Annotated in this window: 42 protein-coding genes and 2 other annotated features (1 of these 44 cut by a window edge); of the genes, 22 read left to right on the top strand and 20 right to left on the bottom strand. The window is 45.1% G+C overall.

What is annotated here, in order from left to right; translation table 11 throughout:
* Nucleotides 1-295: 295 nt before the first annotated feature.
* From clpB to rluD, 3 genes are all read right to left on the bottom strand, one after another.
* Nucleotides 296-2869, bottom strand: coding sequence for an ATP-dependent chaperone ClpB (gene clpB / locus OH456_RS19105; protein ID WP_006072932.1), 2574 nt, complete (start codon nucleotides 2867-2869; stop codon nucleotides 296-298).
* Nucleotides 2870-2955: 86 nt separating this feature from the next.
* A complete protein-coding gene (gene pgeF / locus OH456_RS19100) occupies nucleotides 2956-3684 on the bottom strand; it encodes a peptidoglycan editing factor PgeF (RefSeq protein ID WP_270034055.1) in 729 nt (242 codons plus the stop codon).
* Complete coding sequence (gene rluD / locus OH456_RS19095; protein WP_171389603.1) at nucleotides 3684-4658, bottom strand: 23S rRNA pseudouridine(1911/1915/1917) synthase RluD; 975 nt, start codon at nucleotides 4656-4658, stop codon at nucleotides 3684-3686. The genes pgeF and rluD overlap by 1 nt, the downstream gene beginning before the upstream one ends.
* Nucleotides 4659-4788: 130 nt before the next feature.
* Between rluD and bamD the strand changes: the two genes are divergently transcribed.
* The 4 genes from bamD to pheA all read left to right on the top strand — a co-directional run bounded on the left by bamD (nucleotide 4789) and on the right by pheA (nucleotide 9145).
* Nucleotides 4789-5514, top strand: coding sequence for an outer membrane protein assembly factor BamD (gene bamD, locus OH456_RS19090; RefSeq protein WP_006072929.1), 726 nt, complete (start codon nucleotides 4789-4791; stop codon nucleotides 5512-5514).
* 160 nt (nucleotides 5515-5674) lie between these two features.
* The gene (locus tag OH456_RS19085; RefSeq protein WP_270034054.1) at nucleotides 5675-7096 is read left to right on the top strand and encodes a lytic transglycosylase F; all 1422 of its coding nucleotides are present in this window, start codon (nucleotides 5675-5677) and stop codon (nucleotides 7094-7096) included.
* A 286-nt stretch (nucleotides 7097-7382) separates the two neighbouring features.
* Entirely contained in the window at nucleotides 7383-7709 is a 327-nt protein-coding gene (gene hpf, locus OH456_RS19080) for a ribosome hibernation-promoting factor, HPF/YfiA family (RefSeq protein ID WP_006072926.1), read from the top strand.
* 122 nt (nucleotides 7710-7831) lie between these two features.
* Nucleotides 7832-7951, top strand: a sequence feature (Phe leader region).
* Between the two features lie 12 nt (nucleotides 7952-7963).
* Nucleotides 7964-9145 carry a prephenate dehydratase gene (gene pheA, locus OH456_RS19075; protein ID WP_006072925.1) on the top strand — a complete coding sequence of 394 codons (1182 nt, stop codon included), beginning with the start codon at nucleotides 7964-7966 and terminating at the stop codon, nucleotides 9143-9145.
* Between the two features lie 69 nt (nucleotides 9146-9214).
* On the opposite strand, the gene OH456_RS19070 is transcribed toward pheA, so the two are convergent.
* Entirely contained in the window at nucleotides 9215-9874 is a 660-nt protein-coding gene (locus tag OH456_RS19070; RefSeq protein ID WP_006072924.1) for an OmpA family protein, read from the bottom strand.
* Nucleotides 9875-10063: 189 nt separating this feature from the next.
* On the opposite strand from OH456_RS19070, the gene yjjX reads away from it, so the two are divergent.
* The gene (gene yjjX / locus OH456_RS19065) at nucleotides 10064-10579 is read left to right on the top strand and encodes an inosine/xanthosine triphosphatase (RefSeq protein WP_006072923.1); all 516 of its coding nucleotides are present in this window, start codon (nucleotides 10064-10066) and stop codon (nucleotides 10577-10579) included.
* Nucleotides 10580-10622: 43 nt separating this feature from the next.
* Here the strand turns inward: yjjX and trpR are convergent, their stop codons facing one another.
* Together trpR and sltY are read right to left on the bottom strand one after the other, a co-directional pair.
* Nucleotides 10623-10910 carry a trp operon repressor gene (gene trpR, locus OH456_RS19060; protein WP_006072922.1) on the bottom strand — a complete coding sequence of 96 codons (288 nt, stop codon included), beginning with the start codon at nucleotides 10908-10910 and terminating at the stop codon, nucleotides 10623-10625.
* Between the two features lie 72 nt (nucleotides 10911-10982).
* A complete protein-coding gene (sltY, locus tag OH456_RS19055; RefSeq protein ID WP_270034053.1) occupies nucleotides 10983-12926 on the bottom strand; it encodes a murein transglycosylase in 1944 nt (647 codons plus the stop codon).
* A gap of 303 nt (nucleotides 12927-13229) precedes the next feature.
* Here sltY and ettA point away from each other — a divergent pair, with 303 nt between their 5' ends.
* Both ettA and OH456_RS19045 read left to right on the top strand, forming a co-directional pair.
* A complete protein-coding gene (gene ettA / locus OH456_RS19050) occupies nucleotides 13230-14897 on the top strand; it encodes an energy-dependent translational throttle protein EttA (RefSeq protein ID WP_006072920.1) in 1668 nt (555 codons plus the stop codon).
* 146 nt (nucleotides 14898-15043) lie between these two features.
* Nucleotides 15044-16051, top strand: coding sequence for a M23 family metallopeptidase (locus tag OH456_RS19045; RefSeq protein WP_038223937.1), 1008 nt, complete (start codon nucleotides 15044-15046; stop codon nucleotides 16049-16051).
* Nucleotides 16052-16104: 53 nt separating this feature from the next.
* Here OH456_RS19045 and tyrA read toward each other — a convergent pair whose 3' ends face one another.
* Nucleotides 16105-17232, bottom strand: a complete 1128-nt coding sequence (tyrA, locus tag OH456_RS19040; RefSeq protein WP_006072918.1) for a bifunctional chorismate mutase/prephenate dehydrogenase — start codon at nucleotides 17230-17232, stop codon at nucleotides 16105-16107.
* A gap of 8 nt (nucleotides 17233-17240) precedes the next feature.
* Nucleotides 17241-18314 (bottom strand): 3-deoxy-7-phosphoheptulonate synthase, encoded by a 1074-nt coding sequence (locus OH456_RS19035; protein ID WP_006072917.1) that lies wholly within the window; start codon nucleotides 18312-18314, stop codon nucleotides 17241-17243.
* 250 nt (nucleotides 18315-18564) lie between these two features.
* Here OH456_RS19035 and OH456_RS19030 point away from each other — a divergent pair, with 250 nt between their 5' ends.
* Nucleotides 18565-20268, top strand: a complete 1704-nt coding sequence (locus tag OH456_RS19030) for a sensor histidine kinase (protein WP_038222671.1) — start codon at nucleotides 18565-18567, stop codon at nucleotides 20266-20268.
* Entirely contained in the window at nucleotides 20265-20990 is a 726-nt protein-coding gene (gene btsR, locus OH456_RS19025) for a two-component system response regulator BtsR (RefSeq protein ID WP_006072915.1), read from the top strand. The genes OH456_RS19030 and btsR overlap by 4 nt, the downstream gene beginning before the upstream one ends.
* 92 nt (nucleotides 20991-21082) lie before the next feature.
* Here the strand turns inward: btsR and nagZ are convergent, their stop codons facing one another.
* A complete protein-coding gene (gene nagZ / locus OH456_RS19020; RefSeq protein WP_270034052.1) occupies nucleotides 21083-22066 on the bottom strand; it encodes a beta-N-acetylhexosaminidase in 984 nt (327 codons plus the stop codon).
* A 102-nt stretch (nucleotides 22067-22168) separates the two neighbouring features.
* On the opposite strand from nagZ, the gene OH456_RS19015 reads away from it, so the two are divergent.
* Together OH456_RS19015 and murQ are read left to right on the top strand one after the other, a co-directional pair.
* Complete coding sequence (locus tag OH456_RS19015) at nucleotides 22169-23287, top strand: anhydro-N-acetylmuramic acid kinase (protein ID WP_172427870.1); 1119 nt, start codon at nucleotides 22169-22171, stop codon at nucleotides 23285-23287.
* 8 nt (nucleotides 23288-23295) lie between these two features.
* The gene (gene murQ, locus OH456_RS19010) at nucleotides 23296-24228 is read left to right on the top strand and encodes an N-acetylmuramic acid 6-phosphate etherase (protein WP_006072912.1); all 933 of its coding nucleotides are present in this window, start codon (nucleotides 23296-23298) and stop codon (nucleotides 24226-24228) included.
* A 40-nt stretch (nucleotides 24229-24268) separates the two neighbouring features.
* Here the strand turns inward: murQ and OH456_RS19005 are convergent, their stop codons facing one another.
* Nucleotides 24269-24610 carry a DUF2799 domain-containing protein gene (locus OH456_RS19005; protein WP_031493145.1) on the bottom strand — a complete coding sequence of 114 codons (342 nt, stop codon included), beginning with the start codon at nucleotides 24608-24610 and terminating at the stop codon, nucleotides 24269-24271.
* 276 nt (nucleotides 24611-24886) lie between these two features.
* On the opposite strand from OH456_RS19005, the gene OH456_RS19000 reads away from it, so the two are divergent.
* Nucleotides 24887-26371 carry a carbon starvation CstA family protein gene (locus OH456_RS19000; RefSeq protein ID WP_006072910.1) on the top strand — a complete coding sequence of 495 codons (1485 nt, stop codon included), beginning with the start codon at nucleotides 24887-24889 and terminating at the stop codon, nucleotides 26369-26371.
* A gap of 75 nt (nucleotides 26372-26446) precedes the next feature.
* Here the strand turns inward: OH456_RS19000 and OH456_RS18995 are convergent, their stop codons facing one another.
* From OH456_RS18995 to thrA, 5 genes are all read right to left on the bottom strand, one after another.
* The gene (locus tag OH456_RS18995) at nucleotides 26447-27439 is read right to left on the bottom strand and encodes a Gfo/Idh/MocA family protein (protein ID WP_270034051.1); all 993 of its coding nucleotides are present in this window, start codon (nucleotides 27437-27439) and stop codon (nucleotides 26447-26449) included.
* A gap of 87 nt (nucleotides 27440-27526) precedes the next feature.
* The gene (locus OH456_RS18990; RefSeq protein WP_270034050.1) at nucleotides 27527-28324 is read right to left on the bottom strand and encodes an arylamine N-acetyltransferase family protein; all 798 of its coding nucleotides are present in this window, start codon (nucleotides 28322-28324) and stop codon (nucleotides 27527-27529) included.
* 139 nt (nucleotides 28325-28463) lie between these two features.
* Nucleotides 28464-29744 (bottom strand): threonine synthase, encoded by a 1281-nt coding sequence (gene thrC, locus OH456_RS18985; protein WP_270034049.1) that lies wholly within the window; start codon nucleotides 29742-29744, stop codon nucleotides 28464-28466.
* Nucleotides 29741-30703: a homoserine kinase gene (gene thrB / locus OH456_RS18980; protein ID WP_124940226.1), complete on the bottom strand. Its 963-nt coding sequence runs from the start codon at nucleotides 30701-30703 to the stop codon at nucleotides 29741-29743. The genes thrC and thrB overlap by 4 nt, the downstream gene beginning before the upstream one ends.
* A 1-nt stretch (nucleotide 30704) precedes the next feature.
* A complete protein-coding gene (gene thrA / locus OH456_RS18975; RefSeq protein WP_270034048.1) occupies nucleotides 30705-33164 on the bottom strand; it encodes a bifunctional aspartate kinase/homoserine dehydrogenase I in 2460 nt (819 codons plus the stop codon).
* A 29-nt stretch (nucleotides 33165-33193) separates the two neighbouring features.
* Nucleotides 33194-33309: a sequence feature (Thr leader region), on the bottom strand.
* 277 nt (nucleotides 33310-33586) lie between these two features.
* On the opposite strand from thrA, the gene OH456_RS18970 reads away from it, so the two are divergent.
* Nucleotides 33587-34060, top strand: coding sequence for a hypothetical protein (locus OH456_RS18970; protein WP_006072904.1), 474 nt, complete (start codon nucleotides 33587-33589; stop codon nucleotides 34058-34060).
* 23 nt (nucleotides 34061-34083) lie between these two features.
* Here OH456_RS18970 and OH456_RS18965 read toward each other — a convergent pair whose 3' ends face one another.
* Nucleotides 34084-34566, bottom strand: coding sequence for a putative 4-hydroxy-4-methyl-2-oxoglutarate aldolase (locus OH456_RS18965; protein WP_006072903.1), 483 nt, complete (start codon nucleotides 34564-34566; stop codon nucleotides 34084-34086).
* Nucleotides 34567-34666: 100 nt separating this feature from the next.
* Nucleotides 34667-35056 carry a DUF3293 domain-containing protein gene (locus tag OH456_RS18960; protein WP_270034047.1) on the bottom strand — a complete coding sequence of 130 codons (390 nt, stop codon included), beginning with the start codon at nucleotides 35054-35056 and terminating at the stop codon, nucleotides 34667-34669.
* A 329-nt stretch (nucleotides 35057-35385) separates the two neighbouring features.
* On the opposite strand from OH456_RS18960, the gene arcA reads away from it, so the two are divergent.
* Entirely contained in the window at nucleotides 35386-36102 is a 717-nt protein-coding gene (gene arcA, locus OH456_RS18955; protein ID WP_006072901.1) for a two-component system response regulator ArcA, read from the top strand.
* Between the two features lie 70 nt (nucleotides 36103-36172).
* Here arcA and OH456_RS18950 read toward each other — a convergent pair whose 3' ends face one another.
* The 3 genes from OH456_RS18950 to OH456_RS18940 form a co-directional block, all read right to left on the bottom strand.
* On the bottom strand, nucleotides 36173-36643 hold the full coding sequence (locus OH456_RS18950; RefSeq protein ID WP_006072900.1) for a hypothetical protein: 471 nt from the start codon (nucleotides 36641-36643) through the stop codon (nucleotides 36173-36175).
* Nucleotides 36640-38991: an aerobic respiration two-component sensor histidine kinase ArcB gene (gene arcB / locus OH456_RS18945; RefSeq protein ID WP_006072899.1), complete on the bottom strand. Its 2352-nt coding sequence runs from the start codon at nucleotides 38989-38991 to the stop codon at nucleotides 36640-36642. The genes OH456_RS18950 and arcB overlap by 4 nt, the downstream gene beginning before the upstream one ends.
* Nucleotides 38992-39059: 68 nt before the next feature.
* Nucleotides 39060-39998, bottom strand: coding sequence for a TIGR01212 family radical SAM protein (locus OH456_RS18940; RefSeq protein WP_062459844.1), 939 nt, complete (start codon nucleotides 39996-39998; stop codon nucleotides 39060-39062).
* A 526-nt stretch (nucleotides 39999-40524) separates the two neighbouring features.
* On the opposite strand from OH456_RS18940, the gene gltB (OH456_RS18935) reads away from it, so the two are divergent.
* The 8 genes from gltB (OH456_RS18935) to btuF form a co-directional block, all read left to right on the top strand.
* Complete coding sequence (gene gltB / locus OH456_RS18935) at nucleotides 40525-45072, top strand: glutamate synthase large subunit (RefSeq protein WP_006072897.1); 4548 nt, start codon at nucleotides 40525-40527, stop codon at nucleotides 45070-45072.
* Nucleotides 45072-46541, top strand: a complete 1470-nt coding sequence (locus tag OH456_RS18930) for a glutamate synthase subunit beta (RefSeq protein WP_006072896.1) — start codon at nucleotides 45072-45074, stop codon at nucleotides 46539-46541. Before gltB (OH456_RS18935) ends, OH456_RS18930 begins: the two co-directional genes overlap by 1 nt.
* 371 nt (nucleotides 46542-46912) lie before the next feature.
* On the top strand, nucleotides 46913-51376 hold the full coding sequence (gene gltB, locus OH456_RS18925) for a glutamate synthase large subunit (RefSeq protein ID WP_006072895.1): 4464 nt from the start codon (nucleotides 46913-46915) through the stop codon (nucleotides 51374-51376).
* Nucleotides 51377-51394: 18 nt separating this feature from the next.
* The gene (locus tag OH456_RS18920; protein WP_270034046.1) at nucleotides 51395-52807 is read left to right on the top strand and encodes an FAD-dependent oxidoreductase; all 1413 of its coding nucleotides are present in this window, start codon (nucleotides 51395-51397) and stop codon (nucleotides 52805-52807) included.
* A gap of 89 nt (nucleotides 52808-52896) precedes the next feature.
* Nucleotides 52897-53337: a DUF1499 domain-containing protein gene (locus OH456_RS18915; protein ID WP_006072893.1), complete on the top strand. Its 441-nt coding sequence runs from the start codon at nucleotides 52897-52899 to the stop codon at nucleotides 53335-53337.
* Nucleotides 53338-53422: 85 nt separating this feature from the next.
* The gene (gene mtnN / locus OH456_RS18910; protein ID WP_006072892.1) at nucleotides 53423-54118 is read left to right on the top strand and encodes a 5'-methylthioadenosine/S-adenosylhomocysteine nucleosidase; all 696 of its coding nucleotides are present in this window, start codon (nucleotides 53423-53425) and stop codon (nucleotides 54116-54118) included.
* Between the two features lie 48 nt (nucleotides 54119-54166).
* Entirely contained in the window at nucleotides 54167-55120 is a 954-nt protein-coding gene (locus OH456_RS18905) for a cobalamin biosynthesis family protein (protein WP_270034045.1), read from the top strand.
* A 4-nt stretch (nucleotides 55121-55124) separates the two neighbouring features.
* Nucleotides 55125-55343, top strand: partial view of a vitamin B12 ABC transporter substrate-binding protein BtuF gene (btuF, locus tag OH456_RS18900; protein ID WP_006072890.1) — the beginning only. Its footprint extends 600 nt past the window's final position; only the first 219 of its 819 coding nucleotides appear in the window; the start codon lies at nucleotides 55125-55127; the stop codon falls past the right edge of the window.

The raw sequence follows: 55343 nt of genomic DNA, 5'->3' as shown, positions 1-55343 counted from the left end.
CTTACTCAAAACGGACGGTCATTTTAGCTATTTCAGTTATCGTGTCAACCACTTTCCTAACTAATTTTGCTTTACTTCTTTAGAAGCAACTTGACCTGCTAACTCGTGAAGGCTTTTAGTTGCCTCATCCCGTGTCAGCGAGGTGGCATTATAGAGATGAACCAATTCTTGGCAAGCGCTAATTTGAAATAAAATCGTTTTTTACAGCCGTTCGAACACAAAAGAAACAAAGCGTCGAAAAAAGACACAAAAAAGGGGGCTAAGCCCCCTTTTATTAGTCTATTTCCCTTGCTATTTACTGCCCGACAGCAATTTTGTCGTTGTTCACTATCAAACGAACTGGCTTAGTCGGGTCAACTTTGCCGGCAAGTATCTCTTTAGCCAACGGATTTTCGATACTTTGTTGAATAGCTCTTTTAAGCGGTCTAGCTCCATATACTGGGTCATAACCTACTTTGGCGATGTAATCTAAAGCTGCATCGGCAACCACTAGGTGGTAGCCATTGTCTTCCATGCGTTTGCCCAAGCGTTGCAACTGAATACCCGCAATAGATTTAATGTGCTCCGCACCCAAAGGATGGAAGACCACACTTTCATCTACACGATTTAAGAATTCTGGCTTGAAGTGAGAGGTCACAACATCCATTACTTCTCGCTTAATACCCTCATAATCAAGCACCTGGAAATTCTCTTGGATACGAGATGAACCAAGATTCGATGTCATAATGACTACCGTATTTCTAAAGTCGACTGTTCTACCTTGTCCATCGGTCAAGCGACCATCGTCGAGAACTTGCAGTAGAATATTAAAAACATCAGGATGCGCCTTCTCAACTTCATCCAGCAAAATAACCGAGTATGGTTTACGTCTAACGGCTTCCGTTAGGTATCCACCTTCCTCATAACCTACATAACCGGGAGGGGCACCTACTAAACGAGCGACTGAGTGTTTCTCCATGAACTCAGACATGTCGATACGCACCATGGCGTCTTCACTATCAAACATAAAACTTGCAAGCGTTTTACATAGTTCCGTTTTGCCCACACCAGTTGGGCCAAGGAATAAGAAAGAACCTATTGGACGATTAGGATCCGCGAGGCCAGCTCGACTACGGCGAATGGCATCAGATACAACTTCGACAGCTTCCGCTTGACCTATGACGCGTTTGTGCAGAACATCTTCCATTTTTAGAAGCTTATCTTTTTCTGCCTCAAGCATTTTAGATACTGGAATCCCAGTTTGCTTTGATAATACTTCCGCGATTTCAGCATCTGTCACTTTGTTGCGAAGCAAGCTCATTTCTTGCATTTCAGCTTGAGTCGCTAAATCGAGTTGTTTCTCTAGCTCTGGGATACGGCCATATTGTAGCTCAGACATTCGGTTCAAATCGCCTGCACGTCTTGCCACATCCATATCGAGTCTTGCCTGTTCGAGTTCAGACTTAATATGTTGAGTTCCCGATAGCGCTGCTTTTTCTGCATTCCAGACTTCTTCCAACTCCGCATAGTCACGCTCTTTTGACTCTAACTCTTCATTGAGAGCAAGCAAGCGCTTCTCACTAGCATTATCCGACTCATTTTTGAGAGCTTGCTGCTCGATTTTTAGTTGAATGATTTTACGTTCTAACTTATCCAAAGATTCTGGCTTCGAATCTATCTGAAGTCGAATGCTCGACGCGGCTTCATCAATAAGGTCGATCGCCTTGTCGGGTAGTTGTCTATCAGTAATATATCGATGCGATAAACTCGCTGCAGCAACAATAGCAGGGTCAGTAATTTCAACATGGTGATGGAGCTCATAACGCTCTTTCAAACCACGTAATATCGCTACGGTGTCTTCGACGCTTGGTTCATCAACCAGTACTTTTTGGAAGCGTCGTTCTAACGCCGCATCTTTTTCAATATACTGGCGATATTCATCCAATGTTGTCGCACCTACACAGTGCAGTTCACCGCGCGCTAATGCAGGCTTTAACATATTGCCTGCATCCATCGAACCTTCACCTTTCCCAGCACCAACCATAGTGTGCAGCTCATCGATGAAGAGAATGATGTTACCTTCTTCTTTAGCTAGTTCATTTAGGACCGATTTCAAACGCTCTTCAAACTCACCACGATATTTGGCGCCAGCCACCAGTGAGCCCATATCTAAAGAAAGAACACGACGCCCACGCAAACCTTCAGGGACTTCATTATTTATAATGCGTTGTGCTAGTCCTTCTACTATAGCTGTCTTACCTACACCGGGCTCACCTATAATGACGGGGTTATTTTTGGTACGACGTTGAAGTACTTGAATGGTGCGGCGAATCTCATCGTCACGACCAATGACCGGATCAAGCTTGCCTTGTTCCGCTCGCTCAGTAAGATCGATGGTAAATTTCTCCAAAGCTTGGCGCTTTTCTTCCGCATTGGGATCATCTACTTTCTGACCACCACGAATTTGCTCAATTGCTTGGTTTACTTTTGCTTCTGTTAACCCTTGCTGTTTCAAAAGTGCACCTAAAGGGCCTTTATCTTCTATTGCTGCAAGCAAAAAGATCTCAGAAGAGATATAGGCGTCTTGACGCTTTTGAGCAATTTTGTCACAGAGATTAAATATTTGCCCCATAGCACTAGACAGCTGAACATCGCCACCGACACCTGTGACTTTAGGAAGTTTGTCCATTAACTCAGACAGCTTGGAACGTAATTGAACCACATCGACGTTCAGCATGGTTAATAGTGGACGAATAGAACTGCCCTCTTGGTTAAGCAAAGCAACCATAAGGTGAACAGGTTCAATATATTGATGATCTCGACCCAATGCCAATGACTGAGCATCAGAAATAGCAATTTGGAATTTGCTAGTAAATCGATCTAGGCGCATAGCAACCCCCGTTTAAATTACATACAGCTTGTTATGCAATTAAGATGGTTGCTAGCAAAACGGATTTCAAGACAAAGGAGTGAAAATCAGTGACTGATCCAGATAAAGCTTGCCATACGACCTGTCTTTCCATCACGTCGATAAGAAAAGAAACGCTTTTCATCGCTAAATGTGCATAAGTTACTCAGCGTTACATCACTGATCGCTGAAGCTTGTAATTTCATCTGTGCAATGAGTGCCAGATCAGCAAGCCATTTCTCTGGATTCACGCTTTCTTTAAACGCAATTCCATATTCAGGATTCATCTGACAAAATGCGTGTTTCACATCCAGCCCAACTTCAAAAGACTCAAAGCCAATTGCTGGTCCAATCCAAGCCTGTGCTTCACTATCGAACAGGCCAGCGGCCTTTTCGACAATCCCGTCGGCCAATCCACGCCATCCTGCATGGACCGCAGCAACTGCTGTTCCATCCTTTGCACATATTAGAATTGGTAAGCAATCTGCCGTCATGGCACTAAGGACGACACCGGGCGTTCGTGTAAAACTCGCATCCGCGTCCAATACCAGTTCAGTTGGAGCTTGAACGATAGCGACTCTAGTCGAATGAGTTTGATTAAGCCAAACAGGAGAAGACGGCATATTCGCACTGATTTCCAGTGCTCGACGGTTTGCCAATACACCGGAAGGTTCATCACCAACATGCATCCCTAAATTAAAACTGGAAAATGGAGCCTTTGAGACTCCATTCTCACGTGTTGAGCTTACCGCTTCAACATTATTAGGTTTGCTCCAGTTTGGCGTCAGAAGCGACATTAATAATCTTCTTCTTTGTTTAACTTAGCGTCTTCACGCAACGCTTCCGTCATGACCACCATGTCATCTGGAATAGGAGCATGGAAAGTCATCTCTTCTCCAGTAACTGGATGCGCAAACTTAAGCATTACCGCGTGCAGAGCTTGACGATCAAAGCTACGAATCATCTGAGTCAGTTCTTCGCTCGCTCCGCGTGGAATACGAGCGCGGCCACCATAAGCGCTATCACCTAACAGTGGATGCTGAAGATAAGACATATGAACACGGATTTGGTGAGTTCGACCCGTTTCTAGACGCAAACGAATACGAGTGTGCTCTCGGAAATGTTCTGCAACTCGGTAATGAGTTACCGCAGGTTTACCAAGTTCGTTCACAGCCATCAGTGTACGTTTAGTCGAGTGACGACCGATCGCTTTATCTACCATACCACCAGCCGTCATTTTACCGATAGCAATAGCTTCGTATTCACGGGTGATGTTACGCTTTTGTAGAGCACGTACCAATCGAGTTTGAGCAGGAACCGTCTTAGCGACAACCATCAAACCTGTCGTATCTTTATCGAGGCGGTGAACAATACCTGCGCGTGGTACTTCTGCGATTGCCGGGAAATGATGTAACAACGCATTAAGAACCGTGCCATCTGGTGTCCCTGCTCCAGGATGAACAACGAAATCTCTTGGCTTATTGATCACAATAATGTCATCATCTTCGTAGACGATATTAAGAGGAATGTCTTGAGCTTCAAAGCGCTCTTCATCTTCTAGTTCAGCTTGAACGGTTATCAACTCGCCGCCCATAACTTTGGTACGCGGTTTAGTGATTACCTCACCGTTAACGGCAATTTTTCCGTCCAGAAGCCACTCTTTCAGGCGCGAACGAGAAAAATCTGCGAACAATTCAGCTACAGCTTGGTCTAAACGTTGACCTAACTGGCTGTCTTTTACTGTATTTGTTAATTCAATCTGCTGAGCCATATCGAACTTTTTAAAAAACCTTGGGACTAATACCACGAGTGTGGATAATATAGCCCATCATTGTATCTGTTACTGAGAAGAAAAGTAATGGACACGGAAAAATATTTACGTCAAGGAAACTCGTTCTCGTATGAAACTACTTAAACTAACAAGCTTGCTTTCTCTAGCTTTGTTGTTTGGTTGTGCTGACAAAGAAGTCACCGTCCCAGATGTTCCGCCTTCCCAGCTCTACGCTGAAGCTCAAGAATCGTTACAAGGTGGTAACTGGACATCAGCCATTGAGCGCCTTGAAGCGCTGGATTCTCGCTACCCATTTGGTGCTTACACTGAACAAGTACAACTTGATTTGATTTACGCTTACTACAAGAACGATGACTTAGCGCTGGGTCTGGCTACGATAGAGCGTTTCTCTCGATTGAATCCAACTCACGAACGTTCTGACTGGGTGTTGTATATGCGAGGTTTAACGCATATGGCACAAGACAGAAACTTCATGCATGACATTCTCAGGATCGATCGCTCAGACCGCGACCCTGAGCCAGTAAAAGCTGCATTTGCTGATTTCGATCGCCTACTAAAACGTTACCCGAATAGTGCTTACGCCGAAGACGCGCAGAAACGTATGGTTGCGTTGAAAAACCGTTTGGCTAAATATGACCTTGCTACCGCTGATTTCTATATCCGACGTGAAGCTTGGATTGCCGCTATCAATAGAGCTCAAGAAATTCAAAAAACCTATCCTGATACAGAAGCAGCTCGCCAATCTTTAGTACTGCAAAAGAAAGCGTACGAAGAACTAGGAATGCAAGAGCAAGTTGAGCGTACTGAGAAATTAATGGAACTAAACCCACTTTAGGGTTATAGACAAATCCGCCTTCCAGAAGCGCTGCCAATGCAGCGCTTTTTTGTGCCCATAAGTTGGCAAAATTCCTTTTTTATTTATATATTTATCTTTAGCTAAGTAGCAAAAAGGGATAGTTGTGAAGGCGATTTTATTATGTTTTGTCATAGGGATCATGACACTTCCAGTAAGGGCTTTAGAGTTAACTCCTCTAAGTAATGAACCCTATACTGGCGATTTGGATAGTTTAGTAGAGAAGCGTGTTATTCGCGTTTTGGTCTCTGCTGATCTTGGTTTCTATTACATAGAAAAAGGACAACCCAAAGGGATTGGAGCGGAACAGCTCTATCACTTCGAGAAAAATCTCAAAAAGAAATACTCCAAGATGAAAGTACAGGTTATTCCTGTACCAAGAGACGACCTCATTCCGGCTTTAGTTAATGGCTATGGAGATCTGGTTGTCGCAAACCTCACAATTACACCCAAACGACAAGAAATCATTCAGTTCAGTACCCCGATTCTCTCTGACATCAGCGAGCTGATTGTGACGACTAGCGATTATCCGTCTTTAGAAAGTGTCGAAGACCTGAGTGGTCAAGAAGTTTGGGTTCGTGGAAGCTCCAGTTATTTCGAGAACTTACAGGCACTAAATCAAAAACTAACCAGCAATGATAAGCCTCCTGTCTACGTTCAGTATTTAGAAGAAACGCTTCAAGACTACGAATTGGTCGAAATGGTCAAGCAAGGCTATATTGGAGCGACCGTCCTCGATAGCCATAAAGCATTCTTTTGGGACAAGACGTTTGACGATTTGAATATCCATGACTCAATACCATTGAGTAAAGATGGTCAAATCGCGTGGGCCATGCGCAAAGACTCACCAAAATTAGAGAAACAAGTAAACGCCTATATTAAAACGGCCAAGCAAGGCACATTGCTCGGTAATGTTATTTATAACAAATATTTGGATAACACAGGCTGGTTTTCAAAGGCCCTTGATCCTAAGAATGTCCAACAATTGGATAAGCTGATTTCATTGTTCAAGAAATATGGCGACAAATACGACTTTGACTTCCTTATGATTGCCGCACAGGCTTTTCAAGAATCTAAGCTAAACCAAAACAAAGTCTCACCCAAAGGCGCTGTTGGCATCATGCAGGTCCTTCCAAGTACCGCTCGTGATCGCAATGTAAACATCAAAAACATCAATAAAATTGAGAATAACGTCCATGCTGGCGTGAAATATATGCGCTTTATCCGAGATAGATACTTTAGCGATGACGCGATAAGTAATGATGACAAAGTTTATTTATCGTTGGCGGCCTACAATGCAGGTCCGGGAAACATCGCTAAAATGCGGCGCTTAGCTACCAAGCACGGTTACGACCCCAATAAATGGTTTGGCAATGTGGAGCTGATGGCACGAAGAAATATCAGCTCTGAGCCCGTTACTTACGTGGCCAATATCAACCGATACTATGTTATCTACAAACAGCTAGAGTCTCTACAGCAGATCAGGCAGGAGCAACAAGCACTAAATAGTGACATTGAATTTTATCGAGTTTTGGGGTCAAAAGAAGAAACCATTACTGAGTGATAGTGATCACATTTTAAAGTCGAGTGAATTTTAAGCAGGAGATTTCTTAGGTCGTAAAAACGCGCCAAAAATGGAGGATTTTCAGTGCGCTACTCTTTCCAAATTAATGACTTTTGACGGAAAAGAAAGTCTTTTCATGTGTTAACAGTAAAAAGTTTTGCGTTAGATCACATTTAAATTTTGATGCGAAAAACCCTATCATTTTAGTGATCTAGATCACATTCTTTTCTCCATGGATAAGTAATCTGGAGTTAACCCATGAGGGATGCAACAGAGGAAAAAACATATGAGAGTAAACATCACTGGTAAAAACATTGAGATCACCTCTGCAATCCGTGAGCATATCGAAAGCAAGTTTAAGAAGTTAGAAAAATGGCAAGTGGATATCATTAGTTGCCAGACTGCTTTCAGCGAAGAGCCGAACAAACAAATGAAATTCGAAGCGTCCATTACGGTACCCAAAGGCAAACTTGTCGCTTCCGCTACTCATGAAGATTTATACGCTGCCGTTAACGAGGTAGAACAGAAGTTAGAACGTCAGCTAAACAAACTCAGACATAAGCCAGAAGCGAGACGTACGGATAAGCCTGAGTTAGTAGAAGAAACCGAATAAAGGCTCGTAAATAAAACGATTGTAGAATAGCGCCGTAAGGCGCTATTTTTTTGCTTGACGCTCCCCACTCCCTTGCTTATTGTGTGGCTTAGCCCAAAAAAACTTAAGACTACATTTTCTATGTACCCGATTAATCTGTTCTTTTTTGACTTCTTTTTTCTCCACTAGGCTTGGAGGCTTCTTCGTTTTCGAAAGAAAAGTCAAAAACGAACGGAAAGCCTCCCAATGGGAGGTTTTTTTATAAGGATTATTTGATGACAGACACAAACTACTCACTTGAAGAAATTCGCTTACGTCTGAACGAGCTAGACGACAACTTGTTGCAGCTTCTTTCTGAACGTCGCAAGCTCAGCATTGAAGTAGCAAAAAGCAAAGTAGAAACCTCAAAACCGGTTCGTGATGCCGCTCGTGAGCAACAGCTTTTGGTTAAGCTCATTAATAACGGTAAAGACAAGTACGAGCTGGATGCGTCTTACATCACAAAGATCTTCCACACCATCATTGAAGATTCTGTTCTGCTGCAACAGGTTTACCTACAAAACCTAGCCAACCCGCAACAAAGCAGAAAACCTGTTGCTAGAGTGGCCTTTCTAGGTGCTAAGGGTTCTTATTCACACCTAGCAAGCCGAGATTATTTCTCTCGCAAGAACACGGAGCTCATTGAACTCAATTGTGACCAGTTTAAAGAAGTCACAAAAACGGTTGAGTCAGGTCATGCTGATTTCGGTGTATTGCCTATTGAAAACACCAGCTCTGGCTCAATTAATGAAGTATTCGACTTACTGCAACATACGACTTTACATATCGTTGGTGAAATCACCCAACCTATTGAGCACTGCTTGGTTGCAACCAAAGAAATTCGTCTGGAAAACATCAAAACGCTGTACTCTCACCCACAACCTCATCAGCAATGCAGTGAGTTCTTGGGCAGACTATCTGGCGTTCAACTAGAGTCTTGTGCAAGCACAGCGGATGCAATGCAGAAAGTTCAGCAGCTTAATAGAGACGATGTTGCTGCAATCGGCCACGCAGCCAGCGGCAAACTGTATGGCTTGCAATCGATTCAAAGCAACATTGCTAATCAGACAGAAAACCATACTCGATTCATCGTCGTTGCAAGAAAGCCTGTTGAAGTGTCAGCGCAAATTCCAGCAAAAACTACCTTTATCATGGCGACGTCTCAACAAGCAGGTTCGTTGGTTGAAACCCTCTTAGTGCTCCAGCGCTATGGAATCAATATGACCAAGCTCGAGTCACGCCCTATTATGGGTAATCCTTGGGAAGAGATGTTTTATGTGGATGTGGAAGCCCATAAAGACTCAGAATCAATGCAACAAGCCATTCATGAGCTTATAAAAATCACTAAATACCTTAAAGTACTGGGTTGCTACCCTATCGATAACGTAAAACCAGTGATGCCCGATTTAGGTGAATAAAAACAAATAGCCCCAGTCATCATGAGCTGGGGCTATTTCTATTTTACGAGCTGTGGCCTGTCTTCAAAGCTACTTGAGCGGCAGAATCTTAATCTCCACTCGACGATTACATTGACGCCCCTCTGGTGTAGAGTTGCTGCAAATTGGGAATCGCTCACCATTACCACGAGCGACCGCACGACCTGCCGCTACATTCTGACTAATCAAGAACGAACGTACTTGCTCAGCGCGCTTTTCTGATAGCTCTTGGTTGTATTGAGCACTACCCGTACTATCTGTATAGCCTTCGATAACTAAACTGGTATTAGGATACTCAACCAAAATACGCGCTACACCTCTCAGTGTGTTGTGAATACTACTGTTAAGAGCGTGAGAATTACTGTCAAAACCAATACCGTTCTCTAAACGTAATAAAAGTTGATTGTCACCAACACGCTCAACTTGCACACCTGAATTTAACAACTCTTGTCTCAGCGCTTTTTCTTGTTGGTCGAAATAATATCCGACACCACCACCCAACGCTGCGCCACTCGCCGCACCAATAAGAATCCCACGGCTATCACCACCTGAAGCAATACCAACAGCTGTGCCAGCAATTGCGCCAATCACAGCTCCTTTGGTTGCTGAGTTTGTCTCATATTCTCCTGTTGTCGCGTTTTGTCGCTGCGTCGCTTGGCAACCAACAAGAGAAATAAGCCCTAAGGCAACCACTACTTTTTTTAATCTCATTTCTATTATCTCTTATGCGTACAACATTACCATCAAAAACAGAACATCGTACCATATAAATTCTAATTATTCCTAATGGAGGCATTTAGCACTCACACTAATGATAAAAAACACATCATTATTAAATGACAAATCTAAGGTAGATTTACGTTAGAATTAAGCCCAAACGTATAGACAGGATAAGTAATAATGAACAAAGTGGTTATCGCGTCGCTTAACCCAGCCAAAATCAATGCCGTAAAAAGCGCCTTTGAATCCGCTTTTCCTAGCCAAACGTTCACTTTTCAAGGGGTAAACGTGCCAAGTGGCGTGGCCGAGCAACCTATGAGCAATGATGAAACTCATCTTGGTGCTAAAACACGAGTTCACAATGCCAAGAAAACCATCAAAGACGGTGATTTCTATGTTGGGATTGAAGCTGGTTTAGATGGGCATTCCACGTTTGCATGGATGATTATTGAAACAGAGACACAGACGGGCGAATCAAGAAGCGCGAGTCTAATGCTTCCACCCGCAGTCGTAGACCAGCTGTCGCCAAGCGTTGAACTAGGCGATGTGATGGATAAGACCTTTGGTACCGATAATATCAAACAAAAAGGCGGGGCAATTGGTTTACTAACCCAGCATCAGCTCACACGCAGTTCTGTGTATCACCAAGCGTTAATACTGGCGCTGATCCCATTTACCAATCCTGAACACTTCTAAAGACGTTTTCTCTGACAAGGTAAGCGAAACCCATAGGTTTCGCTTACTTAAGCAATAAGTCGCTAAGCGCGTTCTTATCTTTGTCGGCCAAGCGCTTTACTTCCGCAGAGCCGCGAGTAATGGTTGCCACACCTACGCCTAACATCTGACTAATTTGGCGTTGGGACATGTCTCCCTTTAACAACTCACAGAGAATGTTCACCCGCGCCGTCACTGCTTCACGTTCATCTGGTGTTAGCAACATCGTCATCAGCATTGCTTGCTGCTCACTGCTTTGCGAACGCTGAATAAGGTCGAGTACCTGTTGCCAGTCTTGATAGTGTGGTTCCATTTAATATTCCATCAGAAACATCCAGTTACCCATTCTAACTCCAAGCCCACATGAATTGGTAGCCCATCTCCACTAGTAACGTTTTTTCGCTTCCGCTTCAGTGAGGAAACTTCCCTGAACACCAAGTAAATCTCGATAGTAGACTTGAAACATTAGAATGTTCTGAACGTAACCACGAGTCTCTCTAAAAGGTATCGCTTCAATAAAGGCGATGGCATCTAACTTGCCATCAGAAGCTTCACGCCAACGTTTTACGCGGTTAGGCCCTGCATTGTAGGCAGCTAATGCATAGATACGGTTATCATCGTAGTTATCAAGCAGCTCATTAAGGTAGTGCGAGCCTATCTCAATGTTCTTACCCACCTGATACAAGTCACTAGTACTGCCGTAGCGTATCTTGTGCTTTTTCGCAGTATACTTTGCCGTAGCTGGCATAATCTGCATCACGCCGCGAGCACCAACAGGAGAGCGCGCTTCCACATCCATCGCGCTTTCTTGACGTGCTAGCGACATGAGTAACACGCTATCAAGGTCGAGCTTGTCACTGTAGAAATCAAACCACCAGCGATGAGCCGTTGGGAAGCGCAATGACATGTTGTCCCACATTTTGGCAGAAATTGTCGCAACGACGGTGAAGTGATGCCAATGTTTCTTACCAGCATAAGCCGCTAACATCTGCTTCTCATTCGCAGTTACGTTAGACAACAAGAAACGCCACTCTGATTTAGCTGCGGCTATTTTGTCTCGCTCAATCAACTCTTCGATTCGATCTAAGCTAGCTTGATACGGCGCTACGACTTTTGGGTCTAACACTGTCGTGGAAATAGGATAAACAATAGAGTGCTCTAGGTATGTCGCGGCAGCGGCGCTGTAAAAGTTACGCTGACCTACAATCCCTTCTAGGCGTTGTTGTCCTTGCTCTTTGTTACCTGTTACCAACTCAGAACGCGCCAACCAATATTGCCAACGACTGGTTTCTTGTTTCTCTGGCGACATTTTACTAATCCAACGGTTCAAGTCTTTCCAATCGGCTTGTTGCACCGCAAGACGCGCTCTACGTTCCAAGTAACCATCATTGCTTGATTGGCTAAGCACTTTATCACGCCAGTTAGCTTCGGTTTCGGAATCCGTCGTGATGTAACGCATCGCCACATAATCTTGCATCGACTGTTGCAACTCATCGTCTAGCGAGGCATTTTTACTCAGTTGAGTTAGTGCGGTTCTTGCTTTATCTCTGTCACTACGAGCTAACTTTCGGAGTGACAGTTCAGTTAGCTGGTTTTTATACGGTTGTGGGAATTTACTGTCAGCAAAAGACACCACCTTATTAGGTGATTTGAACAGGTCTTTAATTTGTTTCCCATGCTGTTTACCTGTCGATGTTGCCAGCTTCTTATTTAGATAGTTAATTAATGACCCATTACGCTTTTCAAAAGCAAGGATCATTCGCTCGACAATCAGTTGGTCGGTCAGCGCTCCTGACTTATCCCATTCCTTGAATAACTTATCACAAGCACTATCAACACTATTTCCACTCAACCATAAGTTTTGAGCGCCTTTGTACGCCTCCTGTTTATTCCCAGTTTTAAGCTGAGCATAGTGGTAGTGACATTGATATCGCTCGCCATTTGGGTAAGAGGTTTGAAAGGTTAGAATGTCTTGCCATTTGTTTTGACGGGCCAATTGATCCAAATACGGCGCTCTAATACGATAGGAGAAAGGGAAACCCTTATGCTGCTCAATAAACGTATTGACGTCCTCAATCGACTTATCTGCAAGCTGCAAAGAAAACACTCGATAATCGACATAAGGAGTCAAAGCGTAATCTTCAATTTTAGGCCGAAGTTTTTGATAGCCACTGATATCTTTTTTATCAATGAGCTTTTGCGCCCTATCATAATCTGAGCGTTGTTGTTCTAGTTTTGTTTCTGCCGCAAATGCAGGCCATGCCAGTGAGGCTACTATGACCGAAGTAACTGCTAACAGTCGTTGCTTATACCGTCCGTATAAAAGCATGTACCGATTTCCTTAGATGCTGTGAAGAATGACCAGTGAGCTTATTGTTGTCGTTTTTTATTGAGCCTTGTCAGCTTCATTTGAATACATGGTCAATCTTCAATTTAAGACCAATTACTCCTTCTTGCCAATGGGTTTGTCATTAAGAATTTGTTTCCATTGTTGAGAATTCCCTGACTCTTGGCGAAACCGCGCATTTTGAATGATATTGAGGCTTAAGATCGCACAACGAAAATTGAAACGTTCTGACTGCGTAGTGTAAAATAACAACTTTATTGACTTCAAAAGTAGGAACGATCGGCAATGGCTGAATACGTCTATACCATGTCGCGCGTGAGCAAAGTAGTGCCACCAAAGCGACAAATCCTTAAAGATATCTCTCTTAGCTTCTTCCCTGGTGCAAAAATCGGTGTTCTAGGCCTAAATGGTGCTGGTAAATCTACCCTTCTACGTATCATGGCGGGTATTGATACTGATATCGATGGTGAAGCGCGTCCGCAACCTGGTCTAAACGTAGGTTACTTGCCGCAAGAACCTGTTCTTGATGAATCAAAAACGGTTCGTGAAATCGTTGAAGAAGCAGTATCCGATGTTGCTGGTGCAATGAAGCGTCTAGACGAAGTGTATGCGGCTTACGCTGAACCAGATGCAGACTTCGACGCATTGGCTAAAGAACAAGGTGAGTTAGAAGCTCTTATCCAAGCGAAAGATGGCCATAACCTAGAGAACGCCCTAGAGCGTGCCGCTGACGCTCTTCGTCTACCTGAGTGGGATGCGAAGATTCAACACCTATCCGGTGGTGAGCGTCGCCGTGTCGCTATCTGTCGTCTATTGCTTGAGAAGCCAGACATGCTGCTTCTTGACGAACCAACCAACCACCTAGATGCCGAATCTGTTGCTTGGCTTGAACGCTTCCTAGTGGACTACAATGGCACTGTTGTTGCGATTACCCACGACCGTTACTTCTTAGATAACGCAGCAGGTTGGATTCTTGAGCTTGACCGTGGTGAAGGTATTCCATGGGAAGGTAACTACACTTCATGGCTAGAGCAAAAAGATGCACGTCTACAACAAGAAGCGTCTCAAGAGAAAGCTCGTCAGAAAACCATTGAGAAAGAGCTGGAATGGGTTCGTCAAAACCCTAAAGGCCGTCAAGCGAAGTCAAAAGCACGTATGGCACGTTTTGAAGAGCTACAAAGTGGCGATCATCAAAAACGTAACGAAACGAACGAGCTATTCATTCCACCAGGTGAGCGTTTAGGTGATAAAGTTCTAGAAGTGAACAACCTGACTAAGTCATTCGATGGCCGTGTACTGATTGATGATCTTTCTTTCAGCATTCCAAAAGGTGCTATCGTAGGTATCATCGGTGCTAACGGTGCGGGTAAATCGACATTATTCAAAATGCTAAGTGGCACAGAGCAACCAGATGCCGGCACGATTGAACTTGGTGATACCGTGAAACTGGCTTCTGTAGAACAGTTCCGTGATTCAATGAACGATAGCAATACGGTTTTCCAAGAGATCTCAGAAGGCGCTGACATCATTAAGATCAACAACTTTGAAATTCCTGCGCGCGCGTACTGCTCACGCTTTAATTTCAAAGGTAGCGACCAACAGAAGATCATCGGTGAACTTTCCGGTGGTGAGCGCAACCGTGTTCACCTAGCTAAGCTTCTTAAAGCGGGTGGCAACATGTTACTACTCGATGAGCCTACCAACGACCTAGACGTTGAAACTCTACGTGCACTTGAAGAAGCACTACTAGAGTTCCCAGGCTGTGCCATGGTTATCTCGCACGACCGTTGGTTCCTAGACCGTATCGCTACTCACATCATCGACTATCGCGATGAAGGTCAAGTTAACTTCTATGAAGGTAACTACACTGAGTACATGGAATGGCTGAAGAAGACTTTGGGTCCAGAAGCTGCTGAACCACACCGTATTAAATACAAACGCATCTCAAAATAACCGTTTGAATTTGAGATAAACTTGTTTTTTTTCAAGAGGGCGCTAATAATAGCGCCCTCTTTTTTGTGATTTTCACCCACAAAATAACGAAATTAACTGAAAAATCACCACATTTCATAGACAAATGTGGTGTAGCGATAATCACTATGCCGAATAGAATCAAGGTAGTAATACCGAATGAACAAGGAAAGAAACGAACTCTGCGTTTAGGACGAAAGCGTACTTACACTGCCATCCTCTTCGCTGCAGCCTTTCCTGTTGCCTTGGGCTTAGTCGGTTATTCCTATAACCAATCTCAAACACAGCTGTCATCTACTGAAGTGTCTCTGACGGATCTACAGCAAGAAAAAGCGCTACTTGAAGCTAAACTGGAAGAACAAGTCAATGTCACTCACGATCTTTCTCAAGAACTTGAAGAGAAACGTGATGAGCTCCAACTCCTGAGCAAACGAGTTAATGACGTGGAAACAGTTCTTGGTCTCACCGATGAAGAGCTCTACGATGCTGAAATGCCATTAGCGGAGCGTATTGATGCGGCCGCCATTGACTCCGCAGTTCGTGCCACAATGCTGCGCTTAATTCCCAATGATAGCCCGGTTACTTATCAGCGCGTTTCCTCGTCTTATGGACGACGTACTAACCCTATCTCTGGTAAACGCCAGTTACATACTGGTATCGACCTAACCTGTAAAACAGGTGAACAAATCTTAGCGCCAGCCGATGGCGTTATTGAAACAGTAAGACCAAGCCGTCAAGGTTATGGTAACTATATGACGGTGCGCCATTCATTTGGTTTTATGAGCTCTTACGCTCACTTACATAAGTTTAAAGCTAAGAGTGGGCAGTTCGTCAGCAAAGGAGACGTCATCGCTACGTGTGGAAATAGCGGTAATTCAACCGGACCACACCTTCACTATGAAGTACGCTTTTTAGGGCGCACACTTAACCCTCAATACTTCATCGATTGGAGCCCTGAGAACTTCGATTACGTGTTCGAGAAAGAAAAGAAAGTGCAATGGGCACCGCTGATTGATCTTGTCGGTAGCGTGGTTAAGCTACAAATAAACCTAACTAATGCACCCTATGTGGATTCTTCGATTAAAACTGCCGTTACCGAAGACACCACCAGCGAAACAAGTGAACAGACAAACTAAAAAAACGCAGCGACTTCGCTGCGTTTTTTAATTGGTTCTTTCATCGCCCGCGTTTAACCGCGATGTATGGCATCGTTAGCCTGCTTCAGTAGGTTCTGACTCTCGGACATAAACTGCTGTGAATAATCACCAAACCACTCGCTAACTTCATTAAACTCAGAGATGAACTTATCTTTATCTTTGCTATCAAGCAGTGCTAATGCTTCTCCAAACTGTTTATGGAAGCACTTGATCATCTCAATGTTCTCTTCTGAAGACATAATAATGTCACCGTATAAGCTTGGATCTTGAGCAAATAATCGACCCACCATCGCCAACTCAAGTCGGTAGATAGGTGAACTGAGTTTAACTAACGTATCTAAATCAGGGTTCTGCTGACTTAAGTGGCGACCGTAAGCAAACGAGGTAAAGTGACGAAGCGCTTGGATAAGCGTCATGCCTTTATCATGCTGCTCTGCAGAAATCTGACACAAACTTGCGCCCCAAATCTTGAACTGCTCCAACAGCCACTGGTATTCGCTCTCACCTCTGCCATCACAGTAAACTATCACCTGTTTCGCAAGGCTTGGTACATCAGGACCAAACATCGGGTGAAGACCAACAACGGGACCTTTGTGAATATCAAGCATTGAGTTCAAAGGTTTAGATTTGATCGATGTTAAATCACAAAGGATACAATCTTTCGGTAACGCATTTAGCTTTTCAATCACACCCTCAGTGAGGTGAATCGGCACAGTGACAACAACCAAACCAGCGTTATCGAGAATCTCATCTGCACGATCCCAATCTTGGCTGCCTAGTACTTTGACTTCGTAGCCAGACAGTTTGAACATTCTACCAAATAGGCCACCGAGTTGACCGTTACCACCAACGATAACCACTGAACGTAACTCTGGATTTAGACATTTGAATCCAGAGTCTTTTTCGCTTGCGTAAGACTCGCGCATCGTACGGCGCAGAATGTCTTCAATTAGCTGTGGTGGTATGCCCTTCTTCGCCGCCTCTTCACGACGAGACGCTAGCATGGCAGCTTCTCTATCCGGAGCATAGATAGGCAAACCATGACGGCTTTTCACTTCACCAACTTGTTCTACTAGGGATAGACGCTTCGCAAGAAGCTCGAGCATTTGCTTATCGACTTCATCAATTTGGTCGCGCAATGCGTTCAATTCAGCAGCCATGGACGTGATTATTCCTTAATACGATTTTCCAAGAATGGGACAAGCTCTTTATGAGCATGACGTAATAGTGCCTCAGTTGTATCCCAATTGATACATGCGTCGGTGATCGACACCCCATATTTCATTTGATCTAGAGGAATGTCTGAACTTTGGTTTCCTTCATTGATATGACTCTCAATCATTAGACCAATAATAGATTTGTTGCCTTCTCGGATTTGGTGAATGACATCTTCAGCTACTAGTGGTTGACGACGGTAATCTTTACGAGAGTTAGCATGACTACAATCCACCATCAATGACGCATCAAGATTCGATTTCGCTAACTCTTGCTCACATTCGGTGACCGATACTGAGTCATAATTGGTCTGCTTACCACCACGTAAGATAACATGGCCATTTTCGTTACCTTGAGTCGTTAATAAGGCGACTTGACCCTCACGGTTAATTCCCATAAAGCGGTGACTTGATGAAGCAGCTTGCATCGCATTAATTGCTGTCGCCAAACTACCATCGGTTCCATTTTTAAAGCCGATTGGCATCGAAAGACCACTGGCCATTTCGCGGTGAGTTTGTGACTCTGTTGTACGTGCACCAATTGCCGCCCATGAGAAAGTATCCGCCAAGTATTGCGGACTGATCGGGTCAAGCGCTTCTGTTGCCAATGGAATATCCATTTCCGCAAGCTCTACCAAGAGTTCGCGCCCTACGTGCAGTCCGTGCTCGATATCGAAGGTACCATCCAGTTGAGGGTCATTAATCAAGCCTTTCCAGCCTACCGTTGTACGCGGCTTTTCAAAGTAAACACGCATAACAATGTATAGCTGGTCGTTAAGCTGCTCCGACAACGCTTTCAAACGCTTTGCGTACTCTTTCGCCGCTTCTACATCATGAATAGAGCAAGGCCCACATACGACAAGTAGACGATGATCTTTCTTATGAATAATGTTGGCGATAGTCTCACGGGAATCTTGAATGAACTTTCTAGCTTTTTCACTCAGCGGTAATTTTTCTTTTAGTTGTTCTGGTGTAATCAGTACCTGTTCGTCACTGATATTAATATTACTTAGTTCACTCTTCTTCATGGCCTCACCTGTAAATATTATTTTACACCGAACTTTATAATTAAAACCGTTCGGCTAAGCTTTAACTGGTAATATACCTAGATAAAAAACACATGCAAGCGTAAACTTTGAAAAACATTAAATGTAAACTTAATTTTACACCAAGAATTACTGGCGCTTCAGTTCTTGATAACAGTTCGATGATAACAAACTGCCACGATTGGTCAGTTGCGTATACAATAAAATACAACTTCATTGTTGGTTGTAATCTATGGACTTAATCATCTCCCTTTTACAGCAGATGTGCGTGTATCTAATGCTCGCTTATATGCTGAGCAAGACACCGCTTTTTATTCCACTGTTTAGTGTCTCCAATCGTTTAAGTCATAAACTCAGCATTTATGTACTGTTTTCATCGTTTTGTATTTTGGGTACCTACTTCGGATTACAAATCAACGATGCTATCGCCAATACTCGAGCCATTGGTGCGGTGATGGGTGGGCTATTCGGCGGCCCCATCGTAGGGTTTGCCGTTGGGTTAACCGGTGGTCTACACCGCTACACATTAGGAGGATTTACCGATTTAGCCTGCGCGATTTCCACCACGGCAGAAGGGGTCATCGGTGGTTTAATGCATCTGTATTTTCTCAGAAAGGATAAAAAAGAAGAGCTATTTAACCCCCTGGTTGTCTTCTACATTACTTTTGTGGCGGAACTGGTTCAGATGCTAATCATCCTCATTGTAGCTAAACCTTTTGATCAAGCTTATGCGTTGGTTTCTGATATTGCCGCTCCGATGATCATCGCCAACTCTGTCGGTGCCGCGCTATTCATGAGCATTCTTCAAGACCGTAAGACCATTTTCGAGGAATACTCAGCGACCTTCTCTCGTCGCGCATTAAACATTGCAGAACGCTCCGTGGGCATTTTAGTCCATGGTTTTAACTCCAATAACGCCAGCAAGATTGCACGAATTATCTACGAAGAAACCAATGTCGGTGCCGTCGCCATTACCGATCATGACAAGATACTGGCTTTTGTCGGTATAGGCGCTGACCATCATCACCTTAACCGACCTATCTCCTCTCAAAGTACGCTCGATTCGATGAACAACAACGAGATCATTTACCTTGACGGCAAAGAGAATCCTTACCAGTGCTCAATATCTGAAGACTGTAAATTGGGATCTGCGCTGATAATTCCACTGCGCACGGGTGACGAAGTAATTGGCACTATCAAGCTATACGAGCCCAAGCGTAAGCTATTCTCAACCATTAATATGTCCATGGCTGAAGGTATTGCTCAGCTGCTCTCTAGCCAGATCCTTCATGGTGACTACATAAACAAACAGACCTTACTCAAACAGGCCGAAATCAAGCTACTTCACGCACAAGTTAACCCACATTTTCTGTTTAATGCGTTGAATACCATTAGTGCTATCACTAGACGCGACCCTGATAAAGCACGCAGCCTAATACAGCATCTTTCTCAGTTTTTCCGTAGCAACCTGAAACAGAATATCGAAACGGTCACCTTAAAAGAGGAATTAGCCCACGTTAACGCCTACCTCACTATCGAAAAAGCGCGTTTTACCGACCGTTTAGAAGTGGATATTGATATTGCTTCAGAACTGTTAGAACAAGAAGTACCGAGCTTCACTTTACAGCCTCTGGTTGAAAACGCGATTAAGCATGGTATTTCCAATTTAATTGAAGGTGGGATCATTCGAATCTATAGTCATACCACTCAGTCAGGGAGCGAGATAGTCGTCGAGGATAATGCCGGAACCTTTATTGCGCCCAAGGAGGGACATGAAGGGCTAGGTATGCAAATTGTCGGTAAACGCCTAACAAATCAATTTGGTCGTGACGGAGCGCTAAAAATTGAAGTGGAAAAAGACCACTTTACGCGAATGAGCTTTATCATCCCCTCGCCTTCTACACGCAAAGATAAAAGGACGGCTATTGCGTCATGACACAGTTAACAGCTTTAGTAATTGATGATGAGTTATTTGCTCGTGAAGAGCTAATAGAGCTCTTGGAGGAAACCGAGCAAATTGACATCATTGGTGAGGCAAGTAATGCCATTGAAGGTCTCAAGAAAATTAACCAACTCAAACCAGATGTGGTCTTTCTTGATATTCAAATGCCACAAGTCACCGGTATTGAACTACTTGGCATGCTCGACCCTGATACCATGCCGAAAGTCGTCTTTGTCACCGCTTACGATCAATATGCCATCCAAGCGTTTGAAGATAATGCGTTCGATTACTTACTAAAACCTGTTGATCCGTGTCGTCTTGAAAAAACCGTTAAGCGACTAAAAAAACGTGAGCAACAAACGCTGGAAGCGATCGATACTCTCGCACCACAAACACTCGACCAAATCCCTTGTGTCGGCCACAACCGTATCGTCATTATTCCAACTACCGATGTTGAGTTTGCCTACAGCGACCTTTCCGGTGTACATGTTCAAACTGCCGAACAAAAGGCCACATCGCAGCTAACGCTTAAAGTACTCGAAGATAAAACGCCGTTGATCCGTTGCCACCGCCAGTTTTTAGTGAACGTCAAGGCTATTAAAGAAATTAAGCTGTTAGACAATGGGTTAGCCGAGATCATTACTCAAAGTGATCACCCAATACCTGTAAGTCGCCGCTACCTGAAATCATTAAAAGAGACGTTAGGCTTTCACTAACAGAAGTATTGCAGCTTATCTCGATTAGCTGAAGCTAGGCACTCCTCAACTGCTATCCCCCTGCACCGGCAAGGGGATCTTAATAGCAACTCCTAGCCTTCCAGCGACGACAGAACTTTGTGATTCGCCGCTTTCCATTGAGCGCTCTTCTTAAGGTCTTCTAAACTAAACTCTTTCTTTCTCAACATCCGACTAGCCTGCTTCACCTTAGTAATTGGTAAGTTATCTAGTACCTCGATAGAGTATTGACGGTTATTACACATAAGCAACGTATCACAGCCTGCGTCTAACGCTTGTTGCGCACGCTCTGCGGGCCCTCCCATGATCGCCGCGCCTTCCATAGAAAGATCATCAGAGAACACTATACCTCGAAAGCCTAGCTGATTACGAAGCACTTCTTTTAACCAATAGCTCGAACCACTGGCAGGCTTGTCGTCATAATGCGGGAACACTACATGGGCTGGCATCATGGCATCCAACACACCCGCTTTGATATGAGCCTTGAAGATTCGCATATCATCTTCAAAGATAGTGTCTCGACTGTCCATTGGCGTTTCGAAATGAGAATCTGCCGTTACTCCTCCGTGACCAGGGAAGTGCTTGCCAGTAGTCGCCATCCCCGCAGCTTTCATGCCAGCCATAAACGCCGTGCTGTACTGGACGATGGTTTGAAAGTTATCATCAAAAGCACGATTGCCGATGGCTTTAGATTGGTGTCCTTGGTCGAGAACAGGCGCGAAGCTCAAATCAATATCGTGAGCAATCAATTCTGCTGCCATAAGCCAACCAGCTTGGTTCGCGAGCGCTTCATCACGTAATTGCGCGTATCGAGCGGCTGGCGGTAGTAATGTAAAACCATCTCGAAAACGTTGTACGCGCCCCCCTTCTTGGTCCACACCGATAACAATGGGCTTCTTCGCCGCTTGACGGATTTGGCGGTTCAGTTCAATAAGCTGCTCGGAATCATGATAGTTACGCGCAAACAAAATCAAGCCCCCAACGGTAGGATGCTCAAGAATCTCTTTATCTTCAGCACTCAGTTCATAACCTTCCACATCAAGCCATAGCGGTCCCATAATTGCTCCTCTGCAAATTTATTATCAAATGGGCGTCTCCAGAGATTATTCTGATTATTTTTGATTTACAATATTGCTAGGTAAAAACGGAGTAAGTTTATGATGACTAAGGAAGCGCTTTACATAGGCATAATGTCGGGTACCAGTTTGGATGGTGTCGATACTGCACTGGTATCGATAAAAGACCGTGAAATTAACTTACTCGCCAGCGATTTCCTTAGCTACCCTGAATCACTGAAAACTCAAGTGCTTGCTATCTGTCATGGTCAAGAAACCAACCTTAAACATATCGGTGAGCTCGACCACCAGCTAGGGCTACTTTATGCTGAGGCCGTCAATTCTTTGCTTAGTAAAACCACCTATACGGAGCACGATATCGCAGCCATCGGCAATCACGGCCAAACCGTCTTTCACCAACCAGATGGTGCAATACGCTTTACCACTCAGTTGGGAGACAATAACCTCCTAGCAACACTAACAGGTATTGATACAATCGGAGACTTTCGGCGTAAAGATATGGCACTCGGCGGACAGGGTGCGCCCTTAGTACCCGCATTCCATCGTTACTTATTTGCCGATAGTGATTCAACACAGGTGATTTTAAACATTGGTGGTATTTCCAATGTTTCCATATTGCAGCCCAACGGCGATGTGATTGGCTTTGATACAGGACCTGGAAATGTGCTTTTGGATCATTGGTGCTCTCACGCTTTTTGCCAACCTTTTGACAAAAATGCACAGCTTGCTGCACAAGGCAATGTGCTCACCCATTTGTTAGATGAAATGCTCAAAGATGACTACCTAAAACGTCCTGCACCAAAAAGTACCGGACGCGAGCATTATCATGAACAGTGGTTGAAACAATGCCTTGCTGCCATCTCAACGCCGATGAACGAGCATGATGTGCTCAGAACACTGACCGAATTTACCGCCCTGACTATCACTAATGCCATTGAGAACTATCCCATCGGTACTGCGCCGAAGCTTTTAGTGTGTGGCGGTGGCGCAAATAACCCAATAATAATGAAACGCCTGAGTGAACTGCTTAAAGGCTGGAATGTGGCACCAACCGATAGCGAAGCCATTAGTGGAGATTATATGGAATCCATGGCCTTCGCTTGGCTTGCACATTGCTATCTCAACAAGATACCGAGCAATTTGCCCTCAGTAACTGGCGCCAGTAAAGCCGTCCCTTTAGGCGTACTCTATTCAGCTGACTAGGAACCACTATGACTAACGACGCACTTCTCAATGCGCTTTCTCAACTTGTCTCCGAGGGAAGAAACCCTGAGACCATGGATATAGATTTACTCTCATCGCAACAGATTCTAGCGCGCATGAATCAACAAGATGCCCTAGTGCCTCTTGCGGTAGAAAAGGTCATTCCAGACATTGCGCTGGCGGTAGACGCCATCACTAAGGCCTTTAAACAAGGTGGTCGATTATTGTATTTGGGTGCTGGCACCAGCGGCCGATTAGGCGTACTCGATGCATCAGAATGCCCACCAACCTTTGGCACCGACCCTGATATGGTCGTCGGTATCATCGCTGGCGGTAATGACGCGATGTTTCGAGCCAAAGAAGGTGCAGAAGATGACCCAGCTCTTGGTGAACAAGACCTTATTGACCATAAACTGACTTCAAAAGATGTGGTTGTTGGCATCGCCGCTAGTGGGCGCACGCCTTACGTCATTGGCGCATTAGAATACGCCAATCAATTGGGTGCCACGACAGTCGCACTGTCATGCAATCCCGCTTCTGATATTGCTAACATCGCTCAAATAGCTATTAGTCCTGTGGTAGGTCCGGAAGCTCTGACAGGTTCCACTAGACTGAAATCGGGGACCGCACAGAAGTTAGTTCTCAACATGCTCACGACAGCAAGTATGATCCGTTTAGGTAAAAGCTATGAGAACCTGATGGTGGATGTAAAAGCGACCAATGCCAAGTTAGTCGCCAGAGCGACGCGCATTGTGATGCAGGCTACGGATTGCAACAAACAACAGGCAGAAGTCACGTTAAAAGAAACTCAATATGACGTGAAGCTGTCGATTCTCATGATTCTAACTGGATTAGATAAGCAGCAAGCACATCAGCAGTTACATCAACAAGACGGTTTCCTAAGAAAGGCAGTAATAAGCAAGAGCCAAGAAAGTGAATAAAAAAGCTAGGGTGTCATACCCTAGCTTTCTAAATTATCTTTTAATGGGAATAGTCATTCCAACCGCGTTGCCATTCCATTCTAAAACGCTGTCCATCGGGTAAGCCTTCACACGCCCCAGTGTAATACTGCCCAGACAACCCGATTTGATAGGCAAAATCAGCATCACAAAACTCTAGAATGCCTCTTTGATAACCCGAGTCGTATTCTGAATGAACGGCAGCGCCGAGTTTATTCAGGTCAGAGTAACTGCGAGACAATTGCCCACGCACACCATCTTGATAGCCAATCTGTTCCCAACTTCCCTCTTTAGCGAGGTCATCCACTCCTTTGGCGCATCCAAATATTAACAAAGCGGATGCTGCCACTAAAAACGCTTTCATGAGATTCCTTTTCATCCAACTCTCTCTGCCGTCACAATGCCAGTTTTAAGTGTTTTTTACCACTCAATCCTTGACTAAGTGATGAGCTTCACGCTTTTCTACCGCCACTTAACTCGGAAAAACGACCACTTACTCTTCGATAAAACCACTTAAGTTGGTTATTGACCACTTAATCATCTATTCCACCACTAACCGAATAAGCCGATGTGTAGCCAATTCATCATTTTTATAATGGTTACCAGAATTTAATGTCATCACAAACTAGGGATAACAGTTATGTTGTGGTTTTTAACTTGTGTTGCAGCCTTGATCGGCGGCTACTTTATCTACGGGGCTTTCATTGAGAAGGTCTTTGGTATTAATACAAAACGTCAAACACCAGCTCACACTAAAGCTGATGGTGTTGACTACGTGCCAATGTCGACCAAGAAAGTGTACTTGGTTCAATTGTTAAATATCGCTGGTGTTGGTCCAATCTTCGGCCCAATCATGGGTGCGCTATACGGTCCTGCCGCTATGCTTTGGATTGTCATTGGTTGTATCTTTGCTGGTGCAGTGCACGATTACTTCTCAGGTATGCTTTCAGTACGTAACGGTGGTGCTTCTGTTCCTACTATTACCGGTCGTTACTTAGGCAATGGCGCCAAACACTTTATGAACATTTTTGCCATCGTCTTGTTGCTACTTGTTGGTGTGGTATTCGTTTCTGCACCTGCAGGCATGATCACTAACCTAGTGAATGACCAAATGGGCATGTCAATGAGCATGACAACCATGGTTGTGGTTATCTTCGCTTATTACATCATCGCGACAATCGTACCTGTCGACAAAATTATTGGTCGCTTCTACCCACTATTTGGTGCACTGCTCATCTTCATGTCTGTTGGTCTTATCACAGCAGTGGCACTATCAAGCGAACACCAAGTTATGGGTGGCTTTGAAGTCAGCGATATGTTCACCAACATGAACCCGAATGATTTACCGTTATGGCCAGCTCTATTCATCACTATTGCTTGCGGCGCTATCTCTGGCTTCCACGCAACACAGTCTCCACTGATGGCGCGCTGTATGGAAAACGAAAAGAATGGTCGCTTCGTCTTCTACGGTGCAATGATCGGTGAAGGTGTTATCGCCCTTATCTGGTGTGCTCTTGCGCTGTCTTTCTTCGGCTCTATCGACTCGCTAGCTGAAGCAGTTAAAAATGGTGGTCCAGGTAACGTAGTGTACAGCGCTTCATTTGGCCTATTGGGTGTATTTGGTGGTGTGCTTGCTTTCCTAGGTGTGGTTATTCTGCCAATCACTTCAGGTGATACTGCATTCCGCTCTAGCCGTCTAATCCTTGCTGAATACTTCAACATGGAACAGAAAACACTACGTAACCGCCTACTGATGGCTCTACCGCTATTCGTTATCGGTGGCATTTTAACTCAAGTAGACTTTGGTGTTATCTGGCGCTACTTTGGTTTCGCTAACCAAACAACTGCAGTAATGATGTTATGGACAGCCTCGGCTTACCTACTACGTCACAACAAGATGCACTGGGTAACGACTGTTCCAGCCATCTTTATGACGACGGTTGTTATTACCTTCATCTTGAATAACGCAACCCTAGGCTTCGGTCTGCCAATGCAGCTGTCAACAATTCTAGGTATTGTTGCCTCACTATCTATCACTGGCTACGTGATTAAGAAGTCAAAAGGTAAAGGTGAAACAGACCTTGCAGATGAAGAAAAGCCACAAGGCAAAGCAGAAACTGCTTAACTGATTATCCCGTTATCCGCTCTTTGAGCTAAAAAAGCGCCTTCACATTGAAGGCGCTTTTTATTTGTTACCTGATTATTCGCTAAGATAACCCAAACCACCAGCAATCAGACTTTGCTCCATCACCTCAATAACAGCTCTGCTGGTTTCATGCTTTAGGATTGATGAGGCCTTAGCACCTTGCAAAATCAGCCCACTTAGGTGATCAATTTCATGTTCAAAGCCAGTCCCGATAGTTTGCGGTGCTATCAATACGGTCTCACCTCGATACACCACTTGAATTGATTTCGGGTTCCACCACTTTTCAGCAATGGTCGCTTCAAAGTCCTCACCCTGAATGACAGCACTACGCACTAAATTGCGTGTTATTGAGGCAGCTAACTGACCTTGAAGATCAGATTTAAAATGAAACTCTGCGGTTTCATCCACCTTTGCTTGAGGGTTATCTTGAGAAAAGACCACGTCGGGCTTACCAATAGTTACGCCACACAATGTACATAAATCTGCGTACAACCACAGCGCATACACTCCCACATCCAGTGTCGCACCACCAGCTTGCTGAGCGTTGAAGATCTGGTAGTTTTCATCATACTCATGCCAATTACCAAATGCTGCCTGTACTGAGGTTAGCTTGATATCGTTGTTGGCAATAAACTGTTTTAACTCTTGGTAGGCAGGAAACACAACAGACTTCATGGCTTCCGCCAAGATGACACCATGTCGTATCGCTAGCGCAGCCATTTCATCCCAATCTTTTACATTAGTAAATGCGGGTTTTTCTACCAGCACATGCTTACCAGCGTTTAAAAAAAGCTCGACCAAATCTCGGTGATAGGGGTGTAATGTCGCAATATAGACCACATCTACGTCGGCATCATCCGCTAATGCTTGGTAGGAACCATACGAGCGGCTACACTCAAATTCTTCGGCAAACTTCGACGCTCTAGCTTCATCACGTGCTGCCACCGCAACTAATTCGCCACATTGCGAATGTTGAGTTAAGTCGATAGCAAACCGACGTGCTATTTTCCCTAAACCTGCAATACCCCAGCGAGCTTTCTCCAACATCCTCTACCCTTCACCATTACGTTTTTTGCCAACCATACCTAAGTCATATGATTACTCAAGTATCATACGGTGTAACATTGTCAGTTATTACCATCCAAGTTTTGCGATGATACTACCAAGCTGTGATGCCTCTAGTTGAATACCAAAGTGGCGTTCAACGTTCTCCGCCAAGTCCGCTTTAGTCAGTTCTACTTCTTTCGCCTCTTCGTTATGCATTCTGATTTTTAACGTGCTATCGAGTAGTGTAATGATGCCGCCTTCAATTGGCTTTGCTGCAATCAAACTGTTGGTAAAGTGAGTCTCTGGGCTGGTCGAGGTAAAATGATTGCCATACAAAATATCGCCACGACATACATAGGTCATATCCAAGCTGTATAGACTCACCCAATCTTGCTGTTTCACTTGAAGTAAATAACCACAGCGTTCATCTTCGATAAATCGAAAACATTGGTGGTCAATACACTGCTCGCGATGCAATGTCAGCTCCAGAGGTGCTCTTGGCGTATTCGCACCGAACCCTGCATCAACAATCCACTGCTGGTCATCAATCGTAGCCAATGTCACTTGATGGCTCCGTCCCGAAGGCTCGCCGCTAAGATGTACTCGTGCTAATAGTGGCCTAACGGTAAAACCTAAGCTCTCCATAACTCGAAGCAGTAACCCGTTGACTTCAAAGCAATAGCCGCCACGCTGATGACGTATCAGTTTTTCAAAGATCGCATCAATATCAAGTTTAATTCCTTGGCCAACGTAGACGTCAAAGTTTTCAAATGGCAACGTCCGATGCTGAGCATGATGAAGCGATATCATATCGGCCACCGTAGGCTCAAGCTCATTCTTAATGCCAAGCTTATCGAAATAATCACGCATTTGAACAGGGTTCATCCTGTACTCCTTTAATAGTGGCAGTGTTTATTGTTTTAGGTAATCCGCAAACAACAGATACAAAAAAACGCCCGAAACCTAAATGTGCTTACTCAGCTACACTTAAATTTCAAGGCGTTGCGATTAGTGTCATCTAGACCTATTGGACTCGACGTAACACCGCTTTTAGTGCCTCAAAGTCATTGGCTAAATCTTCAGATAACAGCTCCATTGCCGCGTGTTTAGCCAATGGCCCAGGTAACTCAATGTCAGAACCTAAGATATCATCGACCACTTCTTTAAACTTAGAAGGATGCGCGGTACACAAAAACAAGCCCGTTTCACCCGGTTGCAACTGCTCTTCAAGTACTCGGTAAGCAATCGCACCATGAGGTTCACATAAGTAGCCCAGAGCATTAAGATCACGAACCGATTCAGCACTTTGCTCATCAGAGACTGCCCCTTTGCCTAGCGTGTCCAAACCCCAACCTTTAAGGCGGCAGAGTTCTTCGATACGCGGCCAGTTGTTTGGCTGACTAACATCCATCGCATTTGACGTTGTTGCCACCGTCGGTTTTGGAGCCCAATCACCTGTTTCTAGGTAACGTGGCACAGTATCATTCGCATTGGTTGCCGCGATAAAGCGCTTAATAGGCAATCCAAGCGCTTTCGCAAGCAGGCCAGCCGTTAAGTTACCGAAGTTACCGCTTGGTACTGATACTACGAGGTTTTCGCGCTGCTCTTTGCTAAGTTGAGACGCGGCTTCAAAGTAGTAACAAATCTGCGCCATCAAACGACTGATGTTGATTGAGTTTGCTGAATTTAATCCAATTTCTTCACGCAATGCTGCATCATCAAATGCCTGTTTCACGAGCGCTTGGCAAGCATCAAAGTCACCATCGATGGCCACTGTGTGAATGTTTTTGCCTAGCGTACAGAACAGCTTTTCCTGAAGTGGACTGATTTTACCTTTCGGGTAAAGAATCACGACATTGATGTCTTCCATACCATAGAAAGCGTGAGCGACTGCAGCACCAGTATCACCTGATGTTGCTGTCAAAATAGTGATTTTGCCACCATCAGAAACCGCGGCTAAAGACTGAGCCATAAAACGGCCTCCAAAGTCTTTAAATGCCAACGTTGGGCCATGGAAAAGCTCTAGTGCGTACACACCATCTTTCACTTGGTTGATTGGAGCCGGAAATTGGAACGCATTGTCCACTAATTCACTAACCTTCTCTGCAGGCAACTCATCGCCAATTAGCGCAGAAAGTATCTTTGCGCTGCGCGACACAAAATCTTCAGCTAATAAAGCATCTACGTCATCGAACTTAGGCAGCTCAGATGGGAAAAATAGACCTTGGTTGCGACCTAAGCCTTGACGGACAGCTTGGCCAAACGAGACTTGCTCGTCATTTTCTTTGATGTTGTAAAGCTTCATAGCTCACTTCCTGTTACTTTCGAACCCTGCTTGTCTAAACGACAAACGTGCACGAATCCTTCGTTATTTTGTACGTAATTTTCTTCTAGCCAGCGAGCCACTCGCTCTGCCACATCTTTTTCTTTACAGATGCTGAACAGCGTTGGGCCACTGCCTGAAATTCCGGTTGCCAAAGCCCCTGCTGTTGCCGCGTATTCACGCGCTTGACTAAAGCCAGGTAGCAACTTAGCACGGTATGGTTCGGCAATGACATCTTTGATCATCTTTGCTGCCAATTCAGGCTGATTAGAATGACATGCATGGATAAACCCTGCCAGATGACGACCATGAGCAATGATGTCTTGACGACGATATTGAGAAGGTAAAATTTCACGCGCTTCTGCCGTCGACACTTTAATGCCTGGATACGCCATCACCCAATACCAATCATCAAAACAAGGCACTTCTTGGCTAATAATACCAAGCTCTTCCAACATCAGTTGCACACCGCCTAAATAGCAAGGTGCCACATTGTCGTAATGGATGCCACCAGAAATTTGCCCTTCCATCTCTCCCATAAGAGCCAGTAACTCGGTCTCATTTAATGGATTGCCATGAAATTGGTTCAAAGCGTCTAGCGCCGCGACGATAGAACAAGCACTCGATCCTAAGCCAGAACCAATCGGCATGTTCTTCTCAAGTGTCATAAGCACAGGTTTAAGGGCTAGCCCTTTCTTATCTAATTCACGGGCGTACACTTTCCAACAATCGTAAACAATATTCTCTTGCGGGTCAGCGGGCAGCTTATCAACAAAGCTGCCTTTCGTTGCTAGGTCAAAAGGCTTATCACCGAGCTTAACCTCAACGCAATCGCCAAGTAGAGTGCCATCTATAGGAGAGACTGCAGCACCCAATACATCAAAACCAACACTCACGTTACCAATAGAGGCCGGAGCATAAACGACAACGCTATCACTCATCTTACACTCCTAGTTTCCAGCCTAATGTACGCATCACATCAGAGAACACGCCTGCTGCGGTCACTTCTGTACCCGCACCGTAACCACGTAATACCAGTGGAATTGGCTGATAATAGCGACTATAAAATGCCAGTGCGTTTTCACCATCTTTAATCTTGAACATAGGGTCGTTTTCATCCACGGCAGCAATGCGTACGCGACACTTACCATCTGCGATTTCGCCCACGTAGCGCAGCACTTTGCCTTCTTTGGCAGCGTCCGCTGACAGTTGGCTGAAGTAAGCATCCGCTTCAGGCAGACGGGCCATAAACTCATCTACTGAACCTGAATCATCAAAACCTGGTGGCAACGCTTGGTCAACTTCGACATCTTCAAGTTCAAGCGCCATCCCCGCTTCGCGAGCTAAGATGAGCAGTTTACGTGCTACGTCCATGCCTGATAGGTCATCACGTGGATCTGGCTCAGTGAAACCTTTATCTTTTGCGACATTAGTTGCTTGGCTTAGCGTTAACCCTTCATCTAACTTACCGAAAATGAAAGATAACGAACCAGATAGGATACCGTTGAATTTCTCTAGCTCATCACCCGCTGCGATCAGGTTCTGTAGGTTCTCAATAACTGGCAGACCTGCCCCTACCGTTGTCTCATACATTAGCTTACGACGAGAGTTACGAGCGACATCACGCAGTTGATGATAGTAAGACATGCTCGCAGTGTTTGCCTTTTTATTTGGCGTGACTACATGGAAGCCTGCCGCTAAAAACTCCGTATATTGATTGGCAATGTCTTCACTAGAAGTACAATCAACCAAAACAGGGTTAATAATGTGATTACGCTGAACCAATGCGGCTAAACCTGCCACCGAGAACTTCTCACTTACGTCGCCCATACGATCGCGCCATTGGTCGAGAGGAAGTCCTTTGCCATCGAGCAAGACACCTTTACTGTTTGCTAGACCACATACGCGGATAATGATGCCTTTCTCTGCCAGTTTGGCTTGCTGGCGCTGAATTTGATCCACCAGCTCACCACCAACACCGCCAACACCAACGACAAACACATCTAGGAAATGCTTAGAATTGAAAAGATTTTCATGACACGCTTTGATGGCCTCAGAAATTTTGTCTTCCGGGATTACCGCTGAGATAGCGCGCTCGGAGGAGCCCTGTGCGATTGCGACAATATTGACGTTAACTTCTGCCAGTGATGAGAAGAACTGAGAAGCGACACCGCGAGATGTGCGCATACCATCGCCCACTAGTGTCACGATCGCGACATCATCCATAAACTCAACAGGCTCTAGTAAACCGTTTTTAAGTTCCAGTTCAAAGGCTTCGCGCAATGCTCGCTCTGCATCAAGGTTGTCTTCTTCTTCAATACAGAAACTGATGCTGTATTCTGAAGATGACTGAGTAATAAGAACGATAGACACACCCGCTGATGACATAGCGCCAAAAACGCGACTCGCCATGCCCACCATGCCTTTCATACCAGGTCCAGATACGTTCACCATGATAAGGTTAGACAGTGTCGTGATACCTTTGATTGGTAAATTGTCTTCACCAGTATCTTGACCGATCAAGGTACCAGCCCCTTGTGGGTTGAACGAGTTCTTGATGAGACATGGAATATGGAACTGAGCGATAGGTGCAATAGTTTTTGGGTGAAGAACCGAAGCGCCAAAATAAGAAAGCTCCATCGCTTCTTGATAGCTCAGTGACTTGAGAAGGCGAGCATCATCAACCAGGCGAGGGTCACAGTTGTAAACCCCATCAACATCCGTCCAAATTTCACAACAATCAGCACGCAAGCACGCTGCTAATACCGCAGCAGAATAGTCAGAGCCGTTACGACCAAGCGTAACCAATTCACCCTTAGCGTTGCCAGCAGTAAAGCCCGGCATAATGTGCACGACACCTTCTGCCAGTGGGTTAGCTTGGAAGTTTTGGGTTGATACTTCCACATCCACCATCGCTTCTAAATGATCACCTTGAGCAAAAAGGTACTTAACTGGATCAATAAGATCCGCAGCTTGACCTTTAGCTTGCAGTACAGCTTTCATAAGTTGAATCGAGATTCGCTCACCTTTTGATATAATGCGAGCATTCACGTGATCTGGGCAAGTTCCGAGTAATCGGATACCGTGGACAAATTGATGCAATTGGAATAAAGATGTTTTGACTTGGTTGTCAAAATCTGTGCGCTCAATATTCGGGAGTACAGCTGCAATATTAGAAAATAGTTCGTTGAATGATGTTTCAAGCTCTGAAATCTGCAACTCAACTTCATTGTTTTTTAGGGCAGTTTCAATAACGGCGACAAGTTTGTTTGTCGTTTTACCCGGTGCCGATAGCACCACTGCCAAATCTTCTTGCTGGGCATTATTAGCGATGATGTCCGCTGCTCTTAAAAAGCGGTCTGCATCAGCTAATGATGAACCTCCAAATTTTAGTACTCGCATCCTTTCCTCCCGAAATACTCAAAACAGGTAAAAAAAAGGCCCGTATCTTGGGGATACAGGCCTTGTTTTTGAATTTCTTCCGTCTACCAGCCCGCCCCAACATTGGTAATGTCGGTAATAATAATCGTGGTGGTCATTACTACGTGCTGGCAACTAAACATAGGGTCTTCTTAAAAATCTCTTATGTGCTTACCCATACGTTTAACCTATTTGTTGTAGCTGAGTCAATTAAAAAATGTACTTTTATTGCTTTAGCGGCGTTTTTTTCTTAAACGCATAGAAATTGATAATTGCAGATAACTTATTCAGTTAGGATCTTTATTAATAACCAATTGCTATATAGATTTACAACTTTTTGCTTAGTTTATGTGCTTTAATTAGAAGTCAATAGACTATAAAAACAATAACCAAGGAGTGGTGCTATGAAAGCAGTGTCTTTTTACGCTTTACCCTTGCTATTGTTCTCAGGAATGTCCCTCGCGGTAGACCTACCTACGCTGCCTTCGCAACATGACGCCTCCCCTCATAACTTCTTTCTTTCTTCAGGCACTAAGCTGGGTAGCAGTGATTCTTTTGATACTTGGAATATTGATAGTGGCTATTCCTATTCAATCTTTGACTCGTTAGATGTTTACATCGGGGCTCGATTGAATAATTCGCACGAGTCGATAGACCAAGGATTTTTGAGTGGCGTTAGCTACAATGTGTCTGACCGTATCTCGGTAAAAAGCACACTTCGTGGCTACCAATATGAAGAGAATAACGAAAAGCAAGGCGCAATGGCTGCGGAAATATCAAGTAGGATGAGATTAACCGAAAACCTAGACGTTCACGCCACCTTCGATTTTGAGAAGATACAACAAGGCGTTGAAGTGGGTCTAGGCTTCCGTTTTTAACTGAGCATCAGTTCAAGCATGACTTAAAACTCTAATGCTTCTTTAGCGATCAATACCCCATTCCAATCAGAATAAACGTAATGCCCAGGTTGAACGATTTGGTTGTTCATCGTTAATGTAACGTTGATTTGACCTGCTCCACGTTTTTCTGTTTTGAAAGGACATGCCGCTAGCGCTTTAACTCCCAGATCCATTTCCGCCATAGCCGCCACGTCCCGAACTGCGCCATTCACAATCACGCCTTCCCATCCGTTTTCTATTGCCATAATCGCGAGTTGGTCCCCAAGCAGTGCTTTGGCACAAGAACCATTACCGTCAACAAAGAGTACTTTGCCTGTACCATTTTGCCCTAACACTTCTCTCACCATTGAGTTATCGTGGTAACAGCGTACCGTTACAATCTCTCCCCAGAACGCGGCACGTTGCCCGAAATTTTGCAGTGGCAAATTCAGCAACATGACTTTATCTTCGTGTTGGTCACAAATATCAGGTGTGATATCTCTCATTTTTCCTCCGTGATTTTTTGCTCAATAGCCATGCTAGTAGCAAGTCTTTAGAAGAGCATTAAATTAAAATCCTTTATCGCCTATCCGGTAATTTTTTCTGCTAACGTAAGAAATCACCCAATCGGCCTAATTTTTTTTGCGTTTGACTCTCATCACAGGAAACCAAAAACAGTACACCATTTTCTACCCAATAAATGGCATTTTGCTGGTATTTTTGCGCTAACTCACAGCCTTGCGTTAAAGTCATTTCTACCGCAAAGCTGTCTTCAACCCAGCTAAAACTCGGGTTTCCCACCTTAACATTTTGGTAGTTATAAATTTTGAGTCTTTGCTCTAAGTTGAGGTTTTTTATGCAATTTAGTTCGTTAGACAGTTTACGACTCTGTGGGTTCCAAGCCGTTATGATCACGTAATTTTCGCTGTCCCACTCAGTGATAAATTCTATGCAAATTTCTGAATAGGAACGCCACAAGTGTGCATCAATACTCATATTATCTAAATTGTTGTATTTGCCCAATACTATTAATATTTGTTACAAAGGCGCTATTGATTTAAATCAACAAAGTGCATGGAATTAACATTTGACCATTGTTAGCATGCTGTTAACATTATAGAATTCGCCTCAATGACATAGCAGAATAATAAGAGATTTAAGGGATTTCTCGTTTTTTTGGCAACATCACGGAAGGCGACTTAACCTGTAACTGTTTCTACGATTTTGAGTAAACATCTAAGAAACATTACCTATATGTTAACTTTTTGCCTAGAATTTATTCTACTAGCGACAGAATTATCACAAGTTTAAATTAGGTACCGCCGATGCAAAGCCCGCAGATTCTTATTGTTGAAGATGAGCAAGTAACCCGTAACACCCTTAAAAGCATTTTTGAAGCAGAAGGATATGCTGTATTCGAGGCCAGCGACGGTCAGGAAATGCACCAAGTCATGTCTGAGAACTCTGTAAACCTTGTTATCATGGATATCAACCTTCCTGGTAAAAACGGTTTACTACTAGCTCGTGAACTTCGTGAGCAAGCTAATGTAGCATTAATGTTCTTGACTGGTCGTGACAACGAAGTTGATAAAATTCTAGGTTTAGAGATTGGCGCTGATGATTACATCACTAAGCCATTCAACCCTCGTGAATTAACTATCCGTGCACGTAACCTGTTAACTCGTTCAATGAGCACAAGTGCCGCTACTGAAGAAAAACGCAGCGTTGAGAAATATGAGTTCAACGGTTGGGTTCTTGATATCAATAGTCGCTCACTAGTTAGCCCAAGTGGCGACGGCTACAAGCTACCTCGTTCAGAGTTCCGTGCTCTACTGCACTTCTGTGAGAACCCAGGTAAGATTCAAACTCGCGCCGATCTTCTTAAGAAGATGACTGGTCGTGAGCTTAAGCCTCACGATCGCACTGTAGATGTAACGATTCGTCGTATCCGTAAGCACTTTGAGTCGGTTTCTGGTACTCCAGAAATCATCGCAACTATCCACGGTGAAGGCTACCGCTTCTGTGGTGATCTAGAAGAATAATCATCTTCTAACGAATAGCAAAAGGGACGCACTATGCGTCCCTTTTTTAATGTAAGCGATTCGGCCTCAATCAATATACCGTATCCACATTCACTTGTTTGTTGACGACCCAAGTTTGTTTGTCACCACCAACCAGCTGCACAGCAACATCTACTGGCTTAGTAATGTTGACTTCTAACTGCCAGTTAAACGCCACTTCCCACTGATTCTCTGAGTGATTTCGCAGTTCAAAGTCATCACCTTCAAACTCCCAAGACACATCACCTTGTTTCAATACCACCATAGCGACATCCATATCAGCTGGTAGCTGCGTGTCAGTCACTAGGTTTAATGCACCGTGAAGAGTTTGTTCTTTTACCAATGCCGTTGTTTCACCAATTTTTGGCATCATATCGATCCAAAGGTTCGACTCTAGACGAACAGTCTGCTGCTCAACCATAGCAGTATTTCCCGTCATCCATACTTTTGAGTCTGTCGCTGGAGAGGTTGCACAACCGGCTAAAGCTGCAGAAAGTGCTAGTGCTGTGAGTATTTTCTTCATTTTGATTCCTTACTTTCCAACCACATTTTAAGTACTTGAATATCATTGTGATATTCGTTTTTTATCTCTTCAACCCAATCTTCAATGTTCTCCCACCATGCTGGCATATCCGGAGACTGAGCCTTCTGGGCAACTGATTGAATGCGTTTTAAGCCAATAGACCCAGCAGCACCTTTAATCTTATGTGCTTCAGAGGCAATGCCGGATTGATCTTTCGCAGTCATGTTCGAATCCAGTATCTCGAGATAGTCTGGCATCATTTGCTCGAACATAGTGATGCTATCGTACACAGGTTTGGTGCCGACAATATCAACATAAGAGTCCAACATATCGAAATCTAATAGTCGATTAAACAGTTCGTCATTGATATCTGTTTTCTCAACTACGGTTGCTTCTTCAACGTCAGTAGACTCTTCATCGCCAGCAAACTTGTTAATGACTTCCGTGAGTGCTTTAACACTCAATGGCTTACTGATAGCGTCATCCATACCTTTTGTTAGGTACTCTTGCTTATCCTTTAGCACATTCGCCGTTAAAGCGACCAAAGGAGGCAATTGTGTGTAGTGCTCCCTAAAATTCTGTGCAACATCAAAGCCCGTCATATCAGGTAACTGAATATCGAGCAACGCAAGGTCATACTCTTCTGGCTTAAACGTCGCGATGGCTTCTTCGCCCGTCATTGCAACACTGACTGTATGCCCTAAGCTTTCCAACAGCGAACGTGCAACCGTAATGTTCAACTCTATATCTTCCAGTAAGAAAATATTGAGACTACCTTGTTGCTTCACTTCTACTGGAGCCAATTGTTGTTTATCAGCACAAGGGACATTGATGGATACCGTAAATGTACTTCCAAACCCCTCTTCACTGTCTACCGTGATGTCACCATCCATCATCTTTATCAGTTGCTTAGAAACCGCAAGACCAATTCCGGTGCCCACAGCATGTAAATTGTCTTTCCCTGACTTCACCTGATAATACATAGCGAAGATCTTATCAAGTTCGTGCTGAGGAATACCTATTCCAGTATCTTCAACTTCGATAATGATATGAGCATAATTATCTTCAATATCCGCACTGATGGTCATCACAACGCCACCCTGCTTAGTGAACTTCATGGCGTTGCTAACCAGATTCCAAATCACCTGACGCAGTCTCGTCGCATCGACTACCACGCCTTCTGGGAGATCCGTTAAACGCTCAAGATCAAATCGTAACCCTTTCTGCTCCGCCATAAGAGCCGAAATGCTCTCAAGTTCAGTGACAAAGTCTTCAAAGTTCAGTGGTTCAGGGAAAAGCTCAAGCTTACGTCTATCAAACTTATCCATATCAATTATGTCATTAAAGATATGGCCTAGCGTGATGGCACTGACGTTAATAGTTTGCATGTGCTTACGCTGTTCAGTATTTAGATGGCTATCAAGTAACATTCGGCTCAAACCGACAATGCCATTTAACGGTGTACGCAGCTCATGACTAATGGTCGAAATAAACGTTGTTTTGTCTCGACTCGCTTTCTCTAATGACTCTTGATGACGCTTACGCTCGGTGATATCACGACCAAAACCAACCAGCCCAAGGTGCTTACCATCTTTGCTATAGAACGGCACCTTACGCAGTTCATAGAAACATTTCTTGCCATCTGGGTACTCTAACCACTGCTCATACGTCAGTGCTTGGTTATCACCCATCACTTTATGGTCGGTTTCAACAACTTGTTTAGCGATCTCTTCAGAGTAAACGTCCCATGGTGTCAAACCCACTAGCTCTTTTTCTTTTCGACCAGTCAACTCTTCCATCGCCCGGTTACAACCAGAGAAGACACCTTCCGCATTGCGGTAATAGATCAAGTCGGGAGAAGCATCAATAAATGAACGCAGTAAAGCGGTTCGTTCAGCCAGCTCTAGTTGAGTACGTTCACGTTGAAACACCTCATTTTCTAGATCCTTCATCGCCTCTTCACGCGCTTCCTCCGCTTTTTGTCTCTCTTCAATCTCTTGATTGAGTTTGCGAATATTTTGTTGCAGCTTGTGGTTCAAATCTTGGTCACGCGAACGCATGTCTTTTAGTTTAGAAACCATCTTAGAGAGACGCTGACGTGATTCTTCCAACTGGTCGACAACAACAGAGAGAAAATACACAGCCCACGGAGTAATAAGCAGACCGAAAAATACCGAACGGACAATATCGATGTCATCTACACGCCCGTTCAAAACAAGGGTAATACCCACCTGAACCACAACGGCTAATGCCACCAAAGCCAATGCGAGAAGAATAGAAAAACGAACAATGCCGAGCTTTACTAACAAGTCGACATAATATTGAGCGAGGTTTTTGATAGGTTTCATTCAGCACTCCGTGCGTTACAACTGGCCTAAGTCTATCATTAAGCCAGTAGCTTCACACGGTAGTAGAATTATTTGAGAACAGGTTTGTGATAAATAAACGGATTCAGAGTCAATGAGCCCTGTTGGCCTTGTTTGGTTAACACTCGGCCTAGCTCTGTCATCGCTAACCAACGGTTCTCACACCAAAGTGGCGACAACAAGGTCGGTCTTCGCGCGGAAGAGGAGACGCGGTGAAAAATGATCTCTGCTGGCGTACGACGAATCATTTCACTGGCCACATCTAAGTAAAACTCTAGCGTTGGCGCTTCTAATCTCCCAGCACGCCACGCCTTAGCCATCGTACTGCCTTCAACAATATGTAAACCGTGCAATTTAATGCCATCCGTTCCGGTGGCCAGCACCTTGTCTAGAGTAACAAGGTTATCTTGCTTTGATTCATTTGGCAGACCGACGATAAGATGTGTACATACCTTGATTCCAAGTGCACGAGCGCGTCGGGTGATTTCATCGTACACAGCAAAATCATGGCCTCGATTTATGCGTTTAAGTGTGTGATCGTGAGCCGTTTGTAGCCCTAGCTCCAACCAAATTTCATATCCTTGCTCGACATACCCAGCCAAAAGCTCTAGTACGGACTCAGGAACACAATCAGGGCGCGTTCCGACACACAATCCGACAATGTCAGCATACTTAAGTGCTTCTTCGTACATGTTTTTCAACACCTGTACTTCTGCATAAGTGCTGGTGTAAGCCTGAAAATAAGCGAGATACTTCTTTGCACGCTTCACTTCACCAGCACGATCCGTGAGCTGTTCATGAATGGATTGAATCTGTGTCTCTTCACTTGCAAAGGAGGCAACATTACAAAATGTACAACCGCCACGACCTATCGTGCCGTCACGGTTAGGGCAGCTAAAACCTCCGTGTAGGGTCAGTTTGTGAACTTTTTCACCGTATCGACGCTGGAGATCTTGGCCGATGGTATTCACCAACTCATGTAATTGCATGTTCGAAAAACCTATTAATAAGAATGAATCTCACTCTAATTAGTGAAACTAAATTACATCCCTGCAAAAGAAAACCATGCATCGTATCAACGAGCGGGAAAAGCATGCTTAACCAAAATCAATAAATATTCATAAAAACAACAGAAAAACGGCAAATGTTGCATGTATGTTATTAGATATATTCAAAAGTAGATAAAAAAAATGTGGAACAGACGTAACTTTCGTTGGAATTACACAGCGCAAAATTGTAGGATACTTACACAATTCTGCTGTTTTTGCCGTTTTTATTACAGTACGAATTAGTAGATTGAAGGTTGATATTCTACTCCCACCAACATATTCCACTGGATTGTGGAAAGATGACATTGAATATCACCACGGAATGTTTTTCTCGCAACACTTTTCCTGCGAGATGCAGAATGGACTCGAAAACTGCCCCCTCTGGCAGTCAAGAATCAAAATTACAAAGGACAAGGCACAATCACACACTCAAGTTGTGCCTAGATTAAACTGGAAGGAAGTATCTATGGTAGATAGAGAGCAGAATACACAAGGTCTGTATACTCCAGAGTTGGAGCATGACGCTTGTGGTATCGGTTTTGTTGCTCACCTAAAAAACCGTAAATCACACGAAGTAGTGACCCAAGCCCTGGATATGCTAGCGCGCATGGAACACCGTGGCGGTCAAGGCTGCGATCCATGCAGTGGCGATGGCGCAGGTATCCTACTTCAGAAGCCCCATGAATTTCTTTTGGAAGAAGCTGTCAAGCTTGGTATCAAGCTGCCTTCTTTTGAGAAATACGGTGTTGGTGTTGTTCTTTTCCCGAAAGACGAGCACAAACGCGCACAATGTCGTGACATTCTAGAGCGCAATGCACAACGTTTAGAGTTGGAAGTAATTGGATATCGTGTCTTACCAACTGACAACTCAATGATTGGTGCTGATCCATTGAGCACTGAGCCACAATTCGAACATGTATTCGTTTCTGGTGGTCCGGGCTGTACGCCTGAAGAGCTAGAACGTAAGCTTTACGTATTACGTAACTACACAGTACGCGTTTGCTTAGAAAGTGTGTCTAACATTGGTGATGACTTCTACATCAATTCAATGTCGTACAAGACACTGGTTTACAAGGGCCAGCTCACTACTGAGCAAGTACCTCAGTACTTCCTAGATCTACAAAATCCAACGATGGTGACAGCGCTTGCACTGGTTCACTCTCGTTTCTCTACCAATACTTTCCCGAAATGGCGCCTAGCGCAGCCTTTCCGTTACATTGCCCACAACGGTGAAATCAACACAGTTCGCGGTAACCTGAACTGGATGAAGGCTCGTGAAGCGATCATCGAATCTGACTTGTTCACACAAGCAGAAATCGACATGCTGCTCCCGATCTGTCAAGAAGGCAGCTCGGATTCATCAAACTTCGATATGGCACTAGAGCTCCTGGTTCTTTCTGGTCGTAGCCTGCCACATGCGTTGATGATGATGATCCCTGAAGCATGGCAAGAAAACAAAAACATGGACCCAACACGTCGTGCATTCTACCAGTATCACGCGAACGTAATGGAACCATGGGACGGACCTGCATCGGTGTGCTTTACTGACGGTGTTCAGGTAGGTGCAACGCTTGACCGTAACGGTCTGCGCCCGTCGCGCTATACCGTGACTAAAGATGACTTCTTGGTGATGGCATCAGAATCTGGTGTTGTCGACATTGAGCCAGAGAATGTTGAGTTCCGTGGTCGTCTGCAACCTGGTCGTATCTTCGTTGCTGACCTAGAGCAAGGTCGGATCATCTCTGATGAAGAAGTGAAAGATGGCATCGCAAGTGCTCAGCCATACCAGAAATGGGTGGAAGAGAACCTGCTTAGCCTGAAAAAGCTTCCAGACGCGAGCAACGAATTCAGCCAACCTTCTCCAGAGAAGCTACTGCACAAACAGCAAGCGTTTGGTGTTAGCTCAGAAGAAGTGAACGAAATCATTGTACCTATGGCAAAAGATGGCAAAGAGCCATTGTCTGCAATGGGTGCTGACTGGCCACTAGCGATCCTTTCGCACCAGTCACAACATCTGTCTAACTACTTTAAGCAGCTATTTGCTCAGGTTACCAACCCACCAATCGACCCGATTCGTGAACGTATGGTGATGTCTCTGAACACTTACCTTGGTAAAGATCAGAACCTACTATCGGAATCTCCGGAGCACTGCCAAAAAGTTGAGCTAGAGTCCCCAGTTCTATCTAACTCTGAACTTGAGAAGCTGCGTGCTATCGATAATGAACATCTGCAAGCGAAAACTCTGGATATTGTTTTCCAAGCAAGTGAAGACGAAGGTAAGCTAGAGCGTGCACTAAAACGTATCTGTCAATACGCTGAAGATGCGGTTATCGATGGTTACTCAATCATTCTATTAACTGACCGAGCTATCAACTCTAACCATGCCGCTATCCCAGCGATGCTGGCGGTAGGCGCGGTTCACCACCACCTGATCCGCAAAGGCTTGCGTGCTAAGTGTGACATCGTAGTAGAAACGGGTGACGCACGTGAAACGCACCACTTTGCAACGCTTGTTGGTTACGGTGCAAACGCGGTTAACCCATACCTCGTTATCGAGACCATGGTTGAGCTACAACGCACTAAAAAACTGGATCCAGAAACCAGCATCTCTGAGCTGTTCGAGAACTACCGTAAGTCGATCAACGGCGGCCTATTAAAGATTTTCTCGAAAATGGGTATCTCCACACTTCAGTCTTACCATGGTGCACAAATCTTCGAAGCGCTAGGTATCAGTAAGTCTGTAGTTGAGAAGTATTTCACGGGTACGGTTTCACGTATTCAAGGCCTTACCATCGACGATATCGCCAAAGAAGTCTTGGTTCGTCACCGTATTGGTTTCCCAACACGTGAAATTCCAGTTCAAGTTCTTGATGTGGGTGGGGTTTATCAGTGGAAACAGCGTGGTGAAAAGCACCTGTTTAACCCAGAAACTATTTCTCTACTGCAAGAGTCAACTCGCAACAAAGATTACTCTCAGTTTAAGAAGTATGCGAAAGCCGTCGATGACCAAGGCGATAACGCTGCGACTCTGCGTAGCCAATTAGACTTCGTTAAGAACCCAGCAGGCTCCATCCCGCTGGAAGAAGTTGAGCCAATTGAAAACATTCTGAAGCGCTTTGCTACAGGTGCGATGTCATTCGGTTCTATCTCTTACGAGGCTCACTCAACACTTGCTGTAGCCATGAACCGTATCGGTGCTAAGTCTAACTCAGGCGAAGGCGGTGAAGATCCAACTCGTTTCGAGCGTAAAGAAAACGGTGACTGGGAACGCTCAGCAATTAAGCAGGTTGCATCAGGTCGTTTCGGTGTCACGTCTTACTACTTAACTAACGCTGATGAGCTACAAATCAAGATGGCTCAAGGTGCGAAGCCGGGCGAAGGTGGTCAGCTACCAGGTGATAAAGTCGATGACTGGATCGGTGCGACTCGTCACTCAACTCCAGGGGTTGGTCTAATTTCTCCACCGCCACACCACGATATCTACTCAATCGAAGATTTGGCTCAGCTGATCTACGACTTGAAGAATGCGAACCGTGCTGGTCGTGTCAACGTGAAACTGGTATCCGAAGCGGGCGTTGGTACTATCGCCTCAGGTGTAGCGAAAGCGAAAGCGGACGTTGTCCTTATTGCTGGTTTCGATGGTGGTACAGGTGCATCACCAATGTCTTCAATTCGCCACACTGGTCTTCCTTGGGAGCTAGGTTTGGCAGAAACACACCAAACGCTTCTGAAGAACGGTCTGCGTAACCGTATCGTGGTTCAATCTGATGGTCAGATGAAAACACCGCGTGACCTTGCGGTAGCAACTCTGCTAGGTGCTGAAGAATGGGGCGTCGCAACTGCAGCGCTTGTGGTTGAAGGCTGTATCATGATGCGTAAGTGTCATAAGAACACCTGCCCAGTGGGTATCGCAACGCAAAACAAAACACTACGTGAGCGCTTCGATGGTCGCGTAGAAGATGTTGTTACCTTCTTCCAATACATGGCTGAAGGCTTACGTGAAGTGATGGCTGAACTTGGTTTCCGCACTATCGATGAGATGGTGGGTCAATCTCACAAACTAAAAGTTCGTGAAGATATTGGTCACTGGAAATATAAGAACCTCGACCTAACACCTGTACTACATATTGAACAGGCTCGTGAGCAAGATGGCGTTTACAACCAAACGGAACAAAACCACAACCTAGAACAGGTTCTGGACCGTAAGTTAATTCAAGCAGCGATTCCAGCACTTGAGAAAGGCGAAGCCGTAAATGCTGAGTTCCCTATCATCAACACCGACCGTTCGGCTGGTACCATGCTGTCGAATGAGATTTCTAAAGTCTACAAGGACCAAGGTCTACCTCAACCAATGAACGTGAAGTTCACCGGCAGCGCAGGTCAATCATTCGGCGCTTTCCTTGCTAAAGGCGTTAAGTTTGAAGTGGAAGGCGATGCGAACGACTACTGGGGTAAAGGTCTGTCAGGCGGTACATTAGTACTCTACCCTGATGCGAAATCAACGATTGTCGCTGAAGATAACATCGTGGTTGGTAACGTATGTTTCTACGGTGCAACGTCTGGTGAATCCTTCATTCGCGGTATGGCTGGTGAGCGTTTCTGTGTACGTAACTCTGGTGCCAAAGTCGTTGTTGAAGGTGTTGGTGACCACGGTTGTGAATACATGACTGGCGGTGCGGCCATCATCCTTGGTTCGACAGGACGTAACTTTGCGGCTGGTATGAGTGGCGGTGTTGCCTACGTTTGGGATACAGCGGGGGATTTTGAAACCAAGCTAAACCCTGAATTGGTCGACCTAGACCCAATCGAACAAGAAGATCGCGAACTACTTAAAGATATGCTGACTAAGCATGTAGAGTTCACAGGAAGTGAAGTCGCTCAGTCGTTCTTAGATAACTTTGAAGTAAGCCTAGCGTCACTCGTTAAGGTTATGCCGCGTGACTACAAAGCGGTACTTCAAAAGCGCAAAGCAGAAGCTGAGCAAGCTCAAACGGAAGAAGTGGAGGCAGTATAATGGGTAAGCCTACTGGATTTTTAGAACATGGTCGCGAGCTTCCAAAGAAGCTCGACCCAGCCGTTCGTATTGAAGACAACAAAGAGTTCGTACTAAACGAAGAGTTTGGCGACAAAATCAATACTCAGGCTTCTCGTTGTATGGATTGTGGCGTGCCGTTCTGCCACAGTGGTTGCCCAATCGGCAATATCATCCCAGAGTTCAACGATGCCGTATATCGTGATAGCTGGGAAGAAGCTTGGAACATCCTAAGTTCTACTAACAACTTCCCTGAGTTTACAGGTCGCGTCTGTCCGTCTCCTTGTGAGAGCGCTTGTGTACTTGGCATTAACCAAGACCCTATCACCATCTGTAATATCGAGAAAACTATCGTTGAAACAGCATACCGCGAAGGTTATGCAAAACCGAAAACGCCACGTTCTCGTTCTGGTAAAACTGTTGCTATCATCGGTTCTGGCCCTGCTGGTCTCTCTGCCGCTGAACAGCTCAACAGTGCAGGTCACTCTGTGACTGTATTTGAACGCGATGAGAAAGTGGGTGGCCTACTTCGCTTCGGCATCCCAGATTTCAAACTGGGTATGGACATCATTGACCGTAAGATCAATCTGATGGCAGAAGCTGGCGTTGAGTTTAAAGTAAACCAACATGTGGGCGTTGATGTTAATGCTCAGCAACTGCGCCAAGAGTTTGATGTGGTGCTGTTAACAGGTGGATCTACCGTTCCTCGTGACTTACCTGTTCCTGGACGTGAACTTAAAGGCGTACATTTCGCTATGGAGTTCCTTGCTCAGAATAACCGTCGTGCTAACGATATGGATCTGAAAGGCGAAGAAATCCACGCTAAAAATAAGCACGTTGTGGTTATCGGCGGTGGCGATACAGGTTCTGACTGTGTTGGTACATCAAACCGTCATAAAGCGGCGAGTGTTACTCAGGTCGAAATCATGCCGATTCCACCAGAAAAACGCCCTGCGAATATGCCTTGGCCTCAATACCCAATGATTATGAAAACAACCACTTCTCATGAAGAAGGCTGTGACCGTCATTGGAATATCCTGACAAAAGAATTCATCGGTAACGATGAAGGTCAAGTAACAGGTCTTCGTATTGCTGACATCGTATGGAAAGACGCAGCGCCAGGTGAACGCCCAAGTTTTGAAGAAGTGGCTAACTCTGAGCGTGTCATTCCTTGTGATATGGCATTCCTAGCAATGGGCTTCTTACACCCAGAACCAACGGGCGTATTAGCACAACTTGATATCAAACTGGATGAGCGAGGAAACGTAGCGTCACAAGGTTTCCAAACGAACCAGCAAGGTGTTTTTGCCGCAGGTGATATGCGTACTGGTCAGTCTCTGGTCGTGCGTTGCATCAACGAGGGACGTGAGTGTGCACGAGCCATCGATGAATACCTTATGGGCAACACCAACCTTGAAGCGAAAGCAGATTCATTAATGCTTTCAGCCTAAAGGTTGTCTGTCTGGTTACACCAATAAGTAACTAACAGTATTCCTTCCTAATTTGGCCAGCAGTTTGCTGGCCTTTTTTGTGTCCGTCTTCATTGCAACCCCAACAAACTGTTAACCTTCTCACTATTTCACAGCAATGACTTGTCACTTATCGCAGATAAATCGTTTGAATTTCTGAATCATACACAACAAATTTCTGAAAACTTGACCTTTATCGCCATAAGCTATACGTTGTGAAGTTCGTGAAAATAGAATAGATACAATTTGTTAAGTCTATAAATTCTAAAAATTTGACGCAAATAACAACAAAAAGTCATTAAAAAGCATTAATTTACTGTCAGGATGACAGCAAGCTCAAAGGGAGAAAGGCAATGGCTCTTTACGATCCAAGTCTTGTAAAAGACAACTGTGGATTTGGTCTTATTGCGCATATGCAAGGTCAGCCCAGCCACAAACTGGTTCGCACCGCAATCTCAGCATTAGACCGCATGACTCACCGTGGCGGTATCAACTCAGATGGAAAAACAGGCGACGGATGTGGCCTACTACTCCAAAAACCGGATTCTTATTTTAAACTCATCGCAGAAGAAAATGGTTGGAACCTCGGCAAACAATACGCCGTAGGCATGCTATTTCTTTCCAAAGACCCGGTAAAAGCGCAGTCAGCGAAAGATATCATCAACCAAGAATTGTCACAGGAAACACTCACTGTTTCCGGTTGGCGAGACGTTCCTACCAATGATGACGTACTTGGTCCAATCGCACTGAGCTCGGTACCTAACATCGTTCAAGTCTTTATTTCTGCACCCGCAGGTTGGCGTGAACAAGATGTTGAACGACGCTTGTATATAGCTAAACGTCGCATTGAAAAGCGCATCATCGATGATGAAGATTTCTATATTTGTAGCTTATCGACACAAGTGATCGTCTATAAAGGGCTGTGCATGCCAGCTGATCTTCCACGCTTCTATCTCGATCTTGCTGATCTCCGCATGGAGTCATCGATCTGCCTATTCCACCAACGTTTCTCAACGAATACTCAACCTCGCTGGCCATTAGCACAGCCATTCAGATATTTGGCGCACAATGGTGAGATCAATACTATTGAGGGGAATAGACAATGGGCAAAAGCGCGTGCCTACAAGTTCGCATCACCTCTCCTGCCTGACTTACAAACCGCTGCGCCATTCGTGAATGAGACTGGCTCAGATTCATCCAGCTTAGATAACATGCTGGATCTGTTCCTGTCTGGAGGTATGGATATCTTCCGTGCCATGCGTATGCTTGTGCCACCAGCATGGCAAAATCACCCAGACATGGATCCTGATTTACGCGCCTTCTATGACTTCAACTCCAAACACATGGAGCCATGGGATGGACCTGCTGGGATCGTATTATCTGATGGTCGCTATGCTGCATGTAACCTAGATAGAAACGGCCTACGTCCAGCGCGTTACGTGATTACCAAAGACAATTTGATTACCTTAGCGTCTGAAGTGGGTATCTGGGACTACGCGCCTGATGAAGTTGCAGAGAAAGGTCGTGTTGGCCCCGGCGAGCTGCTTGTTGTCGATACTCAACAAGGTGAGCTATGGCATTCAGAAGACATAGATAACGATCTAAAGAGCCGTCATCCTTACCGCGAGTGGATGGAAAACAACGTCCACAAACTGACCTCCTTTAGTGAATTACCGGACGACCAAGTCGGAGCTCGCAGTTTTGATGAACCCCTGCTGAAAACCTATCAAAAGCAGTTCGCTATGACGAACGAAGAGACGGATCAGGTATTACGTGTTTTAGGTGATATGGGCCAAGAAGCCGTCGGCTCTATGGGTGATGATACCCCAATGGCAGTCCTCTCTTCTAAAGAGCGCTTGGTCACCGACTATTTCCGTCAGAAATTTGCTCAGGTCACCAACCCACCAATTGATCCACTGCGCGAAAAGCATGTGATGTCATTGGCGACCAGTGTTGGCCAAGAGATGAATGTATTTTGTGAGACCGATGGTCACGCTTATCGAGTCACATTCGACTCTCCAGTACTCCTTTACTCTGATATGCAGCAACTGTTAGAGCTGAGTGATAAGCACTATCGCAATACTATTTTGGACATTAATTACGACCCAAATGAGAAAGATCTCAAGCAAGCTCTGCTTGACCTTTGCGATAGTGCCGAGAGCGTCATCAAGCAAGGAACCGTTTTATTGGTTCTCTCAGATCGAGCTCTAGTCAAAGGAAAACTACCTATTCCGGCAGCAATGGCCGTCGGCGCGGTGCAAACTCGTTTAATCGAAGCCAACTTACGTTGTGACGCCAATATTATCGTTGAAACTGCAACGGCCCGAGACCCTCACCAATTTGCTGTATTGCTTGGTTTCGGCGCTACGGCTATCTACCCTTATTTGGCCTACGAAGCACTTGGTAAACTGATCGATGATGGTGCTATTGATAAGTGCTACCGAGACGTGATGCAAAACTATCAATACGGTATCAATAAAGGTCTGTATAAAATTATGTCCAAAATGGGCATTTCCACCGTAGCCTCCTATCGCTGCTCTCAGCTGTTCGAAGCCGTTGGTCTGCACACCGACATCGTCGATCTTTGCTTCAAGGGAGTGACTACTCGTATTCAAGGTGCAAACTTCGAAGATTTCCAACAAGACCTGTTTAACCTAGCTAGAAAAGCATGGGCAAAACGCAAGCCTGTCGAGCACGGTGGACTACTAAAATATGTTCATGACGGCGAATACCACGCCTACAACCCAGATGTTGTTGGTACGCTGCAAAAAGCAGTGAAAAGTGGTGAATCATCTGATTATCAGACGTTTGCCAAACAAGTAAATGAACGTCCTGTGTCTATGCTGCGCGATATGATGGCGCTTAAAAAGTCAGACTCACCACTGGCACTAGACAAAGTCGAGCCGAATTCAGAGCTGTATAAACGTTTCGATTCTGCTGCAATGTCCATTGGTGCTTTAAGCCCAGAAGCTCATGAAGCACTGGCCATGGCGATGAATAAGCTTGGCGGATATTCCAATTCAGGTGAAGGTGGCGAAGATCCACGTCGATTTGGCACTAATCGTAACTCTCGCATTAAACAAATTGCCTCTGGACGTTTTGGTGTCACGCCGCACTATTTGACTAATGCCGATGTATTGCAAATCAAAGTTGCTCAGGGTGCTAAACCCGGTGAAGGCGGACAGCTTCCTGGCCATAAAGTGACAGCGGAGATTGCCAAACTGCGCCATTCAGTACAAGGTGTTACCTTGATTTCCCCACCTCCTCACCACGATATCTATTCTATTGAGGATTTAGCACAGCTGATTTTCGACCTTAAACAAGTCAACCCAAATGCGCTCGTGTCAGTTAAGTTGGTGTCTGAGCCGGGAGTTGGCACCATCGCAACAGGAGTAGCAAAAGCCTACGCCGATCTTATCACTATTTCCGGCTACGATGGCGGCACTGCGGCGAGTCCACTAACGTCGGTCAAATACGCAGGTTGTCCTTGGGAACTCGGTCTGGCTGAAACTCAACAAGCTCTTGTTGCCAACAACTTAAGACACAAGATTCGTCTTCAAGTTGATGGAGGTCTTAAAACAGGGCTTGATGTAGTCAAAGCTGCAATTTTAGGTGCGGAAAGCTTTGGATTTGGTACTGCACCAATGGTGGCTATGGGTTGTAAGTTCTTACGTATTTGTCACTTGAATAACTGTGCCACGGGCGTAGCCACTCAGGATGAGACCTTACGAAAAGAGTACTTTAAGGGCTTACCTGAAATGGTGGTCAACTACTTCACAGGTCTTGCTGATGAAGTAAGAGAGTTACTCGCTCAGTTAGGAGTAGAGAAGCTTACTGATCTTATCGGTCGTACTGATCTGCTCGAGAGTCTCGAAGGTATGACCGCGAAACAAGCCAAGCTTGACCTGTCGAATATCTTGGAGGCCCCAATCTCTCCTCTTTCGCTGCCTTTGTACTGGACAGAGCCAAATCAGCCGTTCGATAAAGCACTGCTAAACCAAAAGATTGTCGAAGAAACACAAGCTGCGGTCGAGGCTAAATCAGGTGGTAGCTTCTACTTTGATATCCGTAATACCGATCGCTCTGCAGGAGCGAGACTCTCAGGTGAAGTCGCCAAACGTTATGGCAACCAGGGAATGGCGAGTCGCCCTATTAAGCTTTACCTCGATGGTACAGCGGGTCAGTCTCTTGGGGTATGGAACGCGGGTGGTGTTGAAATCTATCTAACCGGTGATGCTAACGACTATGTAGGCAAAGGCATGGCTGGCGGTAAGCTGGTCGTGAAGCCGCATGTCGGTACAACATTCACTTGTAATGAGGCCACTATCATTGGTAACACCTGTTTATATGGCGCCACTGGCGGTAAGTTGTTCGCCGCAGGGACCGCTGGCGAGCGTTTTGGTGTCCGTAACTCAGGCACGATTGCAGTTATCGAAGGTGCAGGTGACAACGCTTGTGAGTATATGACTGGTGGCATCGTGGCGATTCTAGGTGCAACAGGCGTGAACTTCGGTGCGGGTATGACGGGCGGCTTTGCCTATGTAATGGATACTAACGAGGATTTTGAAGGGCGTGTGAACACCGAATCTGTCGAAGCTATCTCTTTATCCGACCTCTATATTCACCAAGAACACCTTCGTGGACTGATTGCCGAGCATTTAGAAGAAACCGGCTCTGTGCATGCTGAGAATATTCTGGCGAACTTTGATGAATGGATTCCAAAGTTCTACCTAGTCAAACCAAAAGCTGCGGATTTACGCACACTACTTGGTCATCAAAGCAGAAGCGCCGCTGAGCTGCGCGTTCAAGCACAATAATTGGAAGGAGCCAGAATTATGAGCCAGAACGTATACCAATTTATTGATGTGAACCGCGTCGACCCAGCTAAAAAGCCGCTCAAGGTTCGCAAAATTGAGTTTGTAGAGATTTACGAACCCTTTACGAAGCAACAAGCAACCGCTCAAGCAGACCGATGTCTTGACTGTGGTAACCCTTATTGTGAGTGGAAATGCCCCGTTCATAACTATATCCCTCAATGGCTTAAACTGGCGAATGAGGGACGAATCATTGAGGCTGTCGAGCTATCACATCAAACCAACAGTCTACCTGAAGTCTGCGGGCGAGTTTGTCCACAAGATCGCCTTTGTGAAGGCTCGTGTACACTCAACGAAGATTTTGGTGCCGTTACTATAGGTAATGTCGAGAAATACATTACCGACAAAGCCTTTGAAATGGGCTGGAAGCCGGATATGTCCCATGTGGAGTGGACGGACAAGAAGGTGGCTATCATAGGTGCAGGCCCGGCGGGACTCGCCGCTGCCGATATCCTAGTTCGTAATGGTGTTAAGCCCGTTGTCTTTGACCGCTACCCAGAAATCGGCGGACTGCTGACATTCGGTATCCCATCGTTCAAGTTGGAAAAGGATGTCATGTTAAACCGACGTCGAATCTTTAGCGAAATGGGCGTCGAGTTTCAGCTCAATACTGAAGTGGGCAAAGATATCGGCATGGCAACACTAGTCAGAGACTATGATGCAGTATTTTTAGGTGTAGGCACTTATAAAAACATGCGGGCAGGTCTGACAAATGAAGAGGCTCCTGGTGTATTTGATGCCCTACCATTTTTGATTTCCAACACCTACAAAGTTATGGAGTTGGAAGCCTCTGAGCCTTTCATTGATATGAAAGGTAAAAAAGTGGTCGTGCTTGGTGGTGGTGATACAGCGATGGACTGTGTCAGAACGTCTATTCGCCAAGGAGCTAGTAGCGTTGTCTGTGCTTATCGACGAGATGAGGCTAACATGCCGGGCTCCCGACGCGAGGTAAAAAATGCTCGTGAAGAAGGCGTGAACTTTATGTTCAACTTGCAGCCTCTAGGTATAGAGGTGGATGCCAATGGCAACACATGCGGCGTTAAAGTAGTGAAAACGGCACTAGGTGAGCCCGATGAGGTTGGTCGTCGTCGTCCAGAACCAGTAGAGGGCAGTGAACACGTTCTTGCCGCTGATGCTGTTATCATGGCGTTCGGTTTTCAACCGCACCAGATGTCATGGCTTGAACCTCACGGTGTAGAACTCGATCAATGGGGACGGATCAAAGCTCCAGCCTCTCAAGAATTTATGTATCAGACGACCAATGAGAAGATCTTCGCTGGTGGTGATGCAGTTCGTGGTTCAGATCTCGTGGTTACTGCCATTGACGAAGGGCGCAAAGCGGCAGAAGGCATACTAGACTTCTTAGAGGTCTAACACCAGACACGCCATTCCGATCTTCATCAATCAGAATGACCATTGTTTTCTTAGCCCAGCCTAGCTGGGCTTTTGTTTAAGGGATGATTATGACATTACCCAAGTGGCTTACACTTTCTTCAGTGATGATCCTAACCGCATGCGGTGCAGGTTATAAAACAACAACGGACCGGACAGAGCAACCCTGTGGCGATAGTCCTCGGTGTGTTTCAACTCAAGATAGCCGAGAAGAGTTTACACTTGCCCCATTCACATTGACGCCAAACACCAATATCAATCAGATAGAACAAGTCGCCTTAACCCTTCCGAATGCCGAAGTTGCGGCCAAAGAAGGCAATTATCTGCGAGTCGAATACACCTCCAGTGTTTTTCGCTATGTCGATGATATGGAGCTAAAAATTGAAGGAGACCAATTATTGGTTCGCTCCGAAGCTAGAATTGGCTATTACGACTTTGACGTGAACCGTGAAAGAGTTGAAGCATTTCGCCTCAAGTTGATCGAATCAGGACTGATTAAAGCAAACCCTTGAGTAATTGCTATAGCAATGGTTGGGCTGTGCAAAGACTATTGCTATACTGCACGCCAAATACGTTTTCCAACCTGAGAGAATCTCTATGAAAATCGGCGTAATCGGCGCAATGGAACAAGAAGTTTCCATCCTAAAATCAGCATTAACAAACCTTGTTGAAACTAAAAAAGGCGGTTGCACCTTCTTTACTGGTCAACTTAACGGAGCAGACATTGTCTTGCTACAGTCAGGTATTGGCAAGGTAGCGGCAGCTGTAGGAACAACGATTCTTCTTAGCGATTACCAACCTGATGTGGTTATTAACACAGGTTCTGCAGGTGGCTTTGAGTCTTCACTCAACCTAGGAGATGTCGTCATCTCCACTGAAGTTCGTCATCACGACGCTGATGTGACGGCATTTGGCTATGAAATTGGTCAGATGGCGGGTCAACCAGCGGCCTTCGCTGCCGACGCTAAATTGATGGAAACAGCAGAACAAGCGCTTGCACAGATGAAAGATAAGCACGCAGTACGTGGTCTAATTTGTACTGGTGATGAGTTTGTATGTCGTCCAGAGCGTCAAGAAACTATCCGTAAGAACTTCCCTGGTGTTATCGCTGTCGAGATGGAAGCATCAGCTATCGCGCAAGTTTGCCACCAGTTCAATACACCTTTCGTAGTGGTACGTGCTATCTCTGACGTGGCAGACAAAGAGTCACCAATGAGCTTCGAGGAATTCCTACCTTTGGCAGCGCAAAGCTCGTCTGAAATGGTAGTAAATATGGTGGATTTGCTTAAGTAACCCTTCAACTTAAGCCTCCTAAGGGAAATAAAACGCAAGGACTGCTGAATGAGCTCTTTTCTAGAGAGTTTATATGGAAATGGCGCACTACTGGTAATGTGGAGTGCGCTGTTATTTCATCTGCTAATTCCAATCCCCTCCGCCGCTCATCCTGTTCGATTTTGGCAGCAGATTGCTGCGCTAGTAGCAGGTAAAGTCAATTCCCCATCGTCAACAAACGAGCAACAACGCCTTGCGGGTTGGCTTGCCCTGTTACTAATGTTAGTCCCCACTAGCCTAGTACTTTGGGCTCTTGAGCCATTAGTTTGGAAGCCAGAATTCTATCAATTAGCCTTGCTTCTCTTGGCCATTGATTGGCGCAACAACGAACAGTACGCCCACAAACTTATTAATGCCCTCGCTCAAGAAGATAAAGCCAATGCGCGTAGACTGTTGTCAACCAAAGTAAACCGAGAGACCAACAACCTATCGCTTCTGGGCATAGGCAAGGCAGGCTCTGAAACTCTACTTCTGAGTTATGCTAGAAACGTAGTCGGCGTGCTGTTTTGGTACGGCGTTAGTGGTGGTGTTGGCGCTTTGCTGTATCGACTGACTTTAGAGCTCGCTCGCAATTGGAGTCCTAGCCAAAAAGGCTTTGCTAGTTTCGGTAAACCTATTGCTTGGCTATTTTCACTTTTGGATTTCGCACCCCAGAAGCTGTTTTCAATATTCATGTTTGCTGGTCTGCCCATTACCTCTATTAAACACGCCATAATGCAAGCTAAATCGTGGCATAACCCAGTCACGGCTTGGCTCATCAGTGGCTGTGCACACCGTTTTGAGCTTGCTCTTGGTGGGCCAGCTATCTATCAAGGTGAAAAACTTCAGCGAGCACGTATCGGCGGAAAAGTAGCACCATCAGCTTATCACTTGGCCTTGTTGCAGAAACACATTGCTTGGCGTATCTATTTTTGGCTAGTGATGCAGAGCCTAGTCATGTTTATCATTCACAGAGGTTTCTAATTTCATGAAGAATTGGCTCATACTTGTCATTACTTTTTTGGCAACTCAACATGCTCTAGCAGACACACAACGTATTATCAGTTTAGCTCCTCATGCTACGGAACTGGCGTATGCCGCAGGACTTGGCGATAAGCTTATCGCAGTAAGTGAATACAGTGACTATCCAGAGCAAGCGAAAGAGTTGGAGCGAGTGGCCAATTACCAAGGTATCAAATTGGAACGA

This window comes from Vibrio sp. La 4.2.2 (assembly GCF_027586995.1).
Lineage (GTDB): Bacteria > Pseudomonadota > Gammaproteobacteria > Enterobacterales > Vibrionaceae > Vibrio > Vibrio mediterranei.
This window is presented reverse-complemented; position numbering and strand designations above follow the sequence as displayed.

Coding starts and splice junctions, on each gene's coding strand:
- clpB (WP_006072932.1), bottom strand. CDS start 2,869: ATGCGCCTAGATCGATTTACTAGCAAATTCCAAATTGCTATTTCTGAT.
- pgeF (WP_270034055.1), bottom strand. CDS start 3,684: ATGTCGCTTCTGACGCCAAACTGGAGCAAACCTAATAATGTTGAAGCG.
- rluD (WP_171389603.1), bottom strand. CDS start 4,658: ATGGCTCAGCAGATTGAATTAACAAATACAGTAAAAGACAGCCAGTTA.
- bamD (WP_006072929.1), top strand. CDS start 4,789: ATGAAACTACTTAAACTAACAAGCTTGCTTTCTCTAGCTTTGTTGTTT.
- OH456_RS19085 (WP_270034054.1), top strand. CDS start 5,675: ATGACACTTCCAGTAAGGGCTTTAGAGTTAACTCCTCTAAGTAATGAA.
- hpf (WP_006072926.1), top strand. CDS start 7,383: ATGAGAGTAAACATCACTGGTAAAAACATTGAGATCACCTCTGCAATC.
- pheA (WP_006072925.1), top strand. CDS start 7,964: ATGACAGACACAAACTACTCACTTGAAGAAATTCGCTTACGTCTGAAC.
- OH456_RS19070 (WP_006072924.1), bottom strand. CDS start 9,874: ATGAGATTAAAAAAAGTAGTGGTTGCCTTAGGGCTTATTTCTCTTGTT.
- yjjX (WP_006072923.1), top strand. CDS start 10,064: ATGAACAAAGTGGTTATCGCGTCGCTTAACCCAGCCAAAATCAATGCC.
- trpR (WP_006072922.1), bottom strand. CDS start 10,910: ATGGAACCACACTATCAAGACTGGCAACAGGTACTCGACCTTATTCAG.
- sltY (WP_270034053.1), bottom strand. CDS start 12,926: ATGCTTTTATACGGACGGTATAAGCAACGACTGTTAGCAGTTACTTCG.
- ettA (WP_006072920.1), top strand. CDS start 13,230: ATGGCTGAATACGTCTATACCATGTCGCGCGTGAGCAAAGTAGTGCCA.
- OH456_RS19045 (WP_038223937.1), top strand. CDS start 15,044: ATGCCGAATAGAATCAAGGTAGTAATACCGAATGAACAAGGAAAGAAA.
- tyrA (WP_006072918.1), bottom strand. CDS start 17,232: ATGGCTGCTGAATTGAACGCATTGCGCGACCAAATTGATGAAGTCGAT.
- OH456_RS19035 (WP_006072917.1), bottom strand. CDS start 18,314: ATGAAGAAGAGTGAACTAAGTAATATTAATATCAGTGACGAACAGGTA.
- OH456_RS19030 (WP_038222671.1), top strand. CDS start 18,565: ATGGACTTAATCATCTCCCTTTTACAGCAGATGTGCGTGTATCTAATG.
- btsR (WP_006072915.1), top strand. CDS start 20,265: ATGACACAGTTAACAGCTTTAGTAATTGATGATGAGTTATTTGCTCGT.
- nagZ (WP_270034052.1), bottom strand. CDS start 22,066: ATGGGACCGCTATGGCTTGATGTGGAAGGTTATGAACTGAGTGCTGAA.
- OH456_RS19015 (WP_172427870.1), top strand. CDS start 22,169: ATGACTAAGGAAGCGCTTTACATAGGCATAATGTCGGGTACCAGTTTG.
- murQ (WP_006072912.1), top strand. CDS start 23,296: ATGACTAACGACGCACTTCTCAATGCGCTTTCTCAACTTGTCTCCGAG.
- OH456_RS19005 (WP_031493145.1), bottom strand. CDS start 24,610: ATGAAAGCGTTTTTAGTGGCAGCATCCGCTTTGTTAATATTTGGATGC.
- OH456_RS19000 (WP_006072910.1), top strand. CDS start 24,887: ATGTTGTGGTTTTTAACTTGTGTTGCAGCCTTGATCGGCGGCTACTTT.
- OH456_RS18995 (WP_270034051.1), bottom strand. CDS start 27,439: ATGTTGGAGAAAGCTCGCTGGGGTATTGCAGGTTTAGGGAAAATAGCA.
- OH456_RS18990 (WP_270034050.1), bottom strand. CDS start 28,324: ATGAACCCTGTTCAAATGCGTGATTATTTCGATAAGCTTGGCATTAAG.
- thrC (WP_270034049.1), bottom strand. CDS start 29,744: ATGAAGCTTTACAACATCAAAGAAAATGACGAGCAAGTCTCGTTTGGC.
- thrB (WP_124940226.1), bottom strand. CDS start 30,703: ATGAGTGATAGCGTTGTCGTTTATGCTCCGGCCTCTATTGGTAACGTG.
- thrA (WP_270034048.1), bottom strand. CDS start 33,164: ATGCGAGTACTAAAATTTGGAGGTTCATCATTAGCTGATGCAGACCGC.
- OH456_RS18970 (WP_006072904.1), top strand. CDS start 33,587: ATGAAAGCAGTGTCTTTTTACGCTTTACCCTTGCTATTGTTCTCAGGA.
- OH456_RS18965 (WP_006072903.1), bottom strand. CDS start 34,566: ATGAGAGATATCACACCTGATATTTGTGACCAACACGAAGATAAAGTC.
- OH456_RS18960 (WP_270034047.1), bottom strand. CDS start 35,056: ATGAGTATTGATGCACACTTGTGGCGTTCCTATTCAGAAATTTGCATA.
- arcA (WP_006072901.1), top strand. CDS start 35,386: ATGCAAAGCCCGCAGATTCTTATTGTTGAAGATGAGCAAGTAACCCGT.
- OH456_RS18950 (WP_006072900.1), bottom strand. CDS start 36,643: ATGAAGAAAATACTCACAGCACTAGCACTTTCTGCAGCTTTAGCCGGT.
- arcB (WP_006072899.1), bottom strand. CDS start 38,991: ATGAAACCTATCAAAAACCTCGCTCAATATTATGTCGACTTGTTAGTA.
- OH456_RS18940 (WP_062459844.1), bottom strand. CDS start 39,998: ATGCAATTACATGAGTTGGTGAATACCATCGGCCAAGATCTCCAGCGT.
- gltB (WP_006072897.1), top strand. CDS start 40,525: ATGGTAGATAGAGAGCAGAATACACAAGGTCTGTATACTCCAGAGTTG.
- OH456_RS18930 (WP_006072896.1), top strand. CDS start 45,072: ATGGGTAAGCCTACTGGATTTTTAGAACATGGTCGCGAGCTTCCAAAG.
- gltB (WP_006072895.1), top strand. CDS start 46,913: ATGGCTCTTTACGATCCAAGTCTTGTAAAAGACAACTGTGGATTTGGT.
- OH456_RS18920 (WP_270034046.1), top strand. CDS start 51,395: ATGAGCCAGAACGTATACCAATTTATTGATGTGAACCGCGTCGACCCA.
- OH456_RS18915 (WP_006072893.1), top strand. CDS start 52,897: ATGACATTACCCAAGTGGCTTACACTTTCTTCAGTGATGATCCTAACC.
- mtnN (WP_006072892.1), top strand. CDS start 53,423: ATGAAAATCGGCGTAATCGGCGCAATGGAACAAGAAGTTTCCATCCTA.
- OH456_RS18905 (WP_270034045.1), top strand. CDS start 54,167: ATGAGCTCTTTTCTAGAGAGTTTATATGGAAATGGCGCACTACTGGTA.